Annotated in this window: 48 protein-coding genes and 1 pseudogene (1 of these 49 cut by a window edge); 18 read left to right on the top strand and 31 right to left on the bottom strand. The window is 61.2% G+C overall.

All coding sequences use genetic code 11. From position 1 onward, the window contains the following. The 10 genes from C1X29_RS18195 to C1X29_RS18150 form a co-directional block, all read right to left on the bottom strand. On the bottom strand, positions 1-291 hold the 5' portion of the coding sequence (locus C1X29_RS18195) for a DUF2934 domain-containing protein (protein ID WP_102686266.1). The gene continues 42 nt to the left of window position 1, outside the view; the window shows 291 of its 333 coding nt (coding positions 1-291); it begins with the start codon at positions 289-291; its stop codon lies off the left edge, out of view. 29 nt (positions 292-320) lie between these two features. Continuing rightward, positions 321-3,098: a malto-oligosyltrehalose synthase gene (locus C1X29_RS18190; protein ID WP_102718036.1), complete on the bottom strand. Its 2,778-nt coding sequence runs from the start codon at positions 3,096-3,098 to the stop codon at positions 321-323. Then, positions 3,095-5,173, bottom strand: a complete 2,079-nt coding sequence (gene malQ, locus C1X29_RS18185; protein WP_102718035.1) for a 4-alpha-glucanotransferase — start codon at positions 5,171-5,173, stop codon at positions 3,095-3,097. The genes C1X29_RS18190 and malQ overlap by 4 nt, the downstream gene beginning before the upstream one ends. Then, positions 5,170-6,972, bottom strand: a complete 1,803-nt coding sequence (gene treZ / locus C1X29_RS18180) for a malto-oligosyltrehalose trehalohydrolase (RefSeq protein ID WP_102686263.1) — start codon at positions 6,970-6,972, stop codon at positions 5,170-5,172. Before treZ ends, malQ begins: the two co-directional genes overlap by 4 nt. A gap of 18 nt (positions 6,973-6,990) precedes the next feature. After that, positions 6,991-8,577: a glycogen synthase GlgA gene (glgA, locus tag C1X29_RS18175; RefSeq protein ID WP_085745816.1), complete on the bottom strand. Its 1,587-nt coding sequence runs from the start codon at positions 8,575-8,577 to the stop codon at positions 6,991-6,993. Positions 8,578-9,106: 529 nt separating this feature from the next. After that, complete coding sequence (locus C1X29_RS18170) at positions 9,107-10,060, bottom strand: D-2-hydroxyacid dehydrogenase family protein (RefSeq protein ID WP_102718034.1); 954 nt, start codon at positions 10,058-10,060, stop codon at positions 9,107-9,109. A gap of 13 nt (positions 10,061-10,073) precedes the next feature. After that, a complete protein-coding gene (locus C1X29_RS18165) occupies positions 10,074-11,099 on the bottom strand; it encodes an alpha/beta fold hydrolase (protein WP_102686261.1) in 1,026 nt (341 codons plus the stop codon). Positions 11,100-11,184: 85 nt separating this feature from the next. Further along, positions 11,185-11,619, bottom strand: coding sequence for a YqaA family protein (locus C1X29_RS18160; protein ID WP_011333971.1), 435 nt, complete (start codon positions 11,617-11,619; stop codon positions 11,185-11,187). After that, positions 11,619-12,065, bottom strand: a complete 447-nt coding sequence (locus C1X29_RS18155; RefSeq protein ID WP_007957572.1) for a DUF411 domain-containing protein — start codon at positions 12,063-12,065, stop codon at positions 11,619-11,621. Before C1X29_RS18155 ends, C1X29_RS18160 begins: the two co-directional genes overlap by 1 nt. 164 nt (positions 12,066-12,229) lie before the next feature. Continuing rightward, positions 12,230-14,221: a methyl-accepting chemotaxis protein gene (locus tag C1X29_RS18150; RefSeq protein ID WP_085745812.1), complete on the bottom strand. Its 1,992-nt coding sequence runs from the start codon at positions 14,219-14,221 to the stop codon at positions 12,230-12,232. 381 nt (positions 14,222-14,602) lie between these two features. Between C1X29_RS18150 and C1X29_RS18145 the strand changes: the two genes are divergently transcribed. After that, positions 14,603-15,136, top strand: coding sequence for a hypothetical protein (locus C1X29_RS18145; protein ID WP_102718033.1), 534 nt, complete (start codon positions 14,603-14,605; stop codon positions 15,134-15,136). Positions 15,137-15,178: 42 nt separating this feature from the next. On the opposite strand, the gene C1X29_RS18140 is transcribed toward C1X29_RS18145, so the two are convergent. The 6 genes and pseudogenes from C1X29_RS18140 to C1X29_RS29440 form a co-directional block, all read right to left on the bottom strand. Further along, positions 15,179-16,105 (bottom strand): GNAT family N-acetyltransferase, encoded by a 927-nt coding sequence (locus C1X29_RS18140; RefSeq protein ID WP_102718032.1) that lies wholly within the window; start codon positions 16,103-16,105, stop codon positions 15,179-15,181. Continuing rightward, a complete protein-coding gene (locus tag C1X29_RS18135; RefSeq protein WP_102718031.1) occupies positions 16,105-17,394 on the bottom strand; it encodes a phenylacetate--CoA ligase family protein in 1,290 nt (429 codons plus the stop codon). Before C1X29_RS18135 ends, C1X29_RS18140 begins: the two co-directional genes overlap by 1 nt. Continuing rightward, positions 17,378-19,829 (bottom strand): annotated as a pseudogene (locus tag C1X29_RS18130) (aldehyde dehydrogenase family protein). The gene C1X29_RS18135 and the pseudogene C1X29_RS18130 overlap by 17 nt, the downstream one beginning before the upstream one ends. A 1-nt stretch (position 19,830) precedes the next feature. After that, positions 19,831-20,961 carry an acyl-protein synthase gene (locus C1X29_RS18125; protein ID WP_102718030.1) on the bottom strand — a complete coding sequence of 377 codons (1,131 nt, stop codon included), beginning with the start codon at positions 20,959-20,961 and terminating at the stop codon, positions 19,831-19,833. A gap of 15 nt (positions 20,962-20,976) precedes the next feature. Beyond that, complete coding sequence (locus C1X29_RS18120) at positions 20,977-22,224, bottom strand: MFS transporter (RefSeq protein ID WP_102718029.1); 1,248 nt, start codon at positions 22,222-22,224, stop codon at positions 20,977-20,979. A gap of 261 nt (positions 22,225-22,485) precedes the next feature. Next, complete coding sequence (locus C1X29_RS29440; protein ID WP_007957554.1) at positions 22,486-22,623, bottom strand: hypothetical protein; 138 nt, start codon at positions 22,621-22,623, stop codon at positions 22,486-22,488. 157 nt (positions 22,624-22,780) lie between these two features. Between C1X29_RS29440 and C1X29_RS18115 the strand changes: the two genes are divergently transcribed. After that, positions 22,781-22,969: a hypothetical protein gene (locus C1X29_RS18115; protein ID WP_007957552.1), complete on the top strand. Its 189-nt coding sequence runs from the start codon at positions 22,781-22,783 to the stop codon at positions 22,967-22,969. An 18-nt stretch (positions 22,970-22,987) separates the two neighbouring features. On the opposite strand, the gene C1X29_RS18110 is transcribed toward C1X29_RS18115, so the two are convergent. After that, positions 22,988-23,365: a fe2+ zn2+ uptake regulation protein gene (locus tag C1X29_RS18110; protein ID WP_085745805.1), complete on the bottom strand. Its 378-nt coding sequence runs from the start codon at positions 23,363-23,365 to the stop codon at positions 22,988-22,990. Positions 23,366-23,659: 294 nt separating this feature from the next. On the opposite strand from C1X29_RS18110, the gene C1X29_RS18105 reads away from it, so the two are divergent. Then, positions 23,660-25,996 carry an acylase gene (locus C1X29_RS18105; RefSeq protein WP_102718028.1) on the top strand — a complete coding sequence of 779 codons (2,337 nt, stop codon included), beginning with the start codon at positions 23,660-23,662 and terminating at the stop codon, positions 25,994-25,996. A gap of 62 nt (positions 25,997-26,058) precedes the next feature. Here C1X29_RS18105 and C1X29_RS18100 read toward each other — a convergent pair whose 3' ends face one another. After that, positions 26,059-27,060, bottom strand: coding sequence for a FecR family protein (locus C1X29_RS18100; protein WP_102718027.1), 1,002 nt, complete (start codon positions 27,058-27,060; stop codon positions 26,059-26,061). Between the two features lie 154 nt (positions 27,061-27,214). Between C1X29_RS18100 and C1X29_RS18095 the strand changes: the two genes are divergently transcribed. Next, the gene (locus tag C1X29_RS18095) at positions 27,215-27,484 is read left to right on the top strand and encodes a PepSY domain-containing protein (RefSeq protein ID WP_085745803.1); all 270 of its coding nucleotides are present in this window, start codon (positions 27,215-27,217) and stop codon (positions 27,482-27,484) included. Between the two features lie 56 nt (positions 27,485-27,540). Here C1X29_RS18095 and C1X29_RS18090 read toward each other — a convergent pair whose 3' ends face one another. Further along, a complete protein-coding gene (locus tag C1X29_RS18090) occupies positions 27,541-32,361 on the bottom strand; it encodes a DUF6543 domain-containing protein (RefSeq protein ID WP_102718026.1) in 4,821 nt (1,606 codons plus the stop codon). Between the two features lie 191 nt (positions 32,362-32,552). On the opposite strand from C1X29_RS18090, the gene C1X29_RS18085 reads away from it, so the two are divergent. Next, a complete protein-coding gene (locus tag C1X29_RS18085; RefSeq protein ID WP_102718025.1) occupies positions 32,553-33,584 on the top strand; it encodes an Ldh family oxidoreductase in 1,032 nt (343 codons plus the stop codon). 55 nt (positions 33,585-33,639) lie between these two features. Here the strand turns inward: C1X29_RS18085 and C1X29_RS18080 are convergent, their stop codons facing one another. Continuing rightward, positions 33,640-33,957, bottom strand: a complete 318-nt coding sequence (locus tag C1X29_RS18080) for a YqjD family protein (protein ID WP_016982860.1) — start codon at positions 33,955-33,957, stop codon at positions 33,640-33,642. A gap of 153 nt (positions 33,958-34,110) precedes the next feature. Here C1X29_RS18080 and C1X29_RS18075 point away from each other — a divergent pair, with 153 nt between their 5' ends. Next, positions 34,111-34,365 carry a hypothetical protein gene (locus C1X29_RS18075; protein WP_007957535.1) on the top strand — a complete coding sequence of 85 codons (255 nt, stop codon included), beginning with the start codon at positions 34,111-34,113 and terminating at the stop codon, positions 34,363-34,365. Here C1X29_RS18075 and C1X29_RS18070 read toward each other — a convergent pair whose 3' ends face one another. Further along, positions 34,366-35,280: a LysR family transcriptional regulator gene (locus C1X29_RS18070; RefSeq protein ID WP_102686249.1), complete on the bottom strand. Its 915-nt coding sequence runs from the start codon at positions 35,278-35,280 to the stop codon at positions 34,366-34,368. A gap of 84 nt (positions 35,281-35,364) precedes the next feature. On the opposite strand from C1X29_RS18070, the gene C1X29_RS18065 reads away from it, so the two are divergent. Next, complete coding sequence (locus C1X29_RS18065) at positions 35,365-36,288, top strand: carbon-nitrogen hydrolase family protein (RefSeq protein WP_085611692.1); 924 nt, start codon at positions 35,365-35,367, stop codon at positions 36,286-36,288. Here C1X29_RS18065 and C1X29_RS18060 read toward each other — a convergent pair. The 4 genes from C1X29_RS18060 to C1X29_RS18045 form a co-directional block, all read right to left on the bottom strand. Then, positions 36,278-36,835, bottom strand: a complete 558-nt coding sequence (locus C1X29_RS18060; protein WP_102718024.1) for a GNAT family N-acetyltransferase — start codon at positions 36,833-36,835, stop codon at positions 36,278-36,280. The two genes, C1X29_RS18065 and C1X29_RS18060, sit on opposite strands and share 11 nt — an antisense overlap. A 52-nt stretch (positions 36,836-36,887) precedes the next feature. Then, on the bottom strand, positions 36,888-37,361 hold the full coding sequence (locus C1X29_RS18055; protein WP_085745798.1) for an LEA type 2 family protein: 474 nt from the start codon (positions 37,359-37,361) through the stop codon (positions 36,888-36,890). A gap of 70 nt (positions 37,362-37,431) precedes the next feature. Then, complete coding sequence (locus tag C1X29_RS18050; protein ID WP_102718023.1) at positions 37,432-38,898, bottom strand: nucleobase:cation symporter-2 family protein; 1,467 nt, start codon at positions 38,896-38,898, stop codon at positions 37,432-37,434. 142 nt (positions 38,899-39,040) lie between these two features. Further along, positions 39,041-39,940, bottom strand: coding sequence for a LysR family transcriptional regulator (locus C1X29_RS18045; RefSeq protein WP_102686246.1), 900 nt, complete (start codon positions 39,938-39,940; stop codon positions 39,041-39,043). A gap of 99 nt (positions 39,941-40,039) precedes the next feature. Between C1X29_RS18045 and C1X29_RS18040 the strand changes: the two genes are divergently transcribed. From C1X29_RS18040 to C1X29_RS18010, 7 genes are all read left to right on the top strand, one after another. Then, positions 40,040-41,131 carry a polyamine ABC transporter substrate-binding protein gene (locus C1X29_RS18040; protein WP_102718052.1) on the top strand — a complete coding sequence of 364 codons (1,092 nt, stop codon included), beginning with the start codon at positions 40,040-40,042 and terminating at the stop codon, positions 41,129-41,131. A gap of 26 nt (positions 41,132-41,157) precedes the next feature. Next, positions 41,158-42,117 carry an agmatinase gene (speB, locus tag C1X29_RS18035; RefSeq protein ID WP_064381781.1) on the top strand — a complete coding sequence of 320 codons (960 nt, stop codon included), beginning with the start codon at positions 41,158-41,160 and terminating at the stop codon, positions 42,115-42,117. An 88-nt stretch (positions 42,118-42,205) separates the two neighbouring features. After that, positions 42,206-42,922: a YafY family protein gene (locus tag C1X29_RS18030; RefSeq protein WP_102718022.1), complete on the top strand. Its 717-nt coding sequence runs from the start codon at positions 42,206-42,208 to the stop codon at positions 42,920-42,922. Between the two features lie 51 nt (positions 42,923-42,973). Further along, positions 42,974-43,315, top strand: coding sequence for a nuclear transport factor 2 family protein (locus C1X29_RS18025; protein ID WP_064596354.1), 342 nt, complete (start codon positions 42,974-42,976; stop codon positions 43,313-43,315). 22 nt (positions 43,316-43,337) lie between these two features. Further along, positions 43,338-44,456: a cell division protein ZapE gene (gene zapE / locus C1X29_RS18020; RefSeq protein ID WP_102718021.1), complete on the top strand. Its 1,119-nt coding sequence runs from the start codon at positions 43,338-43,340 to the stop codon at positions 44,454-44,456. Between the two features lie 17 nt (positions 44,457-44,473). Then, positions 44,474-45,055: a DinB family protein gene (locus C1X29_RS18015; protein ID WP_102718020.1), complete on the top strand. Its 582-nt coding sequence runs from the start codon at positions 44,474-44,476 to the stop codon at positions 45,053-45,055. A gap of 98 nt (positions 45,056-45,153) precedes the next feature. Further along, positions 45,154-45,651 carry a GNAT family N-acetyltransferase gene (locus C1X29_RS18010; protein ID WP_102718019.1) on the top strand — a complete coding sequence of 166 codons (498 nt, stop codon included), beginning with the start codon at positions 45,154-45,156 and terminating at the stop codon, positions 45,649-45,651. Between the two features lie 83 nt (positions 45,652-45,734). Here the strand turns inward: C1X29_RS18010 and C1X29_RS18005 are convergent, their stop codons facing one another. The 3 genes from C1X29_RS18005 to C1X29_RS17995 form a co-directional block, all read right to left on the bottom strand. Continuing rightward, positions 45,735-45,941 carry a hypothetical protein gene (locus tag C1X29_RS18005; RefSeq protein ID WP_085603949.1) on the bottom strand — a complete coding sequence of 69 codons (207 nt, stop codon included), beginning with the start codon at positions 45,939-45,941 and terminating at the stop codon, positions 45,735-45,737. Positions 45,942-46,174: 233 nt separating this feature from the next. After that, positions 46,175-47,926, bottom strand: coding sequence for a phosphoethanolamine transferase CptA (locus C1X29_RS18000; RefSeq protein ID WP_102718018.1), 1,752 nt, complete (start codon positions 47,924-47,926; stop codon positions 46,175-46,177). Between the two features lie 211 nt (positions 47,927-48,137). Further along, on the bottom strand, positions 48,138-48,320 hold the full coding sequence (locus tag C1X29_RS17995) for a DUF6026 family protein (protein ID WP_007957508.1): 183 nt from the start codon (positions 48,318-48,320) through the stop codon (positions 48,138-48,140). 272 nt (positions 48,321-48,592) lie between these two features. Between C1X29_RS17995 and gnd the strand changes: the two genes are divergently transcribed. From gnd to C1X29_RS17980, 3 genes are read left to right on the top strand one after another with little or no spacing between them, the layout of a single operon-like run. Further along, positions 48,593-49,573: a phosphogluconate dehydrogenase (NAD(+)-dependent, decarboxylating) gene (gene gnd, locus C1X29_RS17990; RefSeq protein ID WP_102718017.1), complete on the top strand. Its 981-nt coding sequence runs from the start codon at positions 48,593-48,595 to the stop codon at positions 49,571-49,573. After that, on the top strand, positions 49,570-51,093 hold the full coding sequence (gene zwf, locus C1X29_RS17985) for a glucose-6-phosphate dehydrogenase (RefSeq protein WP_102718016.1): 1,524 nt from the start codon (positions 49,570-49,572) through the stop codon (positions 51,091-51,093). Before gnd ends, zwf begins: the two co-directional genes overlap by 4 nt. Next, on the top strand, positions 51,090-51,899 hold the full coding sequence (locus C1X29_RS17980; RefSeq protein WP_102686238.1) for an HAD family hydrolase: 810 nt from the start codon (positions 51,090-51,092) through the stop codon (positions 51,897-51,899). The genes zwf and C1X29_RS17980 overlap by 4 nt, the downstream gene beginning before the upstream one ends. A 45-nt stretch (positions 51,900-51,944) precedes the next feature. On the opposite strand, the gene nhaB is transcribed toward C1X29_RS17980, so the two are convergent. The 3 genes from nhaB to C1X29_RS17965 all read right to left on the bottom strand — a co-directional run bounded on the left by nhaB (position 51,945) and on the right by C1X29_RS17965 (position 55,363). Further along, positions 51,945-53,447, bottom strand: coding sequence for a sodium/proton antiporter NhaB (gene nhaB / locus C1X29_RS17975; RefSeq protein ID WP_102686237.1), 1,503 nt, complete (start codon positions 53,445-53,447; stop codon positions 51,945-51,947). Between the two features lie 74 nt (positions 53,448-53,521). Then, positions 53,522-54,811 carry a hypothetical protein gene (locus C1X29_RS17970; RefSeq protein ID WP_102718015.1) on the bottom strand — a complete coding sequence of 430 codons (1,290 nt, stop codon included), beginning with the start codon at positions 54,809-54,811 and terminating at the stop codon, positions 53,522-53,524. Positions 54,812-55,096: 285 nt separating this feature from the next. Further along, the gene (locus C1X29_RS17965; protein WP_085745783.1) at positions 55,097-55,363 is read right to left on the bottom strand and encodes a hypothetical protein; all 267 of its coding nucleotides are present in this window, start codon (positions 55,361-55,363) and stop codon (positions 55,097-55,099) included. A gap of 345 nt (positions 55,364-55,708) precedes the next feature. On the opposite strand from C1X29_RS17965, the gene C1X29_RS17960 reads away from it, so the two are divergent. Then, entirely contained in the window at positions 55,709-57,034 is a 1,326-nt protein-coding gene (locus C1X29_RS17960; RefSeq protein WP_007957480.1) for a sigma-54 dependent transcriptional regulator, read from the top strand. The last annotated feature ends 96 nt before the right edge of the window (positions 57,035-57,130 follow it).

Below are 57,130 nucleotides of genomic sequence, written 5' to 3'. Positions count from 1 at the left end.
GGTGGCTTTTTCGCCCGGGGGAATCACTTTAGCGGCACCGGCAGGCTTGGCCTTGGCCGTCGTCGCCTTGGGTTTGGCAGCGGGAGCCTTGCCATCAACGGCTTTGCTGGTGGCGGTCTTGCCGGCGGTTTTACTGCCGGCAGCCTTTGGCGATTTTTTCGGTGCCAGCGCCTCGGCTTCGGCGAGTTTGCGCGCCATCTCCCAGTGGCGCGATTCCTGGCCTTCGGGTTTACCTTCGGATTCCCAGATCTGATAGGCGAATTCGCGGATGCGTTTATCGTCGGTACTCATCGCAATGCTCCTGAACTGAACTCATGCTGCTAGACGTGTTGGATAAGCAGATTGACCGGGAAATCCCCCAGCGCGGTGCTGACCTGCAGCTCCCTGTTTTTTGTGACTGCGGTGCTCGAAAAAAGTCCCTTCAGATTTTCGTCAGAGGCGTCGAACGGTAGAACGACCCGTGTATCGCCCCAGCGCAGCGCGTCAACCATCGGCACAGCACTGTTTTCCAGCAATGTTGCGCAACGGATCGGCACGATCACGATGATCCGTCGCTCCCCATGCTCACGGGCAAACGCGAGCACGTTGTGCGCCTGGCTGCCCAGTACCTCGAGGGCCTGGTACGAACCCTGGCGAAACAACTCGGTGTCGTCGGCGCGCAGGCGCAGCACGTGGGCGATCAATGCTTGCTTGATTCGCCCGTCGCGCCAGTTGACCAACAGTTCCTGAACCGGAGCGGGAGCCTCCAGCGCCTGCTGCCGGGCGGCGTAGTCCACTGGCCGGCGGTTGTCCGGGTCGACCATGCTGAAGTCCCAGAACTCGTTGCCCTGATACAGATCCGGCACCCCCGGCACGGTCATGCGCAGCAAGGTTTGCGCCAGACCGTTGAGAGCGCCGGCGGCAGCGATGCTGTTGACGGTCTTGGCGAGCGCACCGCGCAGCAGTTCGCCTTCGGGGGCCAGCAGCAGTTGTTCGGTGAACGCCTGAGCCGCGTTTTCGTAAGCCTCGTTCGGCGCACTCCAGCTGCTTTGCAGCTTGGCTTCGCGCAGGGCTTTCTGCTGCCACTGCCAGACGCGTTTGGCGTAGTCGGCGAAACCGGCCTGATCGTCGTCGCGCAGGTCCAGCGGCCAGCTGCCGAGCAGCGCCTGATAGAGGATCAACTCGTCCGCCGACGACGGCAGTTCATCGTCATCGCGCAGCGGCCGAGCGAGCGCGCGCCACAGCTCGATCTGTTCGGCATACCAATGGCTGCGTTCGCTGAGCACGGCCAGCCGCGCGCGAGTGTCTTCGCCGCGTTTGTGGTCGTGGGTGGCGGTGGCCAGCAGGTTATCGGGGAAGCTCGCCAGACGTTGCTGGTTCACCGCGTGAAAGTCGCTGACCGGCGCGCTGAACTGCTCGGTGTTGTAACCGACGTCATTGCGCGACAGCAGCACTGCCGAGCGATACAGCGCGGTGTCTTCCACGGCTTTGGCCGCGGCCGGCGAAGTGAGCTGCTGAAAACGCACGCATGCATGCTTCAGAATCTTGCGCGAACGGCCACGGGGTTTGCGCCTCCACGGCTGGCCGCCAAGCCAACCGGCTACGGAGTCCAGCACCGGCCAATCGGCTTCGCTCAATGTCTGCCGCGCACCGTCCATGGCCTGCTGGAAAAACACCTCGTCCCGCGCCGAGCGGCCCATCGGGGTGATGTAGGTGCGATAGACCGGGAAGTGCACGATCAACGCCTGCAACACCCGACGAATCGAGCCGAGCGTGAGGTCGCGGGTCATCAGGTCATCGCGCGCCACTTGCAGCATGGCCTGGGCGACGCTTTCGCAATCGCTGGCCAGCGAGCCGTTGAGGATCTGCTGGCGCGCCAGTTGCGCTTCTTCGATAAACGCGGCGGGACGCTCGGTGCGGCGCTTCCACAAATCGCCCAGCACATGTTCGCCGTCCGGATCGTGTTGCAGCAGCGACAGCTGATTCATGAATTCGTAGCCGGTGCTGCCGTCCACGGCCCAGTCGGTGGGCAGGGTTTCGCCGTCGCCGAGGATCTTCTCGACATAGATCGGCAAGTGCCGGCCCGGCGCCAGATGGTCGAGCCGACGGCGCAGTTTGCGGCAGTAGCCGCGCGGGTCGGCTAGACCGTCGATGTGGTCGATGCGCAGCCCGTCGATCAATCCCTCGCCGATCAACTGGAAAATCTTTTGGTGGGTCGCTTCGAACACTGCCGGACGCTCGACGCGCAAACCGCCGAGTTCGTTGATGTCGAAGAAGCGCCGCCAGTTGATGTCATCCGCCGCCGTGCGCCAACTCGCGAGGCGATAGCTTTGCCGCTCCAGCAATTGGTGCAGGCGTTGAAAACCTTCTTCGGTCTTCGAATCGTAATGCGTCAGGTTGCGCTGAATGGCCTGGAGGATCTGCGGGTCCCTGGCCAGTTGCTGAAGTTCTTCCTTGAGCGGGATGGCCAGCGAACGGGCATCGGTCTGATAACTGAGCGCGCTGAAGCGGTCGGCGAGGGCCTTGAGCGCTTTGTTCGGGGCGTCATCGGATTTGAGCAGTTCGCCGTAATCGCCGGGGCAGATCGGGAAGTGATGCTCGTAATGCTCGACGTGGAACGTGCCGCTCTCGGCGTTGAAAACCAGCGGCAGGGTCGCGTCCTGGAGCGCGACGCCGTAATCGCTGCCGAGAAACGGCAGCAGCAACTGGCCTTCCACCAACGGGTCAGGGGAGTGCCACTGAATGTCGAAGAACTCACCGTAGGGGCTCAGTCGGCCCCATTCCAGCAGGTCAAGCCACCACGGGTTGTCGCCGCCACCGACCGCCATGTGATTGGAGACGATGTCGAGGATCAGCCCCATGCCGTGTTCGCGCAGGCTGGCGACCAGACGGCGCAGGGCCGGCTCGCCGCCAAGTTCCGGATTCACCCGGGTCGGGTCGACCACGTCGTAGCCATGCATGGAGCCGGCGCGCGCGGCGAGCAGCGGTGAGGCATAAATGTGGCTGATGCCGAGTCGGGCGAAGTACGGCACCAGCGGCACCGCCTGATCGAGGGTGAAACCGCGATGAAATTGCAGGCGGACCGTGGCGCGCAGTGTCGGGATAGGCAATGCACTCATTGGTCACGCTCGGCTGCCTGAAGGCGGGCACACGCCAATAGTTCCAGGCGTCTTGCTGCGTCGACACCGTCGAGCAACGCCTCGCTGGTAGCCGGCAAGCGGCGCGACCAGTTCGGGTGGGTGTCGATGGTGCCGGGCAGGTTGGCCTGTTCGTCGAGGCCCAGCGCGTCTTCCAGTGGCAACAGCACCAGCGGCGCGCGGGTGTGGCCGAGGAAGCGGACAGCGGCATCGACCACTTGATCAGCCTCGTGGGATTCCTCGCGAAAGTTTTGCGGGTCCTGGCTCAGGGCGTTGCGCAGGCCTTCACGCTCCCGTTCGCGGTAACGGCGCCAGTCGATTTCGCCGTTGGCGTCGATCAGTCCCAGTCGCGCATTCCAGTCGATGTCGCGGCCGTGCCACCAGCCGTTGAGCGTTGGCAGATCGTGGGTGCTGGTGGTGGCCAAGGCGTTGTCCGGCCAGTCGAGGATCGGTTTGAAATAGGTGTTGTCCTGCTCGAACAACAGCACGCGCATGCCGAGCATGGCGCGGGCGATGAGTTTTTCCCGCAGGCCATCGGGTACGGTGCCGAGGTCTTCGCCGAGCACGATCGCTTGATGGCGATGGGATTCGAGGGTCAGCAAGCGCAGCAGGTCGTCCACCGGGTAATACAGGTAGGCGCCGTCCGCCGGGAGTGCGCCGTTGGGGATTACCCATAGCCGTTGCAGGCCCATGACATGGTCGATGCGCAGCCCGCCGGCATGGGCGAAGTTGGCGCGCAGCATGTCGATGAATGCGCGAAAGCCGTTACGCACCAGACCTTCCGGGGAAAACGCGGAAATGCCCCAGCCCTGGCCCGAGCGATTGAGGATGTCTGGCGGCGCGCCGACGGTCAGCGAGGCCAGCAGTTCGTCCTGAAAGCTCCAGGCCTGACTGCCGGCGCCGTCGGCACCCACCGCCAGGTCGGCGATCAGGCCGATGCCCATGCCGGCGCTGCGAGCGGCGGTCTGGGCGCGTTCCAGGCAGCGGTGGATCAACCACTGGCAGAACGCGAAGTAGCTGATGCGCTCGGCGTATTCTTCGACAAACGCGCCGAGGGCGGCGCCGCGCGGGTCGTGCCAGTGCTCCGGCCATTGGCGCCAGTCGAGGCTTTCGCCACGGGCGGCGCGCATCTCCTGAATGGCTTCGAAGCGGCAGTGGTTCTCCAGCGCTTCGCCGCCGGCATCACGAAAGCTGGAGAAGTCGGCGTGCAACGGGTGTTCGCCGCTGATGAAGCCGTCGTACAAGGCTTGCAGCAGTTTCAGTTTGGCCTCGGCGGCTTTCGGCCAGTCGATCAGTTTCAGGTTTTCCAGTTGTTCGAACTGATCGTTCAGGCCAGCTGCGTCAATCGCATCGCGCAGCGCGCGCTCGCCGAGGATCGCGCCCGGTGCGGCGTACAGCGGATTGAGAAACAGCCGACTGGACGGCGAGTAAGGGCTGTAGCGCCCGGTGTCGGCGCTGAACATCGCGTGCAGCGGGCTGATCGCCAAGGCATCGGCGCCGCGCTCGCCGGCCACCCGGGCCAGTTCTTCCAGGGCCTGAGTGTCGCCGAAACCGCCATCGCCGGGACGGCGCAAGCCATAAAGCTGCACGCTCAGGCCCCACGCGCGCGGGATCGGGCTGTCCACCGCGTCACCCACGCTGAAGCAGCGTTCCGGTGCCACGGCCAGGGTGAATTGTTGATCGGCGATATGCACTTGCTGGTAGCCGACCGGAATTTCGCCGGGCAGCACGGCCTCGGCATCCAGTTTGAGGCTCAGGCGCGAGCCGTCTTCAAGGTGAATCTCGCAAGGGGTTTCGGGTTCGAAATAACGGGCCAGGTCCACGCCCACGCCAACATCGGCAGTGAGCAGTGGCGGCAGATGGCGATTTTCCTGTACCTGTTGCAGTTCAAGCAGGCTGGCGTCGATTTCCTGGGCCGTTCCGGCCGGGTGGCCGAGGCCGGTCAGCACATTGCGCAGCACCGCCGGGGCGACTTTTTGCGCTCGCCCGTTGGCGTCGATCCAGTCGACGGCAAGGCCGGCTCGGCTGGCGAGAATTTCCAGTTGCGCATCGCTCATAGGCGCTCTCCATCCAAGGGTGGCAAAGGGGTTGCGGCCGTGAGGCTGACGAGCGCGCAATACGGGGGCAGTTGCCCCTCATCCGACAGGCCTGTGTCGGGTGGCTGGCGAAACAGCCACACCGAATCAGTCTGTGGAAGGTTGACCACTGGCGTATCGCTGAGGTTCAGGTCGATTCGCAGCTCGCTGCCATCGCCCAGCCGCCAGCGCGCGCTGACCGCCCCGGGCCCCAGCACCTGGGCGCCGAGTGCCTGCGTTCCGGACAGGTTGGGAATGATGTATTGATGGCGCAATTGCAGCAGTTGGCGGTACAGCGCCAACGTCTCCCGTTGCCGAGCTGTGCCGCTGCCGACCAGCCGCGGTTGTGAGGCGTGAAAGGTTTGCTCGGCGTTCGGATCGGGAATCTGCTCGCGCTTGTGCGGATCGGAGAAAGCGCTGAACGCCGCAAACTCGTTACGCCGACCTTCACGTACCAGTTTCGCCAGTTCGCCATGGTGGCTGGTGAAAAACAGGAACGGCTGTTCGGCGGCGTACTCGTCGCCCATGAACATCAGCGGAATCATCGGTGACAACAACAGCAGCGCTGTCGCAGCCTCCACCGCGCGCGGGTCGGCCAATTGATGCAGGCGCTCGCCGAAGGCACGGTTGCCGATCTGGTCGTGATTCTGCAGGAACAGCACGAATGCGGTGGAGGGCAGATGCTCGCTTGGCTCGCCGCGCGGTTCACCGTGGCGGGTGATGTGACCCTGAAACACGAAACCCTGGCTCAGGCAGCGGGCCAGTTGTTCGGTGGGTTGCAGTGCATAGTCCGCGTAATAGGCGTCGGTTTCACCGGTCAGCAACACGTGCAGGGCGTTATGGCCGTCGTCGTTCCACTGCGCGTCGTAGTTCTCCTCCAACAGGCTCGACTGGTTGAGTTCGTTCTCGATGGTCAGCCAAACGTAGCGGGCAGGGTCGATCTGCTGACGGATACGATGTGCCAGTTCAGGCAGAAAATCGGGGCTTTGTATGGCGTGCACCGCGTCCAGTCGCAGGCCGTCGAAGCGGTATTCCAGCAGCCACATCAAGGCGTTTTCGACGAAGAAGTCCCGCACTTCGCGACGACGAAAGTCGATGGCCGCGCCCCACGGTGTGTGTTTGTCTTCGCGGAAAAAGCCCTTGGCGTAACGATGCAGGTAATTGCCATCGGGGCCGAAGTGGTTGTAGACCACGTCCAGAATCACTGCCAGGCCATAACCGTGGGCACTGTCGATCAAATGTTTGAGTTGTTCCGGCGTGCCGTAACTGGCCTGCGGCGCGTAGTGCAGCACGCCGTCGTAGCCCCAGTTGCGATCGCCGGGAAACTGCGCGATCGGCATCAACTCGATGGCGGTGATGCCGAGCTCCGCGAGGCGTGAGAGATGCTGCTCGACTTCGGCAAATCCGCCGAGCGCGCCGACATGCAGTTCATAAATGACCGCTTCATTCCAGGGGCGCCCTTGCCACGTGGTGTTGCGCCAGGAATAACGGTGCGGATCGACCACCACGCTGTGGCGGTCGAGATCACCGTCCTGCGCCCTGGAGGCCGGGTCGGGCACCTCCAGTTCGCCATCGATATTGAAACGATAGCGGCTGCCGGCAGGGCAGCGGGTCTTGATGACAAACCAGCCCTCGCCCTGGGGCAGCATTGGCAGGGACTGGCCGTTGTCCAGCTCGACGCTGACGTAAAATGCATCCGGCGCCCACAGCGCGAATTGGGTGTGCTCGGCATCCAGCATGATCGCGCCGTGGGGCCAGCTTTCAGGTGTCCGTGACGGCATCGTTGAAAACCTCCCTGGTTATTTGTGGTGCGTTTTACCCAGCGCCTTGGCCACCAGTTGTTCGTAGAGTTCGGCGTAGGGTTCGACAGCCTTACACCAGTTGAACGGCGCAGCCATCGCCCGGCAACGCATGGCGTGCAGCAGGTCGGGGAAAGCAAACACCTTGAACGCGCGGCTCAGGGCTTCGCGGTAGCTGTCCGCGGTCGATTCGTTGAACAGGAAACCGGTAACACCGTTTTCAATGGTGTCGGCCAGCCCGCCGGTGTTGCGTGCTACCGGCAGCGAGCCGAAGCGCTGGGCGTACATCTGGCTCAGGCCGCACGGTTCATAGCGCGATGGCATCAGCAGGAAATCGCTGCCGGCGAACATGCGGCGGGCGTCGGTTTCATTGAAGCCGATGCGCACGCCGATCTGGCCGGGGAAGCGCAGCGCCAGTTCACGCATGGCCTGTTCTTCTTCCGGTTCGCCACGGCCGATGATCGCGATCTGGCCACCGTTCTGGACGATGTATTCCGATACCGCTTCGGTCAGGTCCAGGCCTTTTTGATAGACCAGACGCGAGACCACGGCAAATAGCGGGCCTTCGGAATCTTGCAGACCGAATAGTTCGCGCACATGGGCGGCGTTCACCGCTTTGCCTTCCCAGTCGCCGATTGCAAACGGTGCAAACAGATGTGGATCGGTGGCGGCATCCCAGCTTTCATCGATGCCGTTGGGAATGCCGCTGAGCAAACCTTGCTGGGTCTTGGCGGCGAGAAAACCGTCCAGACCGCAGCCGAAATCCGGGGTAGTGATTTCCTGCGCGTAAGTGGCGCTGACCGTGGTGATGTGGCTCGAATAAGCCATGCCGGCCTTGAGGAACGACATCTTGCCGTAGAACTCCATGCCTTCCTGTTGCAGGGCATGGGCGGGAATCCCGAGTTCCGGGCAAGAGCCGAGGCTGGTCACGCCTTGATACGCGAGGTTGTGAATGGTGAACAGGGTCGGCGTGCGCTGCCCGCGCCAGTGCATGTACGCAGGTGCCAGCCCGGCCGGCCAGTCGTGGGCGTGCACCAGATCCGGGCACCAGTGGATTTGTGCGAGGTTGGCGGCGATATCGGCAGCGGCCAGACCCAGACGGGCGAAGCGGATGTGGTTGTCCGGCCAGTCGCGACCGTTGTTGGCGCCATACGGGCCGCCGTCACGGGCGTAGAGTTCAGGGCAGATCAACACATAAATCACCAGACCGTCGGGCATGTCCATGCGCCCGATCTTGCAGGGCGGCAGCGCGGCGTGCCCACCCAGTTCGCCGATGATGTGGATCGGATTCTCGCTGTTCATCACTTGCGGGTAACCGGGGATCAACACCCGGACGTCATGCAGGTGCGCCATGGCGCGGGGCAGGGCGGCAGAGACGTCTCCCAGACCGCCGGTCTTCACCAGATCGGCGATTTCCGAGGTCACGAACAACACTTTCTTCTTGTTCGGGTTCTGACTGGCCACTGGCGTCAGCGTCTTGGTGCCCGGGACGCTGATCGATCGGCTGCCGGGAACGCTTACGGTGCTCGAGTCACCCATCGGCTGATGAGCCCGTTCTCCCTGAATATCCAATGCCGCACTGATCATATGAATCTCCCGTCTTTTTTGATCTGATTCTTGTCTTGAACAAGCGATGTCCATGGCCAGGTCCTGTGGCCGGGCGCAAACGCGCCACGCATCGGTGAGCAAACGCTACCCAACACGTGCAAGCAGAATGGGTGAGGGGGCCATTGCAAGACTTGAACCAGTCGCTTTGGCCCTGCCTATCAGATGACCCGCCGCGATCTGCAAAAGTTTCGACGAATTTTTGACTTTATGACCGGCCGGTTTTACCCCGCGAAAACCAGTCTAGGCCAGATCCTAGAGCGGGCCAGGGCAATCGGATGAATTGTTCGACAATCTGTTGCGGGCTTACGAAATCCGTGGCTTTGGGAAGGCGGGCGCCCCGACGAAGTGCATGTTTGGCAGGGTTGATGATGCAAAATGGTGACCGGCCGGTCACGATTTTGGGCGTCGGGAAAGTGCGAGCGCACTGTTGCGGTGCGCACAGTTGTGTTGGCGGGCGGACAGCGGATGCTGCTTCACGGGCAGGAATTGCCCGCGAAGGCGAGGAGGCTCAGTTGAGCAGGCGGATCGGTTCTCCAGCTGACCAGGCTTGAATGTTGTCGATCATCTGCGAAAAGAACAGCTCATAGTTCTGGCGGCTGACATAGCCGACATGGGGCGTGGCCAGCACGTTATCGAGGGTGCGAAACGGGTGCAGGGTCGGCAACGGCTCCTGATCGAACACGTCGAGGGCTGCACCGCCGAGGCGCTGTTTCTGCAAGGCCTTGATCAGCGCCGCCTCGTCGACAATCGGTCCGCGCGCGGTGTTGACCAGCAGCGCGGTCGGCTTCATCCAGTCCAGCGCCTGGGCATCGACCAGCCCCCGGCTGCGATCACTGAGCACCAGGTGCACCGACAGCACGTCAGCCTGTTCGAACAATTGCTGCTTGCTGACATAAGTGACGCCGGCCTGCTCGGCGCGCTCGGCGGTGAGGTTTTCGCTCCAGGCGATCACGCGCATGCCGAACACCTGACCGAACTGCGCCACCCGTTGACCGATGCTGCCGAGCCCGAGAATGCCGAGGGTCTTGCCGTGCAGGTCGCCACCGAGGCCTTGCTGCCACTGGCCGGCGCGCAAGGCATTGGCTTCGTTCAGCAGATTGCGGGTAGCGGCCATGATCAGCGCCCAGGTCAGTTCCGGCGCCGCGTGTTTATAGCTGTCGGTGCCGCAGACCTTGATCCCGAGGCGAGCAGCGGCCGGCATGTCCAGCGCCGCGTTGCGCATGCCACCGGTGACCAGCAGCTTCAGATTCGGCAGGCGTTTGAGCAGGTCTTCATCGAAGCGTGTGCGTTCGCGCATCACGCAGATCACTTCGAACTGGCCCAGACGTTCGGCCAGCGTGGCGTTGTCCGCCGGGTACTCATGGACGAAGGTGACTTCGCCGAGACTGTCGAGCACCGACCAGTCAACTACGCCCCGCGCGACGTCCTGCCAGTCATCGATCACCGCAATCTGCACCGCCATCAGCGTTACCTCTTCAACGAACGGGATTGGTTTTGTCCAGCCAGCCGAGCAGTGCCTCGTGGAATTTCGCCGGCTCTTCCATCTGCGGCGCGTGGCCCATGCCGGGGAATTCCACCAGCGTGGACTGAGGAATCAGTTTTGCCACCTGCTTGCCCAGCACCTCGTAGTGGCCGATTTTGGCTTTCACTTCGGGCGGCGCAATGTCCTTGCCGATGGCGGTGGTGTCGGAAGTGCCGATCAGCAGCAGGGTCGGCATCTTCAGGTCCTTGAACTCGTAGTACACCGGCTGGGTGAAGATCATGTCGTAGATCAGCGCCGAGTTCCATGCGACCTGAGTCTTGCCCGGGCCGTTGCTCAGGCCCGCGAGCATGTCGACCCAACGGTCGAATTCGGGTTTCCAGCGGCCGTCGTAATAGGTCGTGCGTTCATAGTCGCGAATGCCCTGGGCGGTGACTTTCAATTCGCGCTGATACCACTGATCGACGCTGCGATACGGCACGCCTAGGGCTTTCCAGTCTTCCAGGCCGATCGGATTGACCAGCGCCAGTTGCTCGACCTGATCCGGGTATTGCAGCGCGTAACGGGTGGCGAGCATGCCGCCGGTGGAGTGGCCGAGCAGGGTGGCTTTCTGGATGCCCAGCGCCTTGAGCAGTTTCTGGGTGTTGGCCGCCAGTTGCTGGAAGGTGTACTGGTAGTGATCGGGTTTGCTGGAGGTGCAGAAACCGATCTGGTCCGGGGCGACCACCCGGTAGCCGGCCTCGCTCAGGGCCTTGATCGAACTGTCCCAGGTCGCGCCGCAAAAATTCTTGCCGTGCATCAGCACCACGGTGCGTCCGTTGGCTTTGCCATCAGCGGCGACGTCCATGTAACCCATCTGCAGCGACTTGCCCTGGGACTGAAAGGCAAAGTGCTTGAGGGTGTAGGGATAATCGAAACCTTGCAGCTCCGGCCCGTATTGCGGGCCTTCGGCGTGAGCAAGCAGGGGCAGGGCGGCGGTCAACACCAGGCCGGGCAGCCAGCGGGTCAGCGACACAGACATAGGACAACTCCACAAGAAATCGGCCGATGCTGGAACGGCCGGATTAGGGCGACGTTAAACACAGGCAATCCCCGGGCCGGATCGTTCAACCGAGCCAGCCAAGGGTGAGCATCGCCAGCACCCCGTAGCGGGCGCCTTTGGCGAGAGTGACGATCAGCAGGAATCGCCCAAGAGGTTCGCGCATGACCCCGGCGATCAACGTCAGCGGATCGCCGATCACCGGCAGCCAACTGAGCAGCAGGGACCAGTGACCATAGCGCTGATAGTGAACGCGGGCGCGCGCCATGTGCTTCGGGCTGACCGGAAACCAGCGCCGGTCCTGAAACCGTTCCAGCCCGCGCCCCAGCCACCAGTTCACCAGCGAACCGAGGACATTGCCCAGCGTCGCCACGGCCAGCAGCCCCCACAACCAATAACGGTCGCTGACCAGCAGCCCGACCAGCACGGCCTCCGATTGCAGTGGCAATAACGTCGCCGCACCGAATGCGGCCAGGAACAGCCCGAGATAACCCGCCGTCATCAATGGGCCGGGTAATCCGCCACCACCACATCGGCACCGTCTTTCTTCAGGCCGATCACTTGATACGCATCGCTCATGCCGTCCATTTCCATGCCCGGCGAGCCCATCGGCATGCCCGGTGCGGCAACGCCCAGCAGGTCGTCACGCTTGCTCAGGGCCAGCACCTGTTCCGCCGGGACATGGCCTTCGACGAATTTGCCATTGATGATTGCGGTGTGGCAGGACGCCAGACGTGGCGGAACGCCGTGTTGCTGCTTGAAGCTGCTCATGTCGGATTCGACGTGGTCTTCGACCTTGAAGCCATTGGCTTCCAGGTGGCTGATCCACTTTTTGCAGCAGCCGCAGTTGGCGTCGCGGTGGACTTCGATCGGGATAAGGTCGGCGGCTTGCGCCAGGGAGGAGATGAACAGGGCGCTCAGGGCGGCCAGACGCAGGTGGTTTCGCATGGAGGGCTCTCGGATCAAAGGAGGAACGGTCAAAAAAGGAAGGCATTTTGACCTGTTTTTCCTGCCGGGCATCAACGGAGTGTTTCCAAGTGATACGGGGCAGGCCTGCCAACATGATCGTAGATCAAAGCTGACAGGCCACTGAGCGCAAGATGACAAAACCGTCAGCGAACCTTGAAGCGCCCCATGATCGCGCTCACCCGGCTGTTGGCTTCCAGCAGCTGACGGGTGTTGAGTTCGCTGGCCTGGCCGCTTTCCACCAGCTCGTCAACCATGTGGCGGATCTGCACCATGCTGCGGTTGATCTCTTCGGTGACCGCGCTTTGCTGCTCGGCGGCGGTGGCGATCTGGGTGCTGAGGCTGTTGATGTGGCTGACCGAACCGGCCATCTCGTCGAGGCCACTGTTGACTCGCGCAGTGGCGTCCGCGGCTGACTGACAACTGGCCTGGGTGTTTTCCATGGCGCTGACCGACGAGCTGACGCCCTGGGTCAGGCGGCTCAACATCTCGTTGATTTCCGAGGTGCTGGCCTGGGTACGGGCGGCGAGGGCACGCACTTCGTCTGCCACCACCGCAAAACCACGGCCCTGTTCTCCGGCACGCGCTGCTTCAATTGCCGCGTTGAGCGCCAGCAGGTTGGTCTGGCCGGCGATGGCGCCGATCACGCCGAGGATTTCGGTGATGCGCTGGGCGTCCTGCTGCATGCTTTCGACCTTGTGGGTGGCGCTGGCCACTTCGTCGATCAGTGCGACCACGCTGCTTGACGCTTCGCCAACCACCACTCGCGAACGGTCGGCGTTTTCGTTGGCGCGCTGGGTGAAGGCTGCGGTTTCAGCGGCATTCTGGGCGACGCTTTCAGCGGTCGAACTCATCTCGTTGATGGCGGTGACGGTCTGGTCGGTTTCCGAAGCGTGGCGCAGCAGAATCTGACTGGTGTGCGCCGAGGTACGCTGCAGGTTGTCGAGGCTCGAGGCCATGGCGCCGGTGGCCTGGGTGACCTCGCCGATCATGTTCTGCAGGTAGGCGATGAAGGTATTGACCGAATGCCCGATGGCACCGAGTTCATCTTCAGCGCGGATGGTGATGCGCCGGGTCAGGTCGGCATCGCCGCTGGACAGCGAATCGATGTTGGCTTTCAGCGCTTTCATGCGCGAAACCAGTTGGCGAATCGCGTAGACCTGCAACAGCACCAGCAGGATCACCAGCGGAATCTGCAGCAGGCTCAGGCTGCTCAGCACGTCGTCACGCTGGGCGGTGAGCATTTTGGTCGGCAGTGCGGTGGCGAGGAACCACGGGGTGCCTTCGATCGGGCGCATGAAGAAGGTGCTGGCTTCACCGTGGTTGTCGAATTCGACGCGCTGCGCCTGCTCGCGATTTTGCAGTCCGGCCTTGACCTGGCTGGCGAAGGTCGAGCCGCCGGCCAGTTCGCTGATGTTCTTCAGCACGATCGGCCCGCTGATGCGCGAGCTGTTGCTGATGATCTTGCCGTCGGCCTCGACGATCAGCATTTCGGCGTTGAGGTCTTTTTCCTTGCGCGCCACCAGCTCGTTGAAGAAGCCCAATGTCACGTCGATGGTCGAGACGCCCCAGGCGCTGCCGTTTTTCTGGATGGCCATGGCGCAGTTGGTGCGCGGTTCGGCGCTGGCGTCATCTTTATAGGCAGCGGCCCAGGCGCATTGGCCGCGCGGGGTCTGCATGCCGCCCTTGTACCAGCTCTGGTCGTAATAGTTGGGGGCCGCGTCGCTGTTCCAGAAGGTGTTCACCGCCAGTTTGCCGGAGGCATCGCGGTGCCAGAACGTACTGAACTTGTTGCGTCCGGCCTCACGCTGACCGGGCAGCGGCCAGATGCCGCCGCCGAAGACTTTCAGTTCGCCGTATTGATCCACCAGCCCCGGCAACACGGTGTCGATGGCCGCGCTGTCGAGCAGCGGGATGGTCTGGGTAATGCTGCGCTGTTGCGCCTGGACCTTGTTCAATTCGCCCTGGATTTGCTCGGCCACTTCAGCAATGCGGTTGAGCACCACTTGCTCTTCGGTGTGGCGCAACTTGGGCGCGACCAATTGGCTGATGCCAACCACGGTGAGCACCGACAACAACAGAATGAACAGAACCAGAAACAGCGTGTAACGAGCCTGAATGGTGCGGAATGCGGGCATGGAAACCGGTCCTTGAGCAGGGATTCTTATTGTGGGCAGGGGAAACAAACAGCGCGGGTTTCCTAACGTATCGTCGGGTCTTCGGGAAGCTTTAGGTACTTTCGTCCTAAAAGAGGCGATCCCGACCAAAGGAACGTATCGGGTCTGATACACGATACTAACCGTCCCGAACATTAGAGCAACAAACCCACTTTCATCACATTGTCATGCGCTCTAGTCCTGTATTTCCGGGGCTGTTGCCGGTTTGTATCGTGAATGTACAAAAATTGTAAAAAAGTGCAGAAAGGAGTTGGTGCCATTAGTTTGCCGGCCGATACTCCGGGCAACTCAAAAGTGGTTCAACAAGGAATTTTTCATGTTTTCCTCGCAAGGAGCTTGCTCATGACTATCGGCTATACCGGTGCCTGGCAACCCAAGGCGGGTTTGCTGGTTCGAGATACAGGAAGCTCGAGCAAACCGGTTTCTCAAAGTGTGAAGGTCAAGCAGATGCTGGCCCTGGTCGGCAACGACCCCACCGCAATCAGTACCGCGGAGATGGACAAGCAGGGTCTGCACAAGAACATCAAGGGTTTCGATCCCACCAATGTTTCGGCAAAGCAACTGGGCAGCCTCAGTGCAATGCTGCGTGGCCGGGGCCTGATTTCCGAGATCACGTCCATGACCTTGCTCAATGCCGGCGACAAGTTCGATCGCTTCGGCATCCAGAAGGATCCGGATGCCAAGTTCAATGCGCTGGAATATTTCGCGACACAACTGGATACCATCCAGAACAACAATCTCAAGGGCAACAAGTACGCGAATACGTTGATCCCCGAGTACAAGAAAGCCATTTACGTACTGCAGAACCTGCAGACTTACGGTCAGGGCGGGGAGCGCAAGCCTCCTACCGATCAAGGTGTCAAAGCCAAGGCATGATAGACAGGGGCCCCCCCCGGGAACGGGGGGGGGCCCTTTCGTTTATGGGCGATTTGGGAGCAAGGCGACCTGCCGCTGCATCCCGTCATGCAACCGCTGCATCTGCGGGCAATGCAGCGTCAAGGATTTTGGCTGGAAACCGCGATGAAAAAGCGCCAGCCATCCTGCACTTCTGTCATCGGGCGCCAGCCCGCTGAACACGAACCCCATCGTCGATAACCGGCGCCAGGCATTGTCAAACCCTTGTGCCAGCCTGAGCCTGATCGAAATCAGCCAATGTCCGGGCAGTTGTTGCAGCTGCTTGATCAAACTGTCGTCCACTTCACTGAAAATCCCGTCATATCGCCCCCATCGCTGTTCCAGCTGCGCCGGTGCGCCGACCCAGGGCGACACGTTCGACCGCGTTCCGAACACGTCGCACATCTGCTGCATGAACTCACGGCATTCGTCCGGCCAGGTCAAGGCCGGCAGCGGGCGCTGATAACCATCGACCGGGGCGTAACCCAGTACCAGCGATTCCGTCACCGCGCCGCCAAAGGGCGACGGTGCATGGTCGGGCAACAAGCCGGTGTTGTGAAAACCAAGGCCGGCAGCCATTTTCTGGGTGTAGGGATGATGGGTCATTTGCTTGATCGTGACCCCCTGATATCCCAGCGCCTGCGCATGGATCAGCAACTGTCGACTCAGTTGCGTGGCGACGTTCTGCCCACGGATCTGCGGATCCACCACGCTCAGTGCCAGTTCGGCGAGGGAAGATTCTTTGTCGAGAATCAATGTGGAATGCCCAGCCACTTGACCGTTCGCCACCGCCACCAACGAGTGCCAGCGGCCGTTGGCATGGTTCTGGCTGATCATCCGGGGCAGATACACATGCGGCTGGGCGTAATGGTCGCCGTAGATCTTTCTGAACAGGCGACTGACCGCCGGAGCGTCACTGGTGCGGTAGCCTCGCAGGGTGATCGCTTCCATCAGCAAGGCTCCTGGCCAGTGCCGTTGTAGACGCGCCGATCGAGCACACGTTGACGCTTGCCGGAGCGTGGATGGCGTGCCAGTTCCTGAACCTTGCAGCAGCGAATCCGCAATACCAGCAGGTGATCGGCGCTCAGTTGCTTGATCAACGGATAATCTTCGATCAAGGCAATGTGCAGCCTCTGGTCGGCCTCAGCGTTCGCAGGTGTCAGGGCGTCCGGCGCCCAGTGCAGGCTCAGGATATCCATGGCGCCGTCCTGCTCGATCACCAGTTGCCAATCATCGCTGCCGGTGACGCGCCATACGGTGTCGCCGATCGATTGCGGCAGCAGGTTCAGTATGCCCACCCGCACGCGCTGGCTGTCGGCGCAGCGGCCCATCAACGCGAACTTGCGCCGGGGCGTTCCCGACGGCTCTCGCCAGCAAGCACGATCGCCCACCGGGTAGCGGATCAGGGGCATCAAACGGCGAGTGAGATTGGTCATCACCAGGCGCCCAACCCGGTCGCATTCATCGATCACTTCACCGGTGTGCTCGTCGAGAATTTCCAGCACACCATGACTTTCGAGGATCCGATGCTCGCCCAGGGCACAGTCACGATGGCTGGCGCCAATGAATCCGGCATCGACACTGGCGTAGCCGATGGAGGCCACCCGGGCCTGGGGAAAGACTCGCGCCAGCCGCTGCAACTGAGCATCAAACAGGCTTTCACCGGCGTAGAGCAGAGTGGTGACTTCCTTCAGAACCCGGCCGTGTTGTTCTAGCCATGCTGCAAAGGTCAACAGGTGGGCAGGCACACCGGCCAGGACGTTGATCCGGTGCCGGGTAATCGCATCGGCCAGGACACTTGGGTCGATATGGCCGGTGAAGGGAAACTCGATAACCTCCGTTTGTACATGCGCCAGCGCATCGTGGGTAAAGATGAAACTGGCATACAGGTCGCCGACGAAAAACAGGTTGGCGACGCGGTCGCCGGGGCTCAACTGCGAGCCGAGACTGCGACCGAAGTCCGCCACCAGCGTCTGCCATTCCTCGCGCCGGAACAGTGAAAACTTGCCGTCACTGGTAGTTCCTCCCGTTTTGAGGATCAGCGCGTCATTCAAAGGCGCCGTCATGACGGGCCAGTGGTCGAGGTCATGACTGCCTTTCCAGTAAGCAACGGGGTCAATCACCGGCAATTGTTCCAGAGATGTGACGGGCAGGGAAACGTCGGCGAAGTGGTTCGCATAAAAGCCCGAATGCTCTCGTGCAAACGTGACCAGTTCTTGCAGTTCAAACCCTGTGTTCATGAGCGGCTCCTTGCCTGTTTGCGCGGGGACCGACACCCCGATTGTCAATCAGCAGCGGTGTCTTGCCGCTGTGTTTGTTACGGGTAAATCCGTCGCTGCAGCAGACCTCCACGTCCACGGTCAGAAGACCTGTCTGGATGAGCGTGGCCAGCGTCGGATACTCCAGCAGGCGACGCTGAACATCATCGGGTTGCCGTGGACTGCGAAAGCGCATGCGCTCGAGTCCGTCGGGGGCATGTTCGAGGATCAGCTGGAACTCGGTCTGCAGGTGCTCCGCCAGTAGCGCCAGGCAGATGAAGTCCGTGCCGATGCGCATCAACCTGCCGTGACGTTGCAGCAGTTCGAAACGCGGTGTGGGCAGCCCGCAGTCACACAGACCCGGAATCCAGCGACCGCTGTCTCCGACGTCGTAGCGCTGCACGTCCTGCCCTTCACGTTCGATGGAGGTGAACACCAGACGCCCGGTTTCACCGCCGATCACCGGCCGATCGGCCTCGAATTCGACGATTTCCAGGTGCTGGATATCGCTCATCAGATGAAACACGCCATCGCCGGTGGCCGGGCAGGCATGGCCGAGCGGCCCGGCGTCGACACTGCCGTAAACGGCCGATCGGATCAGCCCGACGCCACAGTCGCGCATCAGCGCGAGGCTTTGTTCACCGGGGTGTTCGCCGCCGAGGAAGACCTTTTCGATCCCGCCATATTCGCGCAGCCGTGCCTGCTCATTGAGGAACAGACGGTTCAGGGTGCTGGGCATGCCGACCAGCACGGTGACGCGTTGGTCGATGATTATCTGCGCGATCTCGCGGTAATCGTCATCGGCCGGCGCGCCCATCGGCAGGTGCGTGACCCCCAACATCTCCAGCGCTTTGGAAAAACTGAAGAAACCGCCATACAGCCCGCCACTGAAGAACAGGTTCATCACCCGGTCGCGGCTCGGGTCGAGACCCGCCGCGAACAAACCGTCGGCGGTGGCGCGCATCTGTCGATCAAAATCGCGGTAGCTGTAGCCGGCCAACGCCGGGGTGCCGCTGCTGCCGCCGGAGCGGAAGTACAAGCGGGCCGCCGGATGGATCGGGCGGGTGACAAAGGTGTCTTTGCTCATGATCGGCACATCGGCCAGGCAGGGTGGTGTCGGCAGCGGATCAAGCGTGGCGCGGGTTATCAGCGCCGTGGCCGGCAGGCTGACCGACACGCGTCGGCTCAAGCGTTGCAAGGCATACACACCGTCGTGGGGTTCTCCTTCGTAGCCGTCGTGAATCAATTGCACCGGGGTAACCCGTGTAACGCCCGCAGCGATCAGCGTTTGAGCCAGTTCGGCCATTTCGTGTTCGGCACACATCAGCGCGGCGCTTTGCAGCACGTTTCGCCAAGGCAAGAGCACCTCGCAGGCTTGCGCGCGCGGCAGGGGTTTAAGCAACAGGCTGCGAAACAGCGGCGAGGGGCCGAGTGTCTGGTCGTGGCTCCAGATGACGCGCCAGTCCGGTGTTTGCCGGACCTGACCGCTGACACCGGCAAAGCTGTGGGCCAGTCGCGCCATCGCCGTGCGGGTGGTGATTTCCGAGGCCTCCTGAATCGACGGCAACAGGGCTGGCCAGTGTCGGGCGCGGCGTTCGAACGCCTCGGCAAGGCCCTCGCCGATTGAACGCAAAGTGTTTTCATCGTCACTGTCCACCAGCAGCCATTGCGGGCTGGAGCAGGCCTGCTGATCGAGGCGGCAGACTTCATCGGCCACGGCGTCCAGGGCTTGCGGCGTGACCGCTGCCGGTGTCAGGTAGATGAAGCTGATGCGGTGGCCCCAGTCGATCCAGCGACAGCCGGGCGCCAGTTGCTGGCGGATGGCTTGCAGTGCTGATTCACCGCCCCACGCTGAAACGCCGTTGGCCTGTTGGCACAGTTGACCGATCTGGGCCGTGCTGGCCGGAACGACGGCGACATGCGCGGCGATCTGGCCGGTCGCATCGCACTGCGCCAATTCATGAAGTAATTGCGCCGTCACACCCTGATCGCTGCTGCTGGGGCGCAACCAGTTGACGTTGCCGGCCAGCAGGCCTTCGATCACCGCACAGAAAAGCCAGCAGCGGCGCATTGCCGGGGGTGATGTGGACCACCAGGCCCAGCGGGCTCCAGCGTTCAAAGCGTGACTGGCGATAGTCGAGGCGACGCAGGCTGTCCGGTTGCTCGCCGAGCTCGCGCTCAAGCTTGCACCGAAGGCCAGCGGGTTGGCAGAACTCGATCAGTGACTGACGTTGCTCGGCATCGATGGGCAATGCCCTGTGCGGGTCTTGCAGACGTTCGGCAAAAGTGGCTGCTGCGCCAAGCACAGTCGACGTGTCGAGCGCCGTGGCCAACCGTTGTGGCAAATCCGGATAAAGTTGTTCCAGCGCGAATTCCAGAGTGCAGTCGTTGTGAAGCTTTCCGTTGATCAGGTACATATCAATGCTTCCCCAGCAGTTCAGAGGCGGCCAGGGCGCAGCTTCGATCGGCCGTGGTGGCGGCGCGGCCATGCAGTTCGAACCAGTCGCCGGTCAGCCCGCAGCCGCAACTGGCGCCTGGATGCAGGGTGGCAAGATCGCTCATGACCACCGCGTGCGCGGGGCTCGATGAGATGTAAGGCGAGACAAAGCTCAGCAAGCCCTGACGACCGTAAGGCTGAACCGTAAAGTCAGCGGGATGGCGCACGAAAACCTTCGAATAGACCGGTACATGGAAACGGTGCTGAGCACACTCTAGATAAGGCACCGCATGCTCGACGGCGCCGTAGCCGTCACGGCAGCGGGACATCTCGATGCCCAATTGGCGGTGAATGCGCTCGTACAGTTGCTGGCGGGGAATCTCTTGCGCCGCGTGGGTTTTCCAGCCGCCGCCAAACAGCGTCAACGAGCCTTGCGCCAGTTGCAGATCAGCCATCCCGGTCGCCTGCATGCGTTGCAGGGTCTGCCAGAGAAACGCCGGGAAGCCGAAGATCCGCACCGGCAAACCTTCTTCGGCGAAGGACTGCAAGGCAGCGATCACGCCAAAGCCGTCGAATTCATGACCACCGCCCGTACCGCGCAGTGCGTAGGCCACACGATTGACGGGGGCGAAGCGGCATAGAAACTGATCGGTGAATGACGTTCCCAGGCTGATGCTGCCCTGGGGTTCATAGCTCAGCAGCAGGTAGTTGCACGGAGTGTGCGGGGTGTCCCAGTCATAGTGCTGGAAAATCCGCTCGACCATGTTCTGGGCCGCCCCCAGGCTGCGTTCGTCGTAACGCATGCGGCTTTTCTCGCCACTGGTGCCGGAGGAGGTGAGTTCCAGCGCGTCCATCCCGGTGGGGCTGAGCAGGACCTGGCGCTTGAAATAACTGGCGAAGATCGGCGGAAGGCGTGACCAGTCATCTAAGTGGTCCAGGTCACCTGCGTTCAGGCCGTTGGCATTCAACCAGTGTTCGTATCCCGGAGTGTGCTGGCTGTGAAACCGGCTGATTTCGGCCATGGCCTGGTTAAACAGTCCGTCCGGCACGGAATCCGGGCAATAGGGTTGCGTCAACGCGCAGAGCGCGTCGCTGTGGGGGAAGTGAATCATCAGGCGTCCTTGTCGTTATGTTGAAGAGGCGGAATCTGCCGGGACGTGTGGCAGAAACCGGTACAGCAGGGGCAGGCTGAGCAGACCGCCCAGTGCCGCCCAGAGGGCGAAGGATTCGACACGGCTACCGCCGCCGATGGCAGCGATCAGCGAACCACCTATCCCCATCACGGCAATCGAAATCATGCCGATTGCTGCAGACACCAGGCCTTTACTGTCATCGCTGGAAAACAGTGCCAGCCGGTACAGTGCAGCGTTGCTCATGCCCAGCCCCACGGCGTACAACGCTAGGCCGGTCATCAAGCCCGCAAGAGACAGGCTGGTCAGTGCAGTGACGATCAAGGTCAGCAAACCCAGGCAGAACGGCCAGAGCGCCAGACGAATCAGTTGCGGCAGATCCCGCAAGGCCAGCAGTCGATCAAGGAGCAGATTGCCGACAATGACCGCCGAGAACACCGGAATCTGCCACAGCGCATATTCGCGCGTGGTCAGTCCCAGTAACTGCACGAGCAGCAGCGGCGCCAGTCCGATCCAGGCAATCAGCGGCAGGCTCATCAAGCCCAGCGCCAGGCAGATGCCGACAAACCGGTGATTGCGCAGCAGTGCAAGGTAGCGACTGCTGATCTGGCGAAATGAGAAAGGAATCGGTGCTTGTTGACTACCATCGTGGCGGACAACGCCGATCGTCTCCGGCATGCAGACATGCAGTCCGATCCAGGTCAGTGCCGCGATCAGTCCCAGACCGAGAAACAACTCGCGCCAGCTCAGCCACTCCAGCAGCAGACTGCCGATCAGCGGGCCGAGCAGGGGCGAAAGCAGGGCGACATTGCCCAGCAGCGCCATCAGGCGGACCGCATCGGCCTCGCAGAAGACTTCCTGAAGCGCGGGGTAACTGACCGCCACGACAAACCCCAGGCCCATGCCTTGCAACAGGCGCAGGGCGTTGAACACTTCGATGCCGGGCGTGGCGACAGCCGCCGCACAGGTCACGCCGAACAGCGCACAACCGCTCAGCAGCAGCGGACGCCGGCCAAACCGGTCGGACAGCGGCCCGATCAACCATTGCAGGCAGACACCGCCGATCAGGTAAAGATTGAACGCGTTGGGGATGTGAGCTGCATCGGCTTCGAGATCCCGGGTGACGGTCAGCATGGCCGGCATGAGCATGTCACTGGCCATGTAGGTCAGCCATTCGAACAGCGTGATGGCCAGACAGAAGCCTAGCGCCCGGCGTGGCGGGAGGTTGATGAGAGTTCTTTGCATGCGCTTCCTGGACAGTTGAGAGGGAGCGCAAAGGGTAGGGAGGGGAAGTCATTGTTCCTACGTCGTTGGTGTGACGGTCTGTGACTTCGTTATGCGTGATGTTGCAGAGGGAGACTTTCTTGCTTGCACAGGTGAAGCGCCCTACAGCATTGATCGCCGATCGATAAAAAAAGCCCACATTCCTGTGGGCATTTTTCCTGACGCTTAAATCCGTTGTTGCATTTGAACGGACGGACGCTGGCATCCTTTCCGTGAGATGACTTAACGATGGTAGTAATAGCCCGGGCCAGGCCCATAGTGGCGATGATCGCCATGCCAGCCGCCGTGGGGAAAGATGATGCAGCCGCTCAGGGTGAGCAGTGCAAGGACAGGAATCAGCCAGGTGATTCGACGCAGCATTTCAAGGATCCTCATGGTTGACGCCGTTTGAAGCCAAAGCTCTTCATCGGCTGTAACATGAGACCCCGTTTACCGCGGCGCATCCCCGTCAAACGGTATGTGCATGGCATCAACGCCGATACAAACCCGATACATTCCAACGGTTCAGGAACCTGTAATGACCCATAAGCAACGCTTGATATATTCGATTCTGATCGCCGTCGCCGTACTGCTGATCATGCTCGGCCTGTCTTGGCTGCAAAACGCCGGCAAGCTCAGCGAGCAAACGTTCCAGTACATCGCCATCGGTGTGGCTGTGGTGGTCGTGGTGATCAACGGCGTGATGCGCCGCAAGGTCAAGCCCTGACGGCGTCTGCCGGGTGCTTCAATCGTTGTTGAGCACCGCGGCAGCCTGGGGATGGAGGCTGTAGCTCTTGTCGTCGTTGAACGTGATCACGCCTTCGGCACACAGACGCTTCAACACTTCACGAACGCTGAGGAAGGACAACGGAATGTCCAGATCCAGCAGCTGGCTATGCACGCCACGCACACCCAGACGCCGGTCGTCCTCGGCGGCGACCAGCAGGGTGTCGATGACTTTGAGGCGAATCAGACTGGTGCGCAGGCCGAAGCTTTTAAGCAGCAAACGGATGCGCTCATTGCCGTGACGCTCGACCCGTTGCCCGAATACGTCGACGTGCGAACCCATGGGCGCTCCTTGTGGGGTCTGGCTACCTTCCGATGGTAGGGGTGGGTTGTACATGCGATTACTCCTTTCAGAGCCTGATCAGGAAAGGTTTTTTGTGCTCTCTCTAAACAAGACGTTTCAGCTCGACAAATCATGAAGCGAAAAATGTAGAAAATTTGTCGTCGTTTCGTCTTTTCCCCGTGATTACGGTTCGAGACGGATGTGTGGCTGACTAAATTTTTTTTCCGCGGCTTCGTTTTCTGGACAGGCTCATTGCGCGTGACGCGTGGGTGATTTCAGAGCGAGCCGGGCCCGACGTGTTCACGGTGGCGGGCGGTTCGCTCTTCGGCATTTCGATCAGGAGCGAGCGTGACTATTTCCAGGCAATTCACCGGACTGACCCTTGCCGGCCTGTTTCTCGGGCTGAGTCTGTCGGCGCAGGCGTTCAGCCCTTCCGGCCAGACCGGCGCCGATATCCGTCGCACAGGTTTTGGCGTACCGCACATCCGCGCGGAAAACGAACGTGGTCTCGGGTTCGGCATCGGTTATGCCTATGCGCAGGACAATCTCTGTCTGCTGGCCAACGAGATCGTGACGGTCAATGGCGAGCGGTCGCGGTATTTCGGGCCGGAGCAGCTGACCGTCGAAGAGCGCGAGAACCGCGTCAGCGACGTGTTCTTCCAGTGGCTCAACACGCCGCAGGCCGTGAATGCCTTCTGGCAGGCGCAACCGGTGGAAGTGCGTGATCTGGTGGAAGGTTATGCCGCCGGCTACAACCGTTATCTGGCCGAGCGCCGTCAGCAGGGACTGCCCCAGCAGTGCCAGGGTGAATGGGTGCGCGACATCGCTGCCGAAGACCTGGTGAAGCTGACCCGTCGCCTGCTGGTCGAGGGCGGTGTCGGCCAGTTCGCCGAAGCTTTGGCGGGCGCTACACCGCCACAGGCCGCTGCGCAGATTGAAAACGATGCGCGTGCTTACCAATTGGCGGACACGCGTCTGCAACGCTTCGCGCTCGACCGTGGCAGCAATGCGGTGGCGGTCGGCAGCGAGCGTTCGTTCAATGGCCGCGGGATGCTGCTGGCCAACCCGCATTTTCCGTGGGTCGGCGGCATGCGCTTCTATCAGATGCACCTGACCATTCCTGGCAAACTGGATGTGATGGGCGCGGCGCTGCCGGGCCTGCCGATGATCAATATCGGCTTCAACCAGCACCTGGCCTGGACCCACACCGTCGACTCGTCCAAGCATTTCACGCTTTATCGCCTGCAACTCGATCCGAAGGATCCGACCCATTATCTGCTCGACGGCCAGTCCCTGCCGATGAACAAGCAGACGGTCACGGTGCAGGTCAAACAAGCGGACGGGCAGGTGGTGCCGGTCCAGCGGGATGTCTACAGTTCGCAGTTCGGCCCGATCGTGCAGTGGCCTGGCAAGCTCGACTGGAACAATCAGTACGCCTATAGCCTGCGCGATGCCAACCTCGACAACGACCGGGTGCTGAAACAGTGGTACGCCATGAACCGCGCCGGCAATCTCAAGGATTTGCAGGATTCGGTGCATACCATCCAGGGCATCCCGTGGGTCAACACCCTGGCTGTGGATGACAAGGGCCAGACGCTGTACATGAACCTGTCGGTGGTGCCGAATGTAAGTGCCGACAAACTGGCCAGGTGCAGCGACCCGCGTATGGGCCTGCAAATGATCGTGCTCGACGGCTCCAGCAGCGCCTGCGCCTGGGACATCGACCCGCAAGCCGCACAGAAGGGCATTTACGCGTCCAGCCAACTGCCGCAGCTGTTGCGCAAGGACTTCGTCCAGCACTCCAACGACTCGGCGTGGCTGGCCAACCCGGCGCAACCGCTGACCGGCTTCTCGCCGCTGATCAGTCAGGACGGCCAGCCTCTGGGCCTGCGCTCGCGCTTTGCGCTGGATCGTCTGGCGACCCTGAGCAAGAAAGGCCCGGTGTCGGTGCAGGACCTGCAACACATGGTGATGGACGATCAGGTGTTCCTGGCGACTCAGGTGGTGCCGGATCTGTTGAAGTTCTGTGCTTCCCAGCCTGAGGCAGCGCTGAAATCGGTGTGCAGCAGTCTGAAAGCGTGGGACGGCCGGGCGAATCTGGAGTCGGGCATCGGGCTGGTGCATTTCCAGACCATCATGCAAGCGATGCAGGAAATGCCGCAGGCCTGGCGTGTGGCGTTCGATCCGAAGGATGCGCAACACACCCCGCGCGGGCTGGCCATTGAAAACCCGGAAGTGGCCAAGGCACTGCGCGAGGCCATGCTGGCGTCGGCCGAGTCCGCCACCAAAATGGGCCTGACCGAGAAAACCCGTTGGGGCGATGTGCAGGTGGTCAGCAGTGGAGGACAGCAAACGCCGATTCACGGTGGCCCGGGCACGCTGGGCATCTACAACGCGATCCAGAGCGTGCCCCGTGAAGACGGCAAGCTGGAGGTGGTCAGTGGCACCAGTTACCTGCAAGTCGTGACGTTCGACGACAAGGGGCCACATGCCCAGGGTTTGCTGGCGTTCTCGCTGTCCAGTGATCCGGCGTCGAAGTATTCCCGCGACCAGACCGAGGCGTTCTCGAAGAAACAGTGGAGCGTGTTGCCATTCACCGAGCAGCAGATCAAGGCAGATCCGCAGTATCAGGTGCAGACCGTGCGTGATGATCTGGAAAAGGCGGGGAAAGTCGCGGCGCAGTAATCAGCTGTTCAACCCGTCGATAACCGCAAAAGCAGAAGGCCGCTCCCTCACGGGACCGGCCTTCAATTTTTTGGCGGTTGCTGCGGCATCGGGTTGATCACCGGGTTGCCGTCCTTGTTGCGGGTCAGGAACACCGGCAGGACTTTGGGCAGTGAGCTTGCGAAGCTGTTCAACTCTTTGATGTTGTAGATGCCGCCAACCCGGATCGATCCGGTCGCGCTATCGGCAAGCATCAGAGGTTTGTCCAGGTAACGGTTGATCAACGGCAGCGCGTCGTTCAGCGCCAGGTTGTCGACTACCAGTTTGCCGTTGCGCCAGGCCAGCGAAGTGTCGCTGGCATAGGTCTGGCTGATTTGCGGCATGAAGTCGCCGTGTCGGTAGCGAGCCTGCATCGAAGGGCCGAGGCGCAAGCCATCGCCTGGCAGCTGAGCGTTGCTGGTGACCAGTACCGAACCTTCGATCAAGTTGACCTTCACCTGATCCTCATACATCCAGACGTTGAAACGGGTGCCAGTGACGCGAATCCTGCCTTCTGCAGCCCTGACGACGAAAGGGTGGCTCAGGTCATGGCTGACTTCAAAGAAGGCCTCACCCTTTTTCAGGGTGACGCGACGCTCGTCCTTGTAATTGCTGTAGGTCAGTTCGGTGTTGAGGTTCAGCTCGACCTGACTGCCGTCGCCCAAAGTGACGTGGCGCACATTGTCGGTGGCGGCGAAGTGCTGATAGCTGTTGGGCAGCCACCCCAGATTCCACCCGGTCCAGGCCGCCAGCGGGAGCGCCAGCGCGCAAACGGAGGCGGCCACCGCGTATTGGCGCCACGTCCGGGCCGGCGGAGTGATCGGTATGACTACCGCAGGTTCCGGGCGTGGCAAATGTTCGGCGACATCCCAGATCTCCAGCATCGCCTCATATTCGAACGCGTGAAGCGGGTGCGCATCGCGCCACTGGTCGAACGCCTGCCGCTCTTCAGCGGTGCAATCGACGGCGTGCAGACGCATGCACCAATGCGCGGCGGCATCGGTGATCGCATCGTATTCGGCTTCCGAGAGGGTGTTCTGGGTCATTGACTCATCCTGATTTCCCGCATTCTAACCTTGGGGGACAGGTGCCGAGAACAACCGTCATGGCAATTACCCATCAAACGTGGAACTTTTTTTCGCTCAGACGCCCCAAAAACCAGGACGTTTCGTGAACATTAACCATAAATGGAGCGAAAAAATGATCAAAAGAACCTTGGCCGCTTTCGTCGCCACCGCCAGTCTTCTGAGTGCAGGCGCGGCACTGGCTGACCGTCCTGGCGCAGGATGGATCACCATCGAGAAGGCCATCGAGATCGTCAAGACCAAGGCCGGTTATGTCGAGGTCTACGAGATCGAGGCCGACAATGACGGCTATTGGAAAGGGGAAGGGCGCAAGGCTGACGGTGTGGTGTACGAATTCCGCATCGACGGCGCTTCGGGCAACGTCCTGCGTGATCAGAAGGACTGAGTCTCACGGTTGTCGAGCAATGCGCAGGTGTCGAGCCTGCGCATTTTTTTTGCGGATCAGACGGTAGGGACAGGATCCAGCTGGCGGCCGACTTCGCAGATCAGCAGCGCGATCGAGTCGGCATTGTGCAAGATGACGCCGACACGGGCATCCGATGACTGCTGATCCATGAACGCATTGCGCGCCTCATTCATTGTCGTACTGTTCGTTTGCTTGAAAATTTCCGCAGCCGTGGTCTCTTTTTCGGGAATTCTGTCAAAGTCGATCCAGATCGCGCGATCCGGATTCCATTCCGCAAACAGTTGTGCCCGGGGTGTGGCCAGTGACAGCGCCATTCTCCGTTCGTCCTGCAACGACCGGAGCAACTTCGCACCGTCGGGTGTCACCGCCGATATCAGGTCACAGAAAGGCTCACGCCCGCGTACGGTTGCGATATCCCAGGCGTTGCTCAGTTGATGGGCGAGTTCGTGGATCAGGGTTTCGGCTTGCGCATGGCCGTCAATATCAAACCCTTGAGCAACGACGGGGACGTAGTCGCCCAGGTCCTGGTCAAAAAAGTGCTGGGTGAAATGAACCTTGTTCTGCAGATCGCCATCGAGGACAAACGCAATCACGTCGTGGAACCAGTTGGTCGAACCGACGATGAACCGGTCGGTGTTGAGCAAATCATCAGCGGGATCTACCAGGGCGTTACAGATCGGCAAGATCGCGGTTTTTATCCTGGCCAGGATCTGCGTTGTGAGACGCGGGACATCAAAAAACTCCATGAGAAACCGGTTGACCCGTCCACCGGGCACAGCGGTTATGTCCAGAATCGCCAGGTTGTGCAGGCAGTTGAACGCATAATCCCGGGCCAGCCCCACTGCGTGCCCGAGTACCCGCGCTTTTTCAGGGTAGCGTCGAGTGATTTCTTCCATGCCGTGCGCTTCGATGTTGAGCATCGTGCGGCGCAGGCGCGTGTATTTGTTGTGCTCCAGCATTCTGGAGAAGGCTTTGCCGAAATGAACGGTCTGGCCGTGCGCGATCTGTACCATCCGCGAACCGCTTTTCAACAGCAACGGGCCGCGTTCCTCAGCTTTGGCCAATTGCCAGGCCGAACCCTGCTTGACGACCCGGTAGACCTTGCCATCAACGGCCGCATAGCTGCGGTTGTTCGCGGCGTTCTGATAGACGCCCTGAGCCGCGCTGTACGTGAGGTTCTTGAGCGCGACATCCGTCGCCTCGAAAGGCTGCAGGCGTGTGCGTTGTGGCGAGGTGGTTTCGATCTCGGCCAAGGTCGGTGCAATCGGGTTTTCGACTTTTCCAGTGCCGGTTGCGAGCGTCTGTTCGCCGACCTCGGCGCTCGTGCGTTCAGCCGACATTTCCGGCAAAAGGCCGACAAGCACCATCTGCTCCGCGCCGTCGATAAAAGATTTCAGTGCTCTTTTCCAATGATGATTCTGCAGGGCTTCGGCCGAGTCCTTGAATTCGTCGTAGGCTTGCCAGAGAAAGCGCCCATAGGCGAGTTTGCCTTGCAGCATGTCCGTGACCTGCTTGATGTCGTCACTGAACAGGACTTTGGCGTTGTCCCAGTCGGATTGCCCGTCGCTGTCTTTCTGCGACCCGAGCATTTGTTTCAACACATCGAGGTTGTACTGAAACAGCCGCTCCAGCAGGTTGCCCCCGATCGGGCGGTAATCGAGTGTTACTTCACTGGTCTGGCCGAGGGTGTCGGCGAACAGGCTGCGAAATGTTGCGCGTTGTGTGGGTGGCAGACGACGGAACAACAGGTTCTGCAGCAGCCCCGGAATATTCAGGGCGGCGATCAGACCCTGTTCATCGGGGAATTCGTGAAAGGCCTGCTCGGCATACGGGGTATAAAGCACCAGCGGGCCTTTGTGCCCGGTACCGGGAGCCAGCACATACAGTCCACATGCTTCGACGGCGTTGGCCTTTTCCGTCTTGATCAATGACAGCGGACACACGATCGCGTGTGTCCCGGCGACGGCGGCGCGGGCGATGGCATCCGGCATGTCCAGTACCTGGCGGATGTAACTGAAGGCCTTCTCGGACAAATGCTGCTGAAGTTTCAGTGCATGAGCGTGTTGCAGCAATTGCCAGGGCACCTGGCGGAAAAAAACCTGCTGCCGGGCCATACCCGCCACTGATGTCGTCGATAGCGCGTCACGGACCTTGTCGCTGTAGGTGGTCGGTATCGCCAGGGACAGCAGCAGTTGTGTCACAGCGCTTTGGTTCAGCCCGTCCGGAAGCGCCTGGGTGGTTTTCGAGGTGACCTTGAAACCGGTGTCCTGGGCGATGTTGATGTGATTGAGGGCAAACTCGACCAGGTTTCTGGCAGGCCCGGCCAGCGCCAGATTGGGCGTTATCTGAATGTGCCAGGGATTGAGCCCGCTCTTGGGGAAACGACTGTCGAGCAATGATTTCAAGGTCTGCTCGACATGGCTGACCAGCGTCGGCACGCCTGTCAGGTAGTCCTTGTCGTCGACGACACTCTGGCGCCACTGCTCCATGAGTTCGACGTGCAGTTTCTGTTCCGCGTTCGCTGCCATGCCCAGCCACGCCGGGTAGGTCTGTTGTGTGGCAATGGCCCGGGCATGGGCCGTCGCCAGTTTGAGGTTGGTGTGAAAAGCCTGATTGCGCAGTTTCGTCAGGGCATTGTTGCGCTTGACGGGATCCTTCACGCGAGTGCGCACCTGTTCGCAGCGCCCTAGAAAATGCTCGATGGCTGATTGCATGCGATTGTGCAGCACGTTGTGTTCGATGATTTGAAATGCCCCAAGGGTGTAGCGTTGGTGAGGCTGGAACTGCGCGGGCAGCAGGTTTTCCAGCAACGACAGACGCTGCACGCTGTGCAGCAGCCGCTGATCGAGCATGCGCCGTGCAGCGGCGACAGTGTCGAACACTTCAAGGCCCAGCGCGGGCGTCCAGATCACCGCCCGCCCGGAATGACTGACATCCAGGCCGCCGCGCTCGGTCATCAGCAGGCAGTGGGCGAGCGGCAGTAGATCCTGCTGACCGGAAGACTCAAGGCTGAGTGTATAGGCATCGGGGCGAAAGCCCTCGAGGGAGTGCCGCAACGCACGGGTCGGCTGATCAGCGTTGATCACGGTGTTGACAATTGCCTGTACGGAGGCGGACAGGCTGTCGCCCAGCACCCGCAACCGGGCTTCGCCGGTGACACCGATAAACCATGCATGAGCAAGCATTGACTTCAGGCTTTCGAGAAACGGCCGTTGGGCCTCCTGATGCGCCATGGGTTGTGTTTCGAGCATCGCGACAAGCGGGCCCTCGACGCTGCTGAATGTCTTGATTGACGCGCGCGCCTTGTCTGCCAGTACCTGAGAGGGTTGCTGGTTGCCTGCCAACACCGGATGCGTGCTCCATCGACCTGCACTGTCCAGCGCCAGCAAGCGCTCATGAATCATCGAACGGATGTCCAGGCTCTTGTCGAACAGGGCGTGCAGATTCACCGCGCCATCGCTGTGGCGAAACACTTGCAAGGCGTATTCGATGTTTTGCCGCTGCTTGGTGATGATCAATTCGAAGAGGATCTTGAAGATTTCTCCGATGATTCGGTCTCCCGACACCTGCGGCTGGTCGAAACCCAGAAACCGGTTGCGCTCGTCAAGGCTGAGCAGGCCGTAGAGTTCGTCTTCGTGGCCCTTGGCAATGAACTTGCTCTGCAACGTCTGTTTCAGGTCTTTGTAGTCGGTGAGAACTTGCAGGCCCTGCACCGGCGTGTAAAGAAATGCCTGGCTTGCGCTGATCATCAGCGACCCCGCCAGTTCGACGTAGTTGGCTTCGTGCTCCCAGAGCCGCACGGTTTCGGTGAGAGGGCGTTGCGGGCCTTGCGCGTCGTGCGTTATCAGCTGATGCAGTGCGTTGAACTGTGTTGCATCGAGAATGCCGCTTTCGCGTTTGATCATCCATTCGCTGCGTGCCTGGTCTTGCAGCACGTCGGCGAAGAACGTGCGGCGCGGCGCGCCGTCTGCAGATGCCGCATTCCAATAGTGTTCCAGTTGCCGGAAAAGCAGCGCTGGCAACATGCCGGACGCGCTTTTGACAGCCTCTTCCCATTGCGCTTGATCGCCTTTGGTGACGGATCTGCCTGGGTTGCTGAACTCCCGCAGTGCGGCGGTCGGCCACTGTTGATGCCGGTAATGCAACAGCACCGCATCGCTCAGACTCATGGAGTCGAGCCAGTGTCTGGTCGGCGTCGCGGCATCGGCGCCGGTGGCATCGTCCAGGGTGTAGAAACCTACACGAGTACGGTTTTGCTGCAGGCTGCCGAAATGCGACTTGAGCAATTCATCCAGAATGCTTTCCAGCAGATGATTGAGCGTCGGCAACTGCTCCAGCTCCGCACGCATGGCCTGCGTATTCAGAACTTGCCCCTGTTGGATGGCCGCGGTGTTTTCATCGAATACATCACCTTCGATGAGGCTGAACGACACCGTTATGTTTTCGGCATCGAACAGCCGCTTGCGTTGCGGCAACGACAGGAACGCAAACAGATTGGCCTGGTCGTCAGGATTGTTCAGTCGCTGCTCCAACTGTTGTTTCAAGTCGGCGCGGTCAGGGTACTTCTTGAGGCCGTCATACACGGTGTACAGGATCTGGGCTTTATTGACGGGCGTCTCGCCGAGAACGAACGCACCCGGCAACGGCAGCGGCATTTCCTTGCCAACATTGAGCAGGATGTGCTCGGCGCGCATGGCCGGGGTCTGCTGGCTGCGCAAGGCATGGGTGGACAGCTTTGCATGGGCGAGCCATCTGAATTCGTGCTCCGACAGGCCATGGGCCTTGCCCAGCTCGGTCCAGAGTCCGGGGGAATCAAAGACTTCGGGGAACAACAAGGGTTTGATGGGGGCTGACATGATCGAGTCTCGATGAGGGGCGCATGCTGGCAGGCGCCGATGGGTCGAGACGCAAGGCTAGTGCGGGTGACGGAGGCGAGGGTGGTAGATAAATATTGCGGGGTTGACAGGTAACCGGCCGGCCATGGTTAATCCTCAGGCGGGTTGTTCGTTCGCTGTTGTTCCCTCCAATAATTACTCTGGAGCTTCAGATGTCTGCGCCACACGATCATGCGGTCTCGTCCACGGTATTCCTGGACGAGCTGACTCAATTGCTGGAAAGGATTTTCACCCGTCACGGCACCTCCGCCGAAGTCGCCAGAACGCTGGCCGCCAATTGCGCGAATGCCGAGCGGGACGGTGCGCACAGTCACGGCGTATTCCGGATCCCCGGATATGTCTCGACGCTCAACAGCGGCTGGGTCAACGGCAAGGCTGTGCCGAAAGTCGAGGATGTGGCTTCAGGATTCGTCAGCGTCGATGCCGGCAACGGTTTTGCCCAGCCTGCGCTGGCGGCAGCACGTGCGCTGCTGGTGGAAAAGGCCCGCAGTGCCGGGATCGCGGTGTTGGCGATCCGCAATTCCCATCACTTTGCCGCGCTGTGGCCGGACGTCGAGCCTTTCGCCGATGAAGGCCTGGTAGCGTTGAGCGTGGTCAACAGCATGACATGCGTGGTGCCCCACGGCGCCGACCGGCCATTGTTCGGCACCAACCCGATTGCCTTTGCCGCGCCACGGGCTGACGGTGCGCCGATCGTGTTCGACCTGGCCACCAGCGCCATCGCCCATGGCGACGTGCAGATCGCCGCGCGCAAGGGCGAGAAGCTGCCGGCGGGCATGGGTGTCGACAGCCTCGGCCAGCCGACCTGCGACCCGAAAGCGATTCTGGAAGGCGGCGCATTGCTGCCGTTTGGCGGGCACAAAGGCTCGGCGCTGTCGATGATGGTCGAGCTGCTGGCCGCCGCGCTGACCGGCGGCAATTTCTCGTTCGAGTTCGACTGGAAGAACCATCCGGGGGCCAAGACCCCGTGGACCGGTCAGTTGCTGATCGTGATCGACCCAAGCAAGACTGCCGGGCAAAGCTTTGCCGAACGCAGTCAGGAACTTGTGCGGCAGATGCACGGGGTCGGGCTCAAGCGTTTGCCGGGGGATCGGCGGCATTTGCAGCGGGCCAAGTCACTGGCCAAAGGAATCGAACTGGATCAACAGACCCTGTCGCAGTTGCGTGAACTGGCCGGCGAATGAGTGTGTGCCGGGCATGAAAAAGGCGAGCCCGAGGGCTCGCCTTTTTTGTTCGCGCTCAGCGGCGACCGAGCAGCAATCCGACCACCAGACCGAACCCGGCGGAAATCGCCACGGTCTGCCACGGATGACCGCCGATGTAGCTCTCGGTGGCGTCCACCGCCGGTTTGGTGCGGTCACGCACACTGGATACCGAATCCAGTGCCTGCTGCAATTTCAGGGCGATTTGTCCGCGCAGGGTTTCCGCTTCCTCGCCGACCAGTGAAGCACTGCTCTTGAGCAGTTTGTCCGACTCTTCGATCAGAGCCTGAAGTTCGCTGAACGCTTGATCCTTGATTTGGTCTTCAGCGGCTTGAACGGCGCTTTTGCGGGCCATTGGGTGACTCCTTGCAGGTGAATGGACAGTGAACAATGGAGTGTGGCGCGACTTGAAAAGTTGCAGCGATTTTCCATCCGGAGCAAAAACCAGCGTCAGAGGTTTCCGTCCAGAGTGTAAGATGTCGCCATTTCATGCAGCAGGTAATTCCCGATGAGTTTCAATCTGGCCGACAAATCCCTCGCAGAGCGCGCCGCGCTGGAAGATGAAAAATCCCGACTGTTCGAACTCTGGCAGAACAATCTGGGCAAAGCCAAGGGCGAAGCCGCGCGGTTGTTCGGCGAGCGCTCCAAACGCAAGGGCAAATGGGCCGAGTTCGTTCGCGCTGAACTGGACGGCATGTCGCCTCCGGAATTCGCCAACATGGTGCGCAGTGAAGTCAATCGCCTGATGGCGGCCAACAAGTAATCACTCGGCCCTGAAACTGGAGCCAATTGCTTCGCGCACCGTCAGCACCACCGGATCGATCTGGGTGCTGGTGCGCCAGCCCAGTTCGATCGGGTAACGCGGCAGCGCCAGCGGGCAGGGCAGCAGCGCCAGCCCGCTCATTACGGCAATGGCCTGCGCGGCGTGGGCCGGAATGGTCGCCACCGCATCGCTGCCCTTGAGCAGGTGCGGTAATGCCGCGAAATGCGTGGTCGAGGCGCAGACCCGGCGGCTGCGGCCCAGCGCCGCCAGCCCTTCATCGGTGATCCCGATAAAACCGCCCGACGACACCAGAAGGTGCTCGCGGGTGACGAACTCCTCCAGATCGATCTGCTGCTGACCCGGCGCCAGGCTCGCCGGATCCACCAGACACGCGTAACCCCCTTCACCCAACACCTGACGGCTGAGCAGCCGCTCGGCGAACCCGCCGGCGGTAATTGCCAAGTCGATGCTGCGTTCCATCAGTGCCCGGGCGACGATCTGACTGTGGGTCTGGCGAAAAATCAGCCGCAGTTTTGGTGCACGACGGGCGATTTCCTCGATCAGTCGCCGGCCGTAAGCGATCTCGAAATCGTCCGAGAGGCCCACGGTGACCGAGCGTCCTTCGTAGTAATTGGCCGTCGGGTCGACCATGGCCAGGCTTTGCCGACACTTGTTCAGCGCATCGCTGACCACCGGTTTCAACTGATTGGCCTTGAGCGTCGGCGCCAGTCCCCGGCCGGTGCGCACGAACAATTGATCGCCATACACCTCGCGCAACCGCCGTAAGGCCGCGCTGACCGCTGACTGGGTCACGCCCAGGCGCAACGCCGCGCGGCTGGCGCTGGACTCTTCATGCAGGGCTTCAAAGACTTTCAGCAGGTTGAGGTCGACGGTCGCGATATTCATCTGGCTCATATCATTCAGCAGTGGATCGGTCTTTATTCATGATCCCGTGGCGCCGGAGAATGAGCAACACCTGAACTTCACGGAGTGACCGCCATGCCCAAATCAATCGTTGCCGCCCTGCAGATCGGCGCCTTGCCCGGTGGCAAGGCTGAGACCCTGGAACAGATCCTGAGCTGGGAAACCGCGATCATCGAGTCCGGCGCCGCGCTGGTGGTGATGCCCGAAGCGTTGCTCGGCGGTTACCCGAAGGGCGAGGGCTTTGGCACGCAACTGGGTTACCGCTTGCCGGAAGGCCGCGAGGCCTACGCCCGTTACTTCGCCAACGCTATCGATGTGCCCGGTGCGGAAACCGAAGCGCTGGCCGGTCTGTCGGCACGCACCGGGGCCAATCTGGTGATCGGCGTGATCGAACGGGCCGGCAGCACCTTGCACTGCACCGCGCTTTATTTCGACCCGCAGGCAGGACTCGTGGCCAAACACCGCAAGCTGATGCCTACCGGCACCGAACGGCTGATCTGGGGCAAGGGCGACGGTTCGACGCTGCCGGTGCTCGACACTCAGGTCGGCAAGCTCGGCGCCGTAATCTGCTGGGAAAACATGATGCCGCTGATGCGCACGGCGATGTATGCCAAGGGCATCGAGGTCTGGTGCGCGCCGACTGTGGATGAGCGCGAGATGTGGCAGGTCAGCATGCGCCACATCGCCCATGAAGGGCGCTGTTTTGTGGTCAGCGCCTGTCAGGTCCAGGCCTCGCCGAATGAACTGGGGGTGGAAGTTGCCAACTGGCCGGGGGATCGACCGCTGATCGCCGGCGGCAGCGTGATCGTCGGGCCGATGGGCGACGTGCTGGCCGGGCCGTTGCGCGGCGAGGCCGGCTTGCTCACCGCCGAGATCGACACCGCCGAACTGGTGCGCGCCCGCTACGACTACGACGTGGTCGGCCACTATGCGCGGCCGGATGTGTTCGAGTTGAGCGTCGACGAGCGGGCTAAACCGGGCGTGCGTTTCACGGTTTGACGGATTGTCGGCGCCGCCATTCTTCGCGGGTGATTTCCCAGATTTCCCGTGGGAAGCGACCGCCGACAAAGTCATCCTCGTCCGTGCGAATCAAGCGCATGCCGCTGCGCTCCGAGAGCTTTCGCGAACCAAGGTTCGGTGCGGCTTTCGGCACGCGCATCAACGGTTGATCGAGGGTTTCGAACCAGTACCGGGTCACGGCTTCGCTGGCTTCGGTCATGAAGCCCTGACCCTGCCAGGCCGGGGCGAGCCAGAACCCACGGTGGTTGTCCGGCTCGTCCATCAGGCTGATGTTGCCGATCAATTGCTCTGGCGCCGATTTTAGGCGAATCGTCCAGTGCCACTCTTTGTCTGCCGCAATGGCAGGCAGCGCAATGTCACGCAGGTAGGTGAGGGCGCCGTCGTCCGGATAAGGCCAGGGCACGAAGATGTTCAGATAACGCACCACTTCCCAGTGGGGGAATTGCTGCTGAATGGCCTCGGCGTCCGCCAATTCAAGCGGACGCAAGATCAGTCGTTCGGTGTACAGCGTGGGGATGTCTTCCATAAACCTGCGGCTTCCATGTTTCTGATAGTAAACGCTGCAGGCTACCGCATCTTTACCAGGTTGCGGCACTGGCTCTCGGCAGACTCAGCTTGCCGGTGTCGACAAAACGCATCGTGCCAAACAACCCGCCCGCAAGTTTGCCGCGCAGCACATAGGGCAGGTTGTCGAGGGTTTGCGTCTGGCTCAGGCCCAAGGTCTGGCGCAGCACCGAGAACGCGGAAATGCTCACCGGGACGCTGACGATGGTTTCGGAGAACCGTGGAATCGAGCCGCTCTGATCGCTAACGCCCGACGCCAGGGAGTGGCCGTTGACCTCCAGATCCAGCGCGATGCCGTTGTAGTCGATGGGCGTTTCGTTGGGGTTCTGCACCCGCAGCTTGATCGCGAAGCGCACTTCCAGATCCTGGCTCGGCAGCGGTTCGAGGCCGACCACGTTGATGTTCACCGGGTCGCGGTTGGGAAACAGCGCACAGGCGCTGAGGGAGAGCAGAAGCAGGGACAGGATGACGGCATGGAGGCGGCGCATTGATGCTCTCTCATTGAAAAAGGGCTGAACCGTCGCCGGTATCAGCCCTTTTTTCATCGAGCGGACAGGATCAACGGTTCAACTGTGCGACAGCGGCTGTTGATGCGGGTTCAGCTTTGGCCGGCAGGTCGGGGTTTTCCATGACCTGAAGGATAGAGGCTTCCGGGTCGAAGTCATCTTCTTCCAGTTCGATGAATTCTTCCGGCAGGAAGATATTCAGCACGATGGCACACAGTGCGCCGACGGTAATCGGCGATTCGAAGATGTTGCGCAGCGCCTGCGGCAGTTCGCGCAGCACTTCCGGCACGGCAGCGATGCCCAGGCCCATGCCGACGGAAATCGCCACGATCAGCATGTTGCGCCGATGCAGGCCGGCCTCGGCGAGGATCTTGATCCCGGCCACGGCTACGGTGCCGAACATCACCAGCTCTGCGCCGCCGAGCACCGGTTTCGGCATCAGTTGCAGCACCGCACCGATCATCGGGAACAGTCCCAGCAACACCAGCAGGCCGGCGATGAAGAACGCGACGTAACGGCTGGCGACGCCGGTGAGCTGGATCACCCCGTTGTTCTGGGCGAAAGTCACCATCGGCATGCTGTTGAAAACCGCCGCCATGGCCGAGTTGAGGCCATCGGCGAGCAGCCCGGACTTGATCCGGCGAATGTACAGCGGGCCTTTCACCGGTTGCCGGGAAATCATCGAGTTGGCAGTCAGGTCACCGGCCGCTTCCAGCGGCGACACCAGGAAAATCACTGCCACCGGCACGAACGCCACCCAATCGAAGTTGAAACCATACTTGAACGGCACTGGCACGCTGACCACCGGCACTTCGGGCAGGTTGGCAAAGTCTACGGTGCCCATCAGCCACGCCACCACGTAGCCGAGGGTCAGGCCGATGACGATTGCGCCCAGCCGCAGGAACGGCACATCAACCCGGTTCAACACCACAATGGTGCCCAGCACCAGCGCCGCCAGGAACACATGGCTGGCCGCGCCCAGATCCGCCGCGCCGAAGCCGCCGGCAATGTCGGTCATCGCCACTTTGATCAGCGACAGGCCCATCAGGGTGATGATGGTGCCGGTGACCACCGGGGTGATCAGCATGCGCAACCTGCCGATAAACTGGCTCAGCACCACTTCGATGAAGGCGGCGAAGAAGCACACGCCGAAGATCGTCGAGAGGATTTCATCGGTGCCGCCGCCCCGGGCCTTGACCATGAAACCGGCGCTGAGAATCACGCTGATAAAGGAAAAACTGGTGCCTTGCAGGCACAGCAGCCCCGAACCGACCGGGCCGAAGCGCTTGGCCTGAACGAAGGTGCCGAGGCCCGAGACGAACAGCGCCATGCTGATCAGGTACGGGATTTCACTTTGCAGGCCGAGGGCACCGCCCATGATCAGGGTCGGGGTGATGATGCCGACGAAGCTGGCCAACACGTGTTGCAGGGCGGCAAACACCGTTGCGGTGAAGTGCGGACGGTCGTTGAGGCCGTAGATCAGATCGTTGTTGCGCGGGGCTTTTTCAGAGACGGTCATGGTGGTTTGCGTGCCGCAATGCGGGGCCGGGTCGGAAAATGGGTGCGCAGGATGCCGTAAGCGGGAGGCGAGGGCAACGCATGATCGTTCCCACGCTCTGCGTGGGAATGCAGCCGGGGACGCTCCGCGTTCCAAAAAATGATCAGGTTCGACCAAAGGCTGACAGCAGATCTTCTTCAAAAGCCTTCTGTGCATCGCCGGGCACCTGCGCCCGATGGCGGGCCAAGTGGAACGCCACGTCAAAGCTCAACTCGCCTTCGCGCACCGGGCGCAACAGGCCCTTGTCCTGCCATTGGCGGGCGTAATGGTTGGGCAGATAACCGACGTGCTTGCCGGAGAGAATGAAGGCGAGGGTGCCTTCGACCTGTTCCGAGCGCGCCGAGCAGACCTTGCCCTGAAACGGCTCGTCACTGCGCAGGAACCGGTAGGGGTGATCGACCCGGTCGCAGGCCTGCAACGCGGCGTCATCGGGAGCATCGTCGGTAAACAGCGGATGACCGGGGGCGCAATACAGATGCTGGGTTTCGCTGAACAGCTCGCGATAGTCGAACGCGCTCTGCACCTGGGAGAAATAACCGATGGCCAGGTCCAGCCGCTGTTGCAGCAACAGACGCTCCATTTCGCCGGGCATGGCGCTGATCAGTTCGATGCGCACTGATTCGTCCCGCTCGCGAAACCGCCGGATCGCATCCGCCACCCGTTGAAGCACCGACTGATCGACCGCTTCCGACAGACCCAGCCGCACTTCACCGATCAATCGTCCGGCGACGCCGTTGGATTGATGGCGGAAGGTTTCGATCGAATCGAACAGCGCCCGGGCGGCAATCAACAGCTGTTCGCCCTTGGGCGTCAGGCTGAAACCGGCCTTGCCACGGTTGCACACCCGATAGCCGAGACGGGTTTCAAGCTTGGCCATTTGCTGGCTGATGCTCGACTGGCTCAGGCCCAGTTCACCTTGAGCAGCACTGAAACCATTGGATTCGACCACGCCGAGAAACAGCCGCAGAAGCTGAAGATCGACATCGTGGAGCTGACCGAGCATCACATTACTCCGGGATAAAGTCAGGTTAACAAACTTGATATTTCTCGAATGTATCCGACGGCGCATCCTGCCACCACTTCCTTCGGTCAGGTGTTCGTCATGGCTCCCGTCTTCAAGCTGTGTTTGCCCGCTTTGTTGCTTACCGTCTCCATCGCCGCCCAGGCCGAAGAGAAAACCCTCAATCTCTACAGCTGGGCCGATTACGTGGCGCCTGAAACCTTGCAGCGCTTCGAAAAGGAAACCGGCATCCACGTGCGCTACGACACTTTTGATACCTCCGAGGTGCTGGAAACCAAGCTGCTTACGGGCGGCAGTGGCTATGACGTGGTGGTGCCATCGTCCAGCGTGTTGGCCCGTGGTTTGGCCGCCGGCGCGCTGAAGGAAATCCCTCACGAAGGGCTTAAGGGTTACGCCAATCTCGATCCGGATCTGCTGGAAAAACTGGCGGCGGTCGATCCCGGCAACCGCTACGGCGTGCCTTACACCTGGGGCACCCTCGGCCTGGGCATGAACGTCGAGGCAGTCAAACAGCGGCTGCCGGATGTGCCGCTCAACAGCCTCGATCTGCTGTTCAAGCCAGAATATGCCAGCAAACTCAAGGATTGCGGGATTGCGATTCTCGACTCGCCTCAGGAAGTGATCGGCCTGGCGCTGCACTATCTCGGTAAAGATCCCTACAGCACCGACAAGACCGATCTGGCCGCCGCCGAAGCCTTGTTGCAGAAGTTGCAGCCCTCGGTGCTGTACGTCGCCACCGGCCGGCAGATCAGCGATCTGGCCAACGGCAGCGTCTGCCTGGCGCTGACCTATAACGGTGACGCGAGCATGGCTGCCGATCAGGCGCGCAAGGCCAACAAGCCGTTTGAGGTCGCTTACCGGATTCCCAAGGAAGGCACGCTGGTGTGGCAGGACAACCTCGCCATCCCCAAAGACGCGCCGCACCCCGAAGCCGCACGCACCTTCATCGAATTCATGTTGCGCCCCGAATCCGTGGCGGCGCTGACCAATACGCTGTTCTTCGCCACCGCCAACCAGGCCGCCACGCCGCTTGTGGACGAAGCGGTGCGCAATGATCCGGACATTTTCCCGAAACTCGAAGTGCGCGAGCGGCTGTACGCCGACCACAGCATGAGCCTCAAGGACATGCGCCAGCGCACACGCCTGTGGACCACCTTCCGTAGCCGCCAATAGCCCTTCATAACAACAGGAACACACCGATGGACGTGCCCATGCAAAACGATCAGGCCCTGACCCGTGACAGCCTTTACGGCACTGCTGCCGAAAGCACCTACGCCGGGATCACCAGTTTCATGCGCCGGCGCTACAGCCGTGACTTGCGCGGCGTGGACGTGGCGGTCAGCGGTGTGCCGTTCGACACCGCCACCAGCAACCGTCCCGGCGCGCGTTTCGGGCCGCGCGGAATTCGTGCGGCGTCCACCGGGATTGCCTGGGAACGGCACTGGCCGTGGGCGTTCGACCCGTTCGATCATCTGGCGGTGATCGATTACGGCGATTGCGACTTCGATTACGGCTCGCCGCACACCATTCCGGAAAGCATCGAGGCCCACGCCGAGCACATCCTCAGCTCCGGCAGCGCCATGCTCACCTTTGGTGGCGACCACTTCATCAGTTACCCGCTGCTCAAGGCCCATGCGCGCAAGCACGGCACGCTGTCGCTGATCCACTTCGATGCACACAGCGACACCTGGCCGGACGAGGGTGGCAAGCGGGTCGATCACGGCACCATGTTCTGGCACGCCGCGCGGGAAGGGCTGGTGGATCCGGCGCGTTCGGTGCAGATCGGTTTGCGCACCACCAACGACGATCATCAGGGTTTTCAGGTGCTGGACGCGCGGCAGGTGCATCGCCGTGGTTGTGAGGCGATCGTCGAGGCCATTCGTGCGCGAGTCGGGGATAACCCGGTGTACCTGACGTTCGACATCGATTGCCTCGATCCGGCCTTTGCACCGGGCACCGGTACGCCGGTCTGCGGCGGGTTGAGCACGGTGCAGGCGCTGGAGATCCTTGGCGGCCTGCGCGGCATCAATCTGGTGGGCATGGACGTGGTGGAAGTGGCCCCGGCCTATGACCACGCGGACGTGACGTCGCTGGCGGCGGCAACCCTGGCCATGGAGATGCTTTGCCTGTATGCGGCCCGGCACAAAGTCGACGCGTGATCCCCTCCGAGTCTGGTGAAAGCTCCTGACAATTTCTGACACTAGGCTCTGCTAAGCTCCGGCAAATTTTTGCCCGGAGCCTCACACCGTGTCGCGAACCACACGCCTGTTGACCCTGTTGCAAGTGCTGCGTGGCAAGAAGCGCCCGGTGACCGCGGCAACGCTGGCCTGCGAGCTGGAAATCTCCGAACGCACGCTCTATCGCGACATCGCCGAACTGACCGCACTCGGCGCGCCGATCCATGGCGAGGCGGGCATCGGTTACGTATTGCGCAGCGGTCTGTTTCTGCCGCCGCTGATGCTCAACGCCGACGAGACCGAAGCCATCGTGCTGGGCCTGCGTTATGTCGATCAGCGTGGCGACGAGGTGCTGAGCAAGGCTGCGGCGGATGCGCTGGCGAAAATCGCTGCGGTGCTGGACCCGCAGGCCCAGGAAGCGCTGCGCAACCCGACCGTCATGCCCGGGCCGCCGGGTTACGGTTTTCCGCAAAACGCGGTGCCGTTGAACGTTTTCCGTCACGCGATCCGCGATCAGTCCAAGCTGCACATCGATTACGCCGATGCGCAGCAGGTGCAGAGCCAGCGCTTGATCTGGCCACTGGCGCTGGGTTTTCTCAATGAGGTGCGGATCATCGTGGCGTGGTGTGAATTGCGCGGCGCCTATCGCACCTTTCGCACCGACCGGATTGCCGCGGCGAGCCTGCAGGGCGAGCGCTATCCGGGGCGGCGCAGCGACCTGTTGCGCACCTGGCAGCGGCAGATGCAACTGGACGAAAATGGCCGTTTCACTCCTGACAGGAATTGACGCAGGGCTGTTCTAGGATGGCGACAGAACCCGAAAAAAGGAGCTGTAATCATGTTCCACCCCACCTCGATCCTCGCCCCGGCCATCGTTGAATACATCAACGCCGCCAATGCTCGCGATACGTCCCGGGTCGGCAGTTTTTTTGCCGAGGATGCCCATGTGTTCGATGAAGGCCATCATCAGGTCGGCCCGCAGGCCATCGCCGACTGGATGCAAGACACCGCCCAGCGCTATCAGCCACGGGTCGAAGTACTCGGCGTCCAGCAGCGCACCGGCAAGGTGCTGGTGCAAGGGCTGATCTCCGGAACGTTCCCCGGCAGTCCGCTGGAGCTGCGCTACACGTTCCGGCTCAACGAACAGGGCAAAATCGCTCGGCTGGATATTTCCCTGTAGCCATCGTGGCATACTGCCGCGCATGACTTTCGACTCCCCTTTGAGCGCCTGGCAATACGCCGTCGACCACAAGGGCTTCATCCAGGATGAAGCCCAGGAACACGCGGTCTGGGCCTTGCAAAAATGCCATGAAGCCCTGCACGCCGGTGCCCGTTCGGTCACCGGCGTTTACCTGTGGGGCCCGGTCGGGCGCGGCAAGACCTGGCTGATGGATCAATTCCACCAAAGCCTGCGGGTGCCGGCGCGGCGGCAGCACTTTCATCACTTCATGGGCTGGGTGCACCAGCGTTCCTTTCAACTGACCGGGATCGCCGATCCATTGAGGGCCCTGGCTCGTGAGTTGGCGGTCGAGGTGCGGGTGCTGTGTTTCGATGAACTGTTCGTCAATGACATCGGTGACGCGATCATTCTCGGACGACTGTTTCAGGTGATGTTCGATGAAGGTGTGGTGGTGGTCTGCACCTCTAACCTGCCGCCGGATCAGCTGTATGCCGACGGCTTCAACCGCGATCGCTTCCTGCCGGCAATCACCGCGATCAAGCAGCACATGCAAGTGGTCGCGGTGAATGGCGCCGACGATCACCGCTTGCATCCCGGCGCTGTCGAACAACGCTATTGGGTCGCCTCTGCGGGGCAGGGTAGCGAGCTAAGTCAGGTGTTCGACGCATTGGCCGCCGGGCAGACCGTCAGTGCCGAACCGGTGCCGGTCGGTTACCGTGCTTTGAACGTGGTACAGGCCGGCGATTCGGTGCTGTGGTGTCGTTACAGCGACCTGTGCGAGCAACCGTTCGCCGCCATGGACTTCATCGCGCTGTGCGACACCTACCGGGCTATCCTGTTGAGCGAGGTGCCGAACCTCAGCGCGAAAAAGCGCGAAGGGCGGATTGCCCGTGGCACCGAGGACGGCGCGGAACGGGTAGTGGCCGGCGATCGCGAATTGCCGCAGTTGTCGGTGCACGACGACGGCGTGCGCCGGTTCATCGCGCTGGTCGACGAGTGCTACGACCGCAAGGTGCCGCTGTACATTGAGGCCGAAGTGCCGATGGACGCGCTGTACACCGAGGGCTACCTGGAATTCCCGTTCCGCCGGACCCTCAGCCGCTTGCAGGAGATGCAGCTGCAACGCTTCGCCGAGACCTGAAACACGGAGGGCGCGACATGACTCAGCCACTGTCCCATCATTTGCTGACCATGGCTTATCAGAACGCTTGGGCCAACCATCGACTGGCCAAGGCCTGGAGCCAGCTCGATGATGCGCAGCTGGCAGCGCCACGGGTGAGTTTCTTCCCGAGCATCCGCCTGACCCTCAATCACATCCTGACCTGCGACTGGTTCTACGTCGATGCGCTGGAGCGCGAGTTGCGCGGTGACGAACCGCATCCCGATTGCTACGTGTTCTTCAACGCTGACGAGCCCTTCACCGAGGCGCAGGCCCTGCGCCGTGAGCAGGACCATGTCGACCGTCGGCTGATCGCCTACTGCGAGCAACTGCGCGATGCCGATCTGGGGCGCATCGTCACGATCGCCCGCGACACGCCGCAGCACGACAGTCGGCTGCGGATGATTTCCCACCTTTTCGAGCATCAGATCCATCATCGTGGCCAGGTCCACGCGATGCTCAGTGGCACCTCGGTGAAACCGCCGCAACTGGACGAGTTTTTCTGTGCCGGCGAGTCCGGTCTGCGAGCCGAGGATTTCGCCGAGCTGGGCTGGACTGAAGAACTCATCTGGGGCCACTGAATACGTCGGGTTGTGGCCGGGGCCTGCCTCGCGCTAAGGTCGCCGAGCCTATCAGTGCGTATCAAACGCGCCGGGGCCCCGTGCGATCGAGGAAGGAAATGGATTCCGCAGAAATTCTTGTGCTTCAAGCCAGTTACACCAACCCGGTGCATGCCGAGGCCATCGGTGTGGTGCTCAATCATTACGCCGATGACCCGATGGGCGGCGGCCATCCCATTGCCCCCGAACTGTTGCAGCAACTGCCCGCCGAACTGGCCAAGCGGCCCCACGCGTTCAGCGTCCTGGCCTTTGTCGGTGGCGAGCCGGCGGGGCTGGTGAACTGCTTTGAAGGGTTTTCCACGTTTGCCTGCAAGCCGCTGGTCAACGTGCATGACGTGTCGGTGGTGACCAAGTTTCGCGGTCTGGGGTTGAGCCAGAAAATGCTGCGCAAGGTCGAGGAAATAGCCCGTCAGCGCGGTTGCTGCAAGATCACTCTGGAAGTACTTGAAGGCAATGCCGTGGCGCAAAACTCCTACGCCAAGTTCGGCTTCGCGCCGGGCATGTTCGACCCCAGTCACGGGCGCATGCTGTTCTGGATCAAGGATCTGCAGGCATAAAAAAAGGCGCCCGAACAGGGCGCCCAACTGTCATCTGCGGGGCCAGAGCGGAGCCATCGCAGGTCCATCGGTAAAGCGTTCGCTCAAGGGCGATAGGACTCGGTGACCTGGGCGGTCTGGTCGTCCGGAACCTTGAGTTCGTTGGTCTTCGCCTCAGCCTGCTGGCTCTGTGCGGAATGAACCGGGAAATTGGCCCAGTAATGTCTCATGCGCTCGGCGCCGCCTTCGGCGAATGCGCTGGCGGATGCGAGGGTAAGCAGGCCTGCAAGAATTGCAGTCGTGGTTTTCATGGTGCCTCCTACGAAAAATGTCGGAGCCGTTCGTCCATGAATCAGGGCCTCGGGGCGCAGTGTCCGTCGAGGGCATTAACAAGAGGTTAACGCTCGTTCAGTGTAGGTTTTACAGGGTGTTTCCACGGCGTATCGGACGAACGCTGCACGCGTGAATGACGCGTGCTGGTCGTAAGGAAGGAGGGGGCAGTGCGGCTGTAAATGTCAAAAAGGGCCGTTTCCGGCCCTTTTCGTTACTGTTGCAGAACCACTTCCGTGGTCGCAGTGGCGGGTTTCTTCGGCTTCATCAGGCTGAAGTCGATCAGAGCCCGCTGTTCGCGTTCGTAAGGGTTGCCGATCAACAGCGGACGCGGCTTGAAGCTGTCGCTGACCACGCTCTTGGTGCGATCCAGTTCATCGAAACTCAAACCGGCCAGGTCCGCCCAGGTGTGGATCAGGTGCGAGCTGCTGTAAGGGCGGCTCAGATCCCCGGCGAAACTCCAGTCGTGGTTTTCACGCCACTTCGGCGACGCCCAGGCCATGAACGGAATGGTGTACATCGGTGCGGTCGGCTTGTTTTCGTTGCGACCCAAGGTGCTGTGGCCGACCGAGTCGAACACGTCTTCACCATGGTCGGAGAGGTACAGCAAAAAGCCGTTAGGATCGGATTTGGCGTAGTCCTTGATCAGGCTCGAGACCACGAAATCGTTGTACAGCACGGCATTGTCGTAGCTGTTGTAGGTCGGCACCTGATCGTCACGCACACCGGCCGGAACGCCGTTGCGATCCTGGAACTTGTCGAAGCTCGGCGGATAACGGTACTGGTAGCTCATGTGCGTACCGAGCAGGTGCACGACGATCAACTTGCGCGGCGCCGCGTCGGCCAGGGCCTTGTTGAACGGCTCGATCACGTCGCCGTCGTACTGGGCGGCGTTCTGGTTGCGGTTGTTGTTCAGGTACACCTGCTCGTCGGCCTGTTCGGAGAAGGTCGTGAGCATGGTGTTGCGTTTGGTCATGGTCTGCTGGTTGGTGATCCAGAACGTCTTGTAGCCGGCCTGTTTCATCATGCTGACCAGCGACGGCGTGGACAGGTACAGGTCCGGGTTTTCTTCGTCGGCGAAGGTCAGCACCTGTTGCAGCGCTTCAATCGTGTAAGGGCGCGGGGTGATGACGTTGTCGAAGATCGACAGCTGATCCTTGAGCTTGTCCAGCTCCGGCGTGGTTTTACGCGGGTAGCCGTAGAGGCTCATGCGCTGGCGGTTGGTGGATTCGCCGATCACCAGCACCAGGGTTGCCGGCTGGTTGGCGCCCGAGTCCTTGAGGTTTTTCAGCGGCGGGATCTTGCTCGCGCTGTGCAGCATGCCCTGCATGTCGGCCAGGGTGTCCTGATAGCGGTGGTACGCCACGGCCATCTGCCACGGCACGGCCGGCTCGATGCGGGTCTCGAATTTCTCGAAACCGCCAGCAAGGCTGCCCGTGCGCATTGTCTGCTTGACCAGCGGGTAGCCGATCACGGCCACCAGAATCGCCATGGCGGCGACGAGTGCCCGGCCACGGGGCAAGTACACCGGACGCAGGCGGGTCCACAGAAAGTACGAGAACGCAGTGTGTGCGAGGAACGCCGGAACCATCCACCAGGCAAAGTACTGGGTCATGTACTCGCCGGCTTCGGACACGTTCGATTCGAACATGATGAAGATGACGCTCTGGGAGAATTCCTGCTGATAGATGAAGAAATACCCCAGGCTGGCCATCGAGCAGGCCCACAGCACCACGCCGATCAGCGCGGCGAGCAAACGGGTGCGTTTGGGGAACAACAACATCGGCGCGAGCCACACGGCGCTCATCACGAAGGCCTGGCGAAAGCCCGTGAACCCTGAAGTGCCCGTCAACTGGATCAGCAGTTGGGTGATACCGGAGAAGTACCAGAAAAACACGAACAGCCAGATAAAACCGGCCCAGTCGAAACCTGTCGCAGTCGTATTGCTGCGTTTGAACACCGCCATTCAGCACTCCAGCTCAGTCGTCACATCCACCGCCGGGCGCTTCATGTAACCGCGTATGAACCCGACGAACGGAGGCCATGCGCAGACACGCACGGCCAGAATGCGCCGGAGTATCAACAAGCCAATGTGAAAACTTTGTTAGTTGCCGAAACAGGCAGGAGGTGCAGCATGTCGGGAACGGCAATGGCCGCTCCCGAAGCGGGCGGGGAGATCAGGCGTGGGGCGAGCGCTGTACGCGCGGCAAGGGCTGTGGCTCGGCGCCTTGGGTCAGCAGGCGCAATTGCGCGAGTTCCTGCTTGAGCTGATCGCGTTCATCTTTCAACTGTCGCAATTCATCGCGACGGATGGTGACGTACAGGGTTTGTGGCGGCATTGCTGTGTGTACTGTGCCCATTGCTCACCTCGCAAATGGCGTGTCTCAACTGCAGATCAGCCCCGGTTTCGGGCCTTGACCTGCTATCGGCGCCGATTTTGATTTCTTTTGCTCGTGAATGGAACTTTTTTATTTTTCATGGTCGTTGTGTCTTCGACACGTTTCCCGACGTTATCAGTCTGGATCGGGCACAATGCACGGAAACTTCAACCCGACGCTCTGGACTAACCTCCATTAGTCGCGTTGGGCTATACCTTTGACACACTTTTATTTGTAGTAAGGAGCATCAGCACATGCAACTCGGGATTATTGGACTGGGCCGCATGGGCGGCAATATTGCGCGACGTCTGATGCTCAACGGTCACACCACCGTTGTTTACGACCGCAATACCGCCTTTGTCGACACCCTGGCCGCCGAGGGCTCTACCGGCGCCGCCGACCTGCCTGCACTGGTCGCAGGCCTGGCCAAGCCGCGTGCGGTGTGGGTCATGCTGCCGGCCGGCGCACCGACTGAAGACACCATCGAAACCCTGAGCACGCTGCTCGAGGCAGGCGACACCATTATTGATGGCGGCAACACCAACTATAAGGATGACATCCGCCGCGCCAAAACCCTGGCCGAGAAGGGCCTGCACTACATCGACGTCGGCACCTCCGGCGGCGTCTGGGGCCTGGAGCGCGGCTACTGCATGATGATCGGCGGCGATGCCGAGACCGTTAAGCGTCTGGATCCGCTGTTCGCCGCGCTGGCGCCGGGCATGGGTGACATCCCGCGCACCAAGGACCGCAAGTCCGATGACCACCGTGCCGAGCACGGCTACATCCACGCAGGTCCCGCCGGTGCCGGTCACTTCGTCAAGATGATCCACAACGGGATCGAGTACGGGATGATGGCGGCGTTCGCCGAAGGCTTCGACATCCTCAAGACCAAGTCCAGCGAGCTTCTGCCGCAAGACCAGCGTTTCGACCTGAACGTGGCTGACATTGCCGAAGTCTGGCGTCGTGGCAGCGTGGTGTCGTCCTGGCTGCTCGACCTGACCGCCGACGCCCTGGCGGTCGACCCGAAACTCGACGGTTTCTCCGGCTCCGTAGCCGACAGCGGCGAAGGTCAATGGACCATCGAAGCGGCCATGGAACAAAAGGTGCCGGTACCGGTGCTGTCCAACTCGCTGTTCTCGCGCTACCGCTCGCGCGGCCAGGGCACTTTCGGCGACAAGATTCTTTCGGCCCAGCGCTTCGGCTTCGGCGGCCATGTGGAGACACCGAAGAAATGACCCATACGATCCGCAGGAAATCCAAGGCAGAACCCGCGCCACCGACCACGCTGTTTTTGTTCGGCGCCCACGGTGATCTGGTCAAGCGCCTGCTGATGCCGGCGCTGTACAACCTGAGTCGCGACGGCCTGCTGGATGAGGGTCTGCGGATCGTCGGCGTTGATCACAACGCCATCACCGATGAAGCCTTCGCGCAAAAGCTCGAAGACTTCATCCGCACCGAAGTGGCAGCGAAGGTCGGCAAGGGCGATCAGATGCTTGATCCGGCCTTGTGGGCCAAGCTCGCCAAAGGCATCAGCTACGTCCAGGGCGATTTCCTGGACGACAGCACCTATTCAGCCCTGGCGGCGAAAATCGCCGACAGCGGTACTGGCAATGCGGTGTTCTACCTGGCCACCGCGCCACGTTTCTTCAGCGAAGTGGTGCGCCGTCTCGGCAGCGCCGGATTGCTCGAAGAAACCCCGGAAGCCTTCAGAAGGGTGGTGATCGAAAAACCGTTCGGCTCCGACCTGCAAACCGCCGAGGCGTTGAACGCCTGCCTGCTCAAGGTCATGTCGGAAAAGCAGATCTACCGGATCGATCACTATCTGGGCAAGGAAACCGTGCAGAACATTCTGGTCAGCCGGTTCTCCAACAGCCTGTTCGAAGCGTTCTGGAACAACCATTACATCGACCACTTGCAGATCACCGCCGCCGAAACCGTCGGCGTCGAAACCCGTGGCAGTTTTTACGAACACACCGGCGCCCTGCGGGACATGGTGCCCAATCACCTGTTCCAGTTGCTGGCCATGGTCGCCATGGAACCGCCGGCGGCGTTCGGCGCCGATGCGGTGCGCGGCGAGAAGGCCAAGGTCGTCGGTGCGATCCGCCCTTGGACCACCGAGGAAGCACGGGAAAACTCGGTGCGCGGTCAATACAGCGCCGGTGAAGTCGCTGGCAAACCGGTATCCGGTTACCGCGACGAGAACAACGTCTCGCCCGACAGCACCACGGAAACCTACGTGGCGCTCAAAGTGATGATCGACAACTGGCGCTGGGTCGGCGTGCCGTTCTACCTGCGCACCGGCAAACGCATGAGCGTGCGCGACACCGAGATCGTCATCTGCTTCAAACCCGCGCCGTATGCGCAGTTCCGCGATACCGAGGTCGACGAATTGCAGCCGACCTACCTGCGTATCCAGATCCAGCCCAACGAAGGCATGTGGTTCGACCTGCTGGCCAAGCGGCCGGGGCCGGCGCTGAACATGGCCAATATCGAGCTGGGTTTCGCCTACAAGGACTTCTTCGAAATGCAGCCGTCCACCGGCTACGAAACCCTGATCTACGACTGCCTGACCGGTGACCAGACGCTGTTCCAGCGCGCTGACAACATCGAGAACGGCTGGCGCGCGGTGCAGCCGTTCCTCGACGCCTGGCAACAGGACGCGAGCGTGCAGAGCTACGCCGCTGGCGAAGACGGGCCGAAAGCCGCCGATGATCTGCTGACTCGCGATGGTCGCGTCTGGCATGGTCTCGGATGAGTGAGCCGATCCGTTTTCTGTTGAGTGACATGGACGGCACGCTGTTGCTGCCCGATCACAGTCTGAGCCAGCGCACCATCGATGCCGTTCGTGCGCTGCGCGAGGCGGGCCTGCTGTTCAGCCTGGCCACCGGGCGTCCGCCCAAAGCCATGTTGCAGCAGATCGAAGCGCTGGGCGTCGACCTGCCGACCGCGGCGTTCAATGGCGGCACGATCGTCAATCCGGATGGCAGCATTCTGGTTGCGCATTACCTGCCGGCCACAGCAGCGTTGACTGCACTGGCGTTGTTCGCCGATCAGCCGGATGTCGAAATCTGGGTGTTCAGCGGTGGCGACTGGCTGCTCAAGGATCCGCACGGGCCGATGGTGCCGCGCGAGCAGCACGGGCTCGGTTATCCGCCGGTGGTGGTGGAGAGCTTCGAGCCGTATCTGGAACGTATCGACAAGATTGTGGCGACCAGCAACAACACTGAACTGCTGATCGAACTGGAGGCGCAGTTGCTGCCGAAGGTCGAAGGGTTGGCACAGGTGTCGCGCTCGCAACCGGTGTACCTTGACGTGACGGCGCTGGACGCCAACAAGGGCGCTGCGTTGGCAACCTTGGCCGCGCATTTGGGCGTGCCGCTGGCGCAGACCGCTGCAATTGGCGATGGCGGCAATGATCCGGCGATGTTCCATGTTGCCGGGTTGTCGATTGCCATGGGGCAGGCCGAGGACGCGGTGAAGCGTCAGGCCGACGTGGTGACGGGGTCGAACACAGAGGATGGCGTAGCGCAGGCCATCGAAAAGTACCTCTTGCCGCGCTGATCGAAGCATAAAAAAACGGGAGCCCCAGGGCTCCCGTTGTTGTTTCTACAGCCAGTAACTCACGGCGTACCAGCCGAGCAATCCCATCACCACGGTGTAGGGCAACGCCATCCACACCATCCGCCCGTAGGACAAGCGCACCAGCGGTGCAATCGCCGACGTCAGCAGAAACAGAAATGCTGCCTGACCATTGGGCGTCGCCACGCTCGGCAGGTTGGTGCCGGTGTTGATCGCAATCGCCAGCGTCTCGAAGTGTTCGCGGCTCATGTGGCCGGACAGGAACGCCTGTTTCACTTCAGTGATGTAGATTGTTGCAACGAACACGTTGTCACTGATCGCCGACAGCAGACCGTTGGCGATGAACAGCATCCCCGGCTGCTGATCGGCCGGAAGTGCCAGCACCCACTGGATCAGCGGCGCAAACAGTTGCTGGTCGTGAATCACCGCCACCACGGCGAAGAACACCACCAAGAGCGCGGTGAACGGCATGGCGTCCTTGAAGGCGCTGCCCAGTCGGTGCTCGTCGGTGATGCCGGTGAAAGCCGTGATCAGCACGATCACCATCAGGCCGATCAAGCCGACTTCAGCGATATGGAACGCCAGCCCGGCAATCAGGATCAGCGCAGCGCAGCCTTGCACCAGCAGGGCGGCGCGTTGGCGCGGGGTGCGCTCTGCGTTGTCTTCAGCGGCGTAGTTAGCCAGCACGACGCGTACGTTGTCCGGCAGCAGCGTGCCGTAGCCGAACCAGCGCAGTTTCTCCAGCAGCAGGCAGGTCACCAGTCCCGCGACCAGCACTGGTAGCGACACCGGCGCGACTTTTTGGAAGAATTCGGCGAAGTGCCAACCCATCTCATGGCCGATCAGCAGGTTCTGCGGTTCGCCCACCAGGGTGCAGACCCCGCCCAATGCAGTACCGACGGCGCCGTGCATCAACAGGCTGCGCAGGAAGGCGCGAAACTGTTCCAGATCCTCATGATGCAGCTGGGGCAGATGCTGGTCATCGCTGAATTCGCTGTCCTGGCGCGGATCGTTGCCGGAGGCCACCCGGTGATAAACCGAATAGAAGCCCACGGCGGCGCTGATGATCACTGCGGTCACGGTCAGCGCATCGAGAAATGCCGACAGAAACGCCGACAAAAAGCAGAACATCAGGGCCAGCAGCGCCTTCGAACGCACGCCCAGCAACAGACGCGAGAACAGAAACAGCAGCAGGTCTTTCATGAAGTAGATGCCGGCGACCATGAACATCAGCAGCAGAATCACCGGGAAATTGTGCTGCAGCTCTTCATACAGAGCCTGCGGCGTGGTCATTTTCAGCAGCAGTGCTTCGATCAGCAGCAAGCCGCCAGGCATCAGCGGGTAGCACTTGAGCGCCATGGCCAGGGTGAAAATGAACTCGATCACCAGCAACCATCCGGCGGCGACGGGACCTGCGGCCCACAGCACAAGCGCATTGAGTAGCAGAAACCCGACGATGCACGCCTTGTACCAGCGGGGTGAATGCCCGAGAAAGTTGTGCGCGAACGCCTGGGCCATCGAACCGGACATTGGTTGCTCCTTGTATTAAGAAGCGCGCAAGTTGCCGTAAGCGATGGGCAAGATCAAGTGTGGGAAGGTTCGCATCAGTGATTCAGATAACGTGCGACCACTGCACGGTGGTTGCCATCCAGCGTATAACCGCCCACCAGAATTTCGCCATTCGTTTGAATCGCCACTGAAGTAGCGGTATCGAGGCTGCGCCCCAGCCGCGTACGCAACCAGCCATTACCGGAACCGAAGCTTCGATCAAGGCTGCCGTTGGCCAGATAGCGGGCGACGATAAAGTCAGCTTCAACCCCGCCGATCGTCGCGCCGACCGCGATGATGCGCTCGTCCGGCATCACTTGTGCCGCGCTCCACTGACATCCGCTTGGGCCGACTTCCAGCAGGTGTGGCTGACCACCGTTGCAGTGCAGGTCGGGGCGACCGTTGCCGTGAACAGACTGCGCCATGCATCGGATCGGATCGCGACTGCTGCCAAAACAATGCAGATGCTCTGCCGATTCGATGACCTGATTGACCAGCGCACTGCGCCCGTGGACTTTGAAGGCCAGAAAACCGTCTACTGCGAAGCGTTCGTCGAGTTGCCCGTCCGGCAGATAGCGGGCGAGCAGGCCTTCCTGTGGGAAATCGATGGAGCCGGCCACCACGATTCTTCCGTCTTCTTGCAACAGCAGGCCGCCGAGCCAGGTATTGAGCAGCAAGTGGCGAACCATGACGAATCCGCGACCGTTGAAGGAGGGATCCAGGCGGCCGTCGGGTTTGAGGCGAATCAGTATGCCGACGTGATCGGCCAGTTCGAAGTGATGGTTGGCGATCAGCAGGATATGCCCGTTGGGCTGCACCGCGAAATCACAGGCTTCGGCGCCCGGAACGCCCGGCGGGAGCCAGGCATCGCGGGTGCCCATGGACAGGTCGCCGGGTAGGCGGACAATTTTCCGGCCGTTGTCACCGAAATCCGGGGCAGGGCGGCCCTGGGCATCGAACAGAGCCAAGGCGGGCAGGGAGCGATGTTCCGATTCGTAGTGCAGACCCGCCAGCAGAATCCGCCCGTCTGGCAAGACCTGCACCTTGCTGCCGGTGGCTTCGAAACCGGCAGCGAACCGGCCGATCACGCTGCCTTGAAAACCGAACTCCAGATCCGCCGAGCCGTCTTCGAGCAGGCGGGCCAGACCGAAACGGCTGCCTTGAGCGGTGCCCACCTTGGCGGCGACCAGAATCCGACCTTGCCCATCGAGCGCCACGCTCTGAGTCAGGCTGGACGTACTGCCGGAGAAGTAGACCTGTGCCACACCGTTGCTGGAAAAGGCCTTGTCGAGTTGTCCGGCGTTATTCGCAAGCGTCGGCAGCGCTATGGCGATCTGGGATGACATGCATGCTTCTCCTTGCGAGTCGACCGATTTCCGGGAGGCGGAACGGGTAACTGCATGAGCGGAACATTCAATCCCTGAATACGCGCAAGTACAACTGACAGAACTAACAGGTGGAGGGTCGCACTGTGCCAGAACAGTGTCTTTTTGAACCAGTCGCAAGCCTGCCAAGCATTCAGGCGCGAAAGTATTGAGGAAAGTTGTACAAAGAGACTGAAGTTGGAAAAATAACCGCAACTAACAGAAGAGGGCGGATGACTTGATCGTCATCCGCATTGCCCGCAAATATCAGTGTGGCATCGACCACGATTGCAGCGCGTAACCTTCTTCGCTCAGTTCGGCGCGGGCTTGTTGCAGCAGGTATTCAAGTTGCGCCGGATCGGAGTAGGCGCTGCTTGGAATCTGAGTACGACCGATGTGAGAGTTGGTGCGGTCGATGACGGTCAGGCTCAGTTCGCCATTGCCGTCTTGTGGTGCCCAGGCGACGCATTGAAAAGGTTTAAATGCGCGGTTGGCAATCAAAAGAGCTTCGTTGATACGGAGCGGGGCGGTCATGGGGTCTTCTCTCTATTAGTGCCCAATCAAGTGATGTGCCGTCGGTTGGGCTTACCGTTCGGCGAGTTACTTGTACTGATGCACGCAACCCGCTGGCGGGTCACACAGAATCTGAAGAAATTTCGACTTTCTTTCATACATTCGATATTCAGACAGGTTTTGAAAGCCTGGCGAAAGAATCAAGTCGATAGCTAACTAATAAACCGGCTTCTTATAACTGCTTCACTTGTACATCTATAAGCAATCGATACAAGACGCCGTCAAATTCTTGCTAATGTAACAGTCAGGTTTGCCAAATGACTGTTTTTACGATCATTTCCTAAAATTTGGCGCCAAGGAACAGTCATGAGCGAAGCGCCTGCATTAAGACGTTTATTGGTCGTCGACCCGTGCGACGACTGTCACCGATTGCTCCCGGGTTTACGTGCCGTGGGTTGGGACGTCGACAGTTGTAGCCTGGAAAATGCCGCCGATCGAAGCTGCGATGTCGGCCTGTTGCGGTTACAGCCTTTTCACCTGGAACGCCCCGAAGCCGTCAAAGAGCTGATCAGCCGCAGCGGCACCGAATGGATCGCCGTGCTGAATCAGGAAGTGCTGCGCTTGCAGAACGTCGGCGATTTCGTCTGCGAATGGTTTTTCGATTTCCATACCTTGCCATTCGACGTGTCACGGGTGCAGGTCACCCTCGGCCGCGCGTTCGGCATGGCGCGCCTGCGCGGTCAGGGCACGATTCACGTGGATCAGCCGGAACATGAGCTGCTCGGCGACAGCAAACCGATCCGTGAGCTACGCAAGTTGCTGAGCAAACTGGCGCCCACCGAGTCGCCAGTGCTTATTCGTGGCGAAAGCGGCACCGGTAAAGAACTGGTCGCCCGCACCCTGCACCGACAGTCGCAACGCCACAGCAAACCGTTTGTGGCGATCAACTGCGGAGCGATTCCCGAACACTTGATCCAGTCCGAGCTGTTCGGCCACGAGAAAGGCGCGTTCACCGGTGCGCATCAACGCAAGGTCGGGCGTATTGAAGCAGCCAATGGCGGCACCTTGTTTCTCGATGAAATCGGCGATCTGCCGCTGGAACTGCAAGCCAATCTGTTGCGCTTTCTGCAGGAAAAACACATTGAACGGGTGGGCGGCAGTCAGCCGATACCGGTGGATGTGCGGGTGCTGGCGGCGACTCACGTCGACCTCGAAGCTGCCATCGAGAAGAAACGCTTTCGTGAAGACTTGTACTACCGGCTCAATGTGCTGCAAGTAGTCACCGCGCCGTTACGCGAACGCCACGGCGACCTGTCGATGCTGGCCAACCATTTCTCCCATTTCTACAGCCACGAAACCGGCCGTCGTCCGCGCAGTTTCAGCGAAGACGCGCTGATCGCCATGGGCAAGCACGATTGGCCGGGCAATGTCCGCGAGCTGGCCAACCGCGTACGCCGCGGTCTGGTACTGGCCGAAGGACGGCAGATCGAGGCCCGAGACCTGGGGCTGATCAGCCAACAGTCGATCGCTGCACCGATGGGCACGCTTGAAGACTACAAGACCCGCGCCGAACGCCAGGCGTTGTGCGACGTATTGAACCGGCACAGTGACAATCTCAGTGTGGCGGCCAAAGTGCTGGGGGTTTCCCGGCCGACCTTCTACCGTTTGCTGCACAAGCACCAGATCCGCTAGGGCGCGGTGCTTCCTGAAGACGATTGGCCGGGCAATGTCCGCGAGCTGGCCAACCGCGTACGCCGCGGTCTGGTACTGGCCGAAGGACGGCAGATC

The sequence above is a fragment of the Pseudomonas sp. GW456-12-10-14-LB2 genome (genome assembly GCF_002884345.1).
Lineage (GTDB): Bacteria > Pseudomonadota > Gammaproteobacteria > Pseudomonadales > Pseudomonadaceae > Aquipseudomonas > Aquipseudomonas paraglycinae.
Note: the sequence above shows the minus strand (reverse complement) of the source record. Positions and strands in the feature narration are given on the sequence as shown.

Excerpts from the sequence above, each read along its gene's own strand:
- C1X29_RS18190 (WP_102718036.1), bottom strand. The coding sequence starts at position 3,098 with ATGAGTGCATTGCCTATCCCGACACTGCGCGCCACGGTCCGCCTGCAA.
- malQ (WP_102718035.1), bottom strand. The coding sequence starts at position 5,173 with ATGAGCGATGCGCAACTGGAAATTCTCGCCAGCCGAGCCGGCCTTGCC.
- treZ (WP_102686263.1), bottom strand. The coding sequence starts at position 6,972 with ATGCCGTCACGGACACCTGAAAGCTGGCCCCACGGCGCGATCATGCTG.
- glgA (WP_085745816.1), bottom strand. The coding sequence starts at position 8,577 with ATGATCAGTGCGGCATTGGATATTCAGGGAGAACGGGCTCATCAGCCG.
- C1X29_RS18170 (WP_102718034.1), bottom strand. The coding sequence starts at position 10,060 with ATGGCGGTGCAGATTGCGGTGATCGATGACTGGCAGGACGTCGCGCGG.
- C1X29_RS18165 (WP_102686261.1), bottom strand. The coding sequence starts at position 11,099 with ATGTCTGTGTCGCTGACCCGCTGGCTGCCCGGCCTGGTGTTGACCGCC.
- C1X29_RS18160 (WP_011333971.1), bottom strand. The coding sequence starts at position 11,619 with ATGACGGCGGGTTATCTCGGGCTGTTCCTGGCCGCATTCGGTGCGGCG.
- C1X29_RS18155 (WP_007957572.1), bottom strand. The coding sequence starts at position 12,065 with ATGCGAAACCACCTGCGTCTGGCCGCCCTGAGCGCCCTGTTCATCTCC.
- C1X29_RS18150 (WP_085745812.1), bottom strand. The coding sequence starts at position 14,221 with ATGCCCGCATTCCGCACCATTCAGGCTCGTTACACGCTGTTTCTGGTT.
- C1X29_RS18145 (WP_102718033.1), top strand. The coding sequence starts at position 14,603 with ATGACTATCGGCTATACCGGTGCCTGGCAACCCAAGGCGGGTTTGCTG.
- C1X29_RS18140 (WP_102718032.1), bottom strand. The coding sequence starts at position 16,105 with ATGGAAGCGATCACCCTGCGAGGCTACCGCACCAGTGACGCTCCGGCG.
- C1X29_RS18135 (WP_102718031.1), bottom strand. The coding sequence starts at position 17,394 with ATGAACACAGGGTTTGAACTGCAAGAACTGGTCACGTTTGCACGAGAG.
- C1X29_RS18125 (WP_102718030.1), bottom strand. The coding sequence starts at position 20,961 with ATGATTCACTTCCCCCACAGCGACGCGCTCTGCGCGTTGACGCAACCC.
- C1X29_RS18120 (WP_102718029.1), bottom strand. The coding sequence starts at position 22,224 with ATGCAAAGAACTCTCATCAACCTCCCGCCACGCCGGGCGCTAGGCTTC.
- C1X29_RS29440 (WP_007957554.1), bottom strand. The coding sequence starts at position 22,623 with ATGCTGCGTCGAATCACCTGGCTGATTCCTGTCCTTGCACTGCTCACC.
- C1X29_RS18115 (WP_007957552.1), top strand. The coding sequence starts at position 22,781 with ATGACCCATAAGCAACGCTTGATATATTCGATTCTGATCGCCGTCGCC.
- C1X29_RS18110 (WP_085745805.1), bottom strand. The coding sequence starts at position 23,365 with ATGTACAACCCACCCCTACCATCGGAAGGTAGCCAGACCCCACAAGGA.
- C1X29_RS18100 (WP_102718027.1), bottom strand. The coding sequence starts at position 27,060 with ATGACCCAGAACACCCTCTCGGAAGCCGAATACGATGCGATCACCGAT.
- C1X29_RS18095 (WP_085745803.1), top strand. The coding sequence starts at position 27,215 with ATGATCAAAAGAACCTTGGCCGCTTTCGTCGCCACCGCCAGTCTTCTG.
- C1X29_RS18090 (WP_102718026.1), bottom strand. The coding sequence starts at position 32,361 with ATGTCAGCCCCCATCAAACCCTTGTTGTTCCCCGAAGTCTTTGATTCC.
- C1X29_RS18085 (WP_102718025.1), top strand. The coding sequence starts at position 32,553 with ATGTCTGCGCCACACGATCATGCGGTCTCGTCCACGGTATTCCTGGAC.
- C1X29_RS18080 (WP_016982860.1), bottom strand. The coding sequence starts at position 33,957 with ATGGCCCGCAAAAGCGCCGTTCAAGCCGCTGAAGACCAAATCAAGGAT.
- C1X29_RS18075 (WP_007957535.1), top strand. The coding sequence starts at position 34,111 with ATGAGTTTCAATCTGGCCGACAAATCCCTCGCAGAGCGCGCCGCGCTG.
- C1X29_RS18070 (WP_102686249.1), bottom strand. The coding sequence starts at position 35,280 with ATGAGCCAGATGAATATCGCGACCGTCGACCTCAACCTGCTGAAAGTC.
- C1X29_RS18065 (WP_085611692.1), top strand. The coding sequence starts at position 35,365 with ATGCCCAAATCAATCGTTGCCGCCCTGCAGATCGGCGCCTTGCCCGGT.
- C1X29_RS18060 (WP_102718024.1), bottom strand. The coding sequence starts at position 36,835 with ATGGAAGACATCCCCACGCTGTACACCGAACGACTGATCTTGCGTCCG.
- C1X29_RS18055 (WP_085745798.1), bottom strand. The coding sequence starts at position 37,361 with ATGCGCCGCCTCCATGCCGTCATCCTGTCCCTGCTTCTGCTCTCCCTC.
- C1X29_RS18050 (WP_102718023.1), bottom strand. The coding sequence starts at position 38,898 with ATGACCGTCTCTGAAAAAGCCCCGCGCAACAACGATCTGATCTACGGC.
- C1X29_RS18045 (WP_102686246.1), bottom strand. The coding sequence starts at position 39,940 with ATGCTCGGTCAGCTCCACGATGTCGATCTTCAGCTTCTGCGGCTGTTT.
- C1X29_RS18040 (WP_102718052.1), top strand. The coding sequence starts at position 40,040 with ATGGCTCCCGTCTTCAAGCTGTGTTTGCCCGCTTTGTTGCTTACCGTC.
- speB (WP_064381781.1), top strand. The coding sequence starts at position 41,158 with ATGGACGTGCCCATGCAAAACGATCAGGCCCTGACCCGTGACAGCCTT.
- C1X29_RS18025 (WP_064596354.1), top strand. The coding sequence starts at position 42,974 with ATGTTCCACCCCACCTCGATCCTCGCCCCGGCCATCGTTGAATACATC.
- zapE (WP_102718021.1), top strand. The coding sequence starts at position 43,338 with ATGACTTTCGACTCCCCTTTGAGCGCCTGGCAATACGCCGTCGACCAC.
- C1X29_RS18015 (WP_102718020.1), top strand. The coding sequence starts at position 44,474 with ATGACTCAGCCACTGTCCCATCATTTGCTGACCATGGCTTATCAGAAC.
- C1X29_RS18010 (WP_102718019.1), top strand. The coding sequence starts at position 45,154 with ATGGATTCCGCAGAAATTCTTGTGCTTCAAGCCAGTTACACCAACCCG.
- C1X29_RS18005 (WP_085603949.1), bottom strand. The coding sequence starts at position 45,941 with ATGAAAACCACGACTGCAATTCTTGCAGGCCTGCTTACCCTCGCATCC.
- C1X29_RS18000 (WP_102718018.1), bottom strand. The coding sequence starts at position 47,926 with ATGGCGGTGTTCAAACGCAGCAATACGACTGCGACAGGTTTCGACTGG.
- C1X29_RS17995 (WP_007957508.1), bottom strand. The coding sequence starts at position 48,320 with ATGGGCACAGTACACACAGCAATGCCGCCACAAACCCTGTACGTCACC.
- gnd (WP_102718017.1), top strand. The coding sequence starts at position 48,593 with ATGCAACTCGGGATTATTGGACTGGGCCGCATGGGCGGCAATATTGCG.
- zwf (WP_102718016.1), top strand. The coding sequence starts at position 49,570 with ATGACCCATACGATCCGCAGGAAATCCAAGGCAGAACCCGCGCCACCG.
- C1X29_RS17980 (WP_102686238.1), top strand. The coding sequence starts at position 51,090 with ATGAGTGAGCCGATCCGTTTTCTGTTGAGTGACATGGACGGCACGCTG.
- nhaB (WP_102686237.1), bottom strand. The coding sequence starts at position 53,447 with ATGTCCGGTTCGATGGCCCAGGCGTTCGCGCACAACTTTCTCGGGCAT.
- C1X29_RS17970 (WP_102718015.1), bottom strand. The coding sequence starts at position 54,811 with ATGTCATCCCAGATCGCCATAGCGCTGCCGACGCTTGCGAATAACGCC.
- C1X29_RS17965 (WP_085745783.1), bottom strand. The coding sequence starts at position 55,363 with ATGACCGCCCCGCTCCGTATCAACGAAGCTCTTTTGATTGCCAACCGC.
- C1X29_RS17960 (WP_007957480.1), top strand. The coding sequence starts at position 55,709 with ATGAGCGAAGCGCCTGCATTAAGACGTTTATTGGTCGTCGACCCGTGC.